The 57,671-nt window shown below is 29.7% G+C and carries 53 protein-coding genes (2 of these 53 cut by a window edge); 33 read left to right on the top strand and 20 right to left on the bottom strand.

Annotated elements, in window-relative coordinates; genetic code table 11:
* A protein-coding gene (gene gcvP, locus H9W90_RS08210) for an aminomethyl-transferring glycine dehydrogenase (RefSeq protein WP_187481150.1) crosses the window boundary here: on the bottom strand, window positions 1-1,528 show its 5' portion. It extends 1,358 nt beyond the left edge of the window; the window shows 1,528 of its 2,886 coding nt (coding positions 1-1,528); its start codon is at window positions 1,526-1,528; its stop codon lies beyond the left edge, outside the window.
* A 184-nt stretch (window positions 1,529-1,712) separates the two neighbouring features.
* On the opposite strand from gcvP, the gene H9W90_RS08205 reads away from it, so the two are divergent.
* Both H9W90_RS08205 and serA read left to right on the top strand, forming a co-directional pair.
* Window positions 1,713-2,537: a UbiA prenyltransferase family protein gene (locus H9W90_RS08205; protein ID WP_254712459.1), complete on the top strand. Its 825-nt coding sequence runs from the start codon at window positions 1,713-1,715 to the stop codon at window positions 2,535-2,537.
* A gap of 138 nt (window positions 2,538-2,675) precedes the next feature.
* Window positions 2,676-4,568 carry a phosphoglycerate dehydrogenase gene (gene serA, locus H9W90_RS08200; protein ID WP_187481149.1) on the top strand — a complete coding sequence of 631 codons (1,893 nt, stop codon included), beginning with the start codon at window positions 2,676-2,678 and terminating at the stop codon, window positions 4,566-4,568.
* 273 nt (window positions 4,569-4,841) lie between these two features.
* Here serA and H9W90_RS08195 read toward each other — a convergent pair whose 3' ends face one another.
* Window positions 4,842-5,558, bottom strand: coding sequence for a VIT1/CCC1 transporter family protein (locus H9W90_RS08195; RefSeq protein ID WP_187481148.1), 717 nt, complete (start codon window positions 5,556-5,558; stop codon window positions 4,842-4,844).
* Window positions 5,559-5,593: 35 nt separating this feature from the next.
* Window positions 5,594-6,778, bottom strand: a complete 1,185-nt coding sequence (locus H9W90_RS08190) for a C40 family peptidase (RefSeq protein ID WP_187481147.1) — start codon at window positions 6,776-6,778, stop codon at window positions 5,594-5,596.
* 108 nt (window positions 6,779-6,886) lie between these two features.
* Between H9W90_RS08190 and kynU the strand changes: the two genes are divergently transcribed.
* From kynU to H9W90_RS08135, 11 genes are all read left to right on the top strand, one after another.
* The gene (gene kynU / locus H9W90_RS08185) at window positions 6,887-8,146 is read left to right on the top strand and encodes a kynureninase (protein ID WP_187481146.1); all 1,260 of its coding nucleotides are present in this window, start codon (window positions 6,887-6,889) and stop codon (window positions 8,144-8,146) included.
* A complete protein-coding gene (locus H9W90_RS08180; RefSeq protein ID WP_187481145.1) occupies window positions 8,147-9,571 on the top strand; it encodes an FAD-dependent oxidoreductase in 1,425 nt (474 codons plus the stop codon).
* The gene (locus tag H9W90_RS08175; protein WP_187481144.1) at window positions 9,572-10,090 is read left to right on the top strand and encodes a DUF1697 domain-containing protein; all 519 of its coding nucleotides are present in this window, start codon (window positions 9,572-9,574) and stop codon (window positions 10,088-10,090) included. It abuts the gene before it with no gap.
* A 4-nt stretch (window positions 10,091-10,094) separates the two neighbouring features.
* Window positions 10,095-11,231: an FAD-dependent monooxygenase gene (locus tag H9W90_RS08170; RefSeq protein WP_187481143.1), complete on the top strand. Its 1,137-nt coding sequence runs from the start codon at window positions 10,095-10,097 to the stop codon at window positions 11,229-11,231.
* A 21-nt stretch (window positions 11,232-11,252) separates the two neighbouring features.
* Window positions 11,253-11,657, top strand: a complete 405-nt coding sequence (locus H9W90_RS08165; protein WP_187481142.1) for a RidA family protein — start codon at window positions 11,253-11,255, stop codon at window positions 11,655-11,657.
* Window positions 11,658-12,050 (top strand): cupin domain-containing protein, encoded by a 393-nt coding sequence (locus H9W90_RS08160; RefSeq protein WP_187481141.1) that lies wholly within the window; start codon window positions 11,658-11,660, stop codon window positions 12,048-12,050. It begins immediately after the preceding gene.
* A gap of 15 nt (window positions 12,051-12,065) precedes the next feature.
* Window positions 12,066-13,508, top strand: coding sequence for an aldehyde dehydrogenase (locus H9W90_RS08155; RefSeq protein ID WP_187481140.1), 1,443 nt, complete (start codon window positions 12,066-12,068; stop codon window positions 13,506-13,508).
* On the top strand, window positions 13,501-13,719 hold the full coding sequence (locus H9W90_RS08150) for a DUF6500 family protein (protein WP_187481139.1): 219 nt from the start codon (window positions 13,501-13,503) through the stop codon (window positions 13,717-13,719). The genes H9W90_RS08155 and H9W90_RS08150 overlap by 8 nt, the downstream gene beginning before the upstream one ends.
* 74 nt (window positions 13,720-13,793) lie before the next feature.
* The gene (locus tag H9W90_RS08145) at window positions 13,794-14,573 is read left to right on the top strand and encodes an SDR family oxidoreductase (RefSeq protein ID WP_187481138.1); all 780 of its coding nucleotides are present in this window, start codon (window positions 13,794-13,796) and stop codon (window positions 14,571-14,573) included.
* A 207-nt stretch (window positions 14,574-14,780) separates the two neighbouring features.
* Complete coding sequence (locus H9W90_RS08140; protein WP_187481137.1) at window positions 14,781-15,308, top strand: 3-hydroxyanthranilate 3,4-dioxygenase; 528 nt, start codon at window positions 14,781-14,783, stop codon at window positions 15,306-15,308.
* Window positions 15,309-15,418: 110 nt separating this feature from the next.
* Complete coding sequence (locus H9W90_RS08135) at window positions 15,419-16,507, top strand: amidohydrolase family protein (RefSeq protein ID WP_187481136.1); 1,089 nt, start codon at window positions 15,419-15,421, stop codon at window positions 16,505-16,507.
* Between the two features lie 145 nt (window positions 16,508-16,652).
* Here H9W90_RS08135 and H9W90_RS08130 read toward each other — a convergent pair whose 3' ends face one another.
* From H9W90_RS08130 to dnaK, 10 genes are all read right to left on the bottom strand, one after another.
* Window positions 16,653-17,276, bottom strand: a complete 624-nt coding sequence (locus tag H9W90_RS08130) for a hypothetical protein (RefSeq protein WP_187481135.1) — start codon at window positions 17,274-17,276, stop codon at window positions 16,653-16,655.
* Window positions 17,277-17,299: 23 nt separating this feature from the next.
* The gene (locus tag H9W90_RS08125) at window positions 17,300-17,719 is read right to left on the bottom strand and encodes a DUF2141 domain-containing protein (protein ID WP_187481134.1); all 420 of its coding nucleotides are present in this window, start codon (window positions 17,717-17,719) and stop codon (window positions 17,300-17,302) included.
* A 242-nt stretch (window positions 17,720-17,961) separates the two neighbouring features.
* On the bottom strand, window positions 17,962-20,139 hold the full coding sequence (locus H9W90_RS08120) for a TonB-dependent receptor (RefSeq protein ID WP_187481133.1): 2,178 nt from the start codon (window positions 20,137-20,139) through the stop codon (window positions 17,962-17,964).
* A gap of 99 nt (window positions 20,140-20,238) precedes the next feature.
* The gene (locus H9W90_RS08115; RefSeq protein WP_222934227.1) at window positions 20,239-20,871 is read right to left on the bottom strand and encodes a GyrI-like domain-containing protein; all 633 of its coding nucleotides are present in this window, start codon (window positions 20,869-20,871) and stop codon (window positions 20,239-20,241) included.
* 17 nt (window positions 20,872-20,888) lie between these two features.
* The gene (locus tag H9W90_RS08110; RefSeq protein ID WP_187481132.1) at window positions 20,889-21,806 is read right to left on the bottom strand and encodes an AraC family transcriptional regulator; all 918 of its coding nucleotides are present in this window, start codon (window positions 21,804-21,806) and stop codon (window positions 20,889-20,891) included.
* Window positions 21,803-22,156 (bottom strand): hypothetical protein, encoded by a 354-nt coding sequence (locus H9W90_RS08105; protein ID WP_187481131.1) that lies wholly within the window; start codon window positions 22,154-22,156, stop codon window positions 21,803-21,805. Before H9W90_RS08105 ends, H9W90_RS08110 begins: the two co-directional genes overlap by 4 nt.
* A 1-nt stretch (window position 22,157) precedes the next feature.
* A complete protein-coding gene (locus tag H9W90_RS08100; protein WP_187481130.1) occupies window positions 22,158-22,466 on the bottom strand; it encodes a hypothetical protein in 309 nt (102 codons plus the stop codon).
* A complete protein-coding gene (locus H9W90_RS08095; RefSeq protein ID WP_187481129.1) occupies window positions 22,463-23,764 on the bottom strand; it encodes an NAD(P)/FAD-dependent oxidoreductase in 1,302 nt (433 codons plus the stop codon). Before H9W90_RS08095 ends, H9W90_RS08100 begins: the two co-directional genes overlap by 4 nt.
* 53 nt (window positions 23,765-23,817) lie before the next feature.
* Entirely contained in the window at window positions 23,818-24,342 is a 525-nt protein-coding gene (locus H9W90_RS08090; protein ID WP_187481128.1) for a hypothetical protein, read from the bottom strand.
* Between the two features lie 75 nt (window positions 24,343-24,417).
* Entirely contained in the window at window positions 24,418-26,322 is a 1,905-nt protein-coding gene (gene dnaK, locus H9W90_RS08085; protein WP_187481127.1) for a molecular chaperone DnaK, read from the bottom strand.
* A gap of 253 nt (window positions 26,323-26,575) precedes the next feature.
* Between dnaK and H9W90_RS08080 the strand changes: the two genes are divergently transcribed.
* Both H9W90_RS08080 and H9W90_RS08075 read left to right on the top strand, forming a co-directional pair.
* The gene (locus H9W90_RS08080; RefSeq protein ID WP_088354657.1) at window positions 26,576-26,917 is read left to right on the top strand and encodes a DUF2853 family protein; all 342 of its coding nucleotides are present in this window, start codon (window positions 26,576-26,578) and stop codon (window positions 26,915-26,917) included.
* 91 nt (window positions 26,918-27,008) lie between these two features.
* On the top strand, window positions 27,009-28,433 hold the full coding sequence (locus H9W90_RS08075) for an L-serine ammonia-lyase (RefSeq protein ID WP_187481126.1): 1,425 nt from the start codon (window positions 27,009-27,011) through the stop codon (window positions 28,431-28,433).
* Between the two features lie 32 nt (window positions 28,434-28,465).
* Here H9W90_RS08075 and H9W90_RS08070 read toward each other — a convergent pair whose 3' ends face one another.
* Both H9W90_RS08070 and yaaA read right to left on the bottom strand, forming a co-directional pair.
* Window positions 28,466-29,104: a SanA/YdcF family protein gene (locus H9W90_RS08070; RefSeq protein WP_187481125.1), complete on the bottom strand. Its 639-nt coding sequence runs from the start codon at window positions 29,102-29,104 to the stop codon at window positions 28,466-28,468.
* Entirely contained in the window at window positions 29,105-29,863 is a 759-nt protein-coding gene (yaaA, locus tag H9W90_RS08065) for a peroxide stress protein YaaA (RefSeq protein WP_187481124.1), read from the bottom strand.
* A 149-nt stretch (window positions 29,864-30,012) separates the two neighbouring features.
* On the opposite strand from yaaA, the gene H9W90_RS08060 reads away from it, so the two are divergent.
* From H9W90_RS08060 to H9W90_RS08040, 5 genes are all read left to right on the top strand, one after another.
* A complete protein-coding gene (locus H9W90_RS08060; RefSeq protein WP_187481123.1) occupies window positions 30,013-31,125 on the top strand; it encodes a DUF2914 domain-containing protein in 1,113 nt (370 codons plus the stop codon).
* Between the two features lie 65 nt (window positions 31,126-31,190).
* The gene (locus H9W90_RS08055; protein ID WP_187481122.1) at window positions 31,191-31,517 is read left to right on the top strand and encodes an ArsR/SmtB family transcription factor; all 327 of its coding nucleotides are present in this window, start codon (window positions 31,191-31,193) and stop codon (window positions 31,515-31,517) included.
* A gap of 20 nt (window positions 31,518-31,537) precedes the next feature.
* Window positions 31,538-32,158 (top strand): arsenate-mycothiol transferase ArsC, encoded by a 621-nt coding sequence (locus H9W90_RS08050; protein ID WP_187481121.1) that lies wholly within the window; start codon window positions 31,538-31,540, stop codon window positions 32,156-32,158.
* Between the two features lie 11 nt (window positions 32,159-32,169).
* A complete protein-coding gene (locus H9W90_RS08045; protein ID WP_187481120.1) occupies window positions 32,170-32,631 on the top strand; it encodes a DUF6428 family protein in 462 nt (153 codons plus the stop codon).
* 126 nt (window positions 32,632-32,757) lie between these two features.
* Window positions 32,758-33,525: a class I SAM-dependent methyltransferase gene (locus H9W90_RS08040; protein ID WP_187481119.1), complete on the top strand. Its 768-nt coding sequence runs from the start codon at window positions 32,758-32,760 to the stop codon at window positions 33,523-33,525.
* 16 nt (window positions 33,526-33,541) lie between these two features.
* On the opposite strand, the gene H9W90_RS08035 is transcribed toward H9W90_RS08040, so the two are convergent.
* Window positions 33,542-34,576, bottom strand: coding sequence for an RluA family pseudouridine synthase (locus H9W90_RS08035; RefSeq protein WP_187481118.1), 1,035 nt, complete (start codon window positions 34,574-34,576; stop codon window positions 33,542-33,544).
* A gap of 34 nt (window positions 34,577-34,610) precedes the next feature.
* Complete coding sequence (locus tag H9W90_RS08030; protein ID WP_187481117.1) at window positions 34,611-35,168, bottom strand: PASTA domain-containing protein; 558 nt, start codon at window positions 35,166-35,168, stop codon at window positions 34,611-34,613.
* Between the two features lie 92 nt (window positions 35,169-35,260).
* On the opposite strand from H9W90_RS08030, the gene H9W90_RS08025 reads away from it, so the two are divergent.
* The 11 genes from H9W90_RS08025 (at window position 35,261) to drmB (ending at window position 53,643) form a co-directional block, all read left to right on the top strand.
* Window positions 35,261-36,244, top strand: a complete 984-nt coding sequence (locus H9W90_RS08025) for a D-alanine--D-alanine ligase (protein ID WP_187481116.1) — start codon at window positions 35,261-35,263, stop codon at window positions 36,242-36,244.
* Between the two features lie 87 nt (window positions 36,245-36,331).
* Window positions 36,332-36,793 (top strand): pantetheine-phosphate adenylyltransferase, encoded by a 462-nt coding sequence (coaD, locus tag H9W90_RS08020; RefSeq protein ID WP_187481115.1) that lies wholly within the window; start codon window positions 36,332-36,334, stop codon window positions 36,791-36,793.
* Between the two features lie 35 nt (window positions 36,794-36,828).
* The gene (locus H9W90_RS08015) at window positions 36,829-37,800 is read left to right on the top strand and encodes a toxin-antitoxin system YwqK family antitoxin (RefSeq protein ID WP_187481114.1); all 972 of its coding nucleotides are present in this window, start codon (window positions 36,829-36,831) and stop codon (window positions 37,798-37,800) included.
* A gap of 5 nt (window positions 37,801-37,805) precedes the next feature.
* A complete protein-coding gene (locus H9W90_RS08010) occupies window positions 37,806-39,551 on the top strand; it encodes a M14 family metallopeptidase (RefSeq protein ID WP_187481113.1) in 1,746 nt (581 codons plus the stop codon).
* Window positions 39,552-39,563: 12 nt separating this feature from the next.
* A complete protein-coding gene (locus tag H9W90_RS08005; protein WP_187481112.1) occupies window positions 39,564-40,076 on the top strand; it encodes a pyridoxamine 5'-phosphate oxidase family protein in 513 nt (170 codons plus the stop codon).
* A 2-nt stretch (window positions 40,077-40,078) separates the two neighbouring features.
* A complete protein-coding gene (locus H9W90_RS08000; RefSeq protein WP_187481111.1) occupies window positions 40,079-41,185 on the top strand; it encodes a lactonase family protein in 1,107 nt (368 codons plus the stop codon).
* A 92-nt stretch (window positions 41,186-41,277) separates the two neighbouring features.
* Entirely contained in the window at window positions 41,278-42,984 is a 1,707-nt protein-coding gene (locus H9W90_RS07995; RefSeq protein ID WP_187481110.1) for a DNA cytosine methyltransferase, read from the top strand.
* A 3-nt stretch (window positions 42,985-42,987) separates the two neighbouring features.
* Window positions 42,988-44,721: an NERD domain-containing protein gene (locus H9W90_RS07990; protein ID WP_187481109.1), complete on the top strand. Its 1,734-nt coding sequence runs from the start codon at window positions 42,988-42,990 to the stop codon at window positions 44,719-44,721.
* Window positions 44,721-47,189, top strand: coding sequence for a hypothetical protein (locus H9W90_RS07985; protein WP_187481108.1), 2,469 nt, complete (start codon window positions 44,721-44,723; stop codon window positions 47,187-47,189). The genes H9W90_RS07990 and H9W90_RS07985 overlap by 1 nt, the downstream gene beginning before the upstream one ends.
* Window positions 47,186-51,454 carry a helicase-related protein gene (locus tag H9W90_RS07980; protein ID WP_187481107.1) on the top strand — a complete coding sequence of 1,423 codons (4,269 nt, stop codon included), beginning with the start codon at window positions 47,186-47,188 and terminating at the stop codon, window positions 51,452-51,454. Before H9W90_RS07985 ends, H9W90_RS07980 begins: the two co-directional genes overlap by 4 nt.
* Window positions 51,451-53,643 carry a DUF1998 domain-containing protein gene (drmB, locus tag H9W90_RS07975; protein ID WP_187481106.1) on the top strand — a complete coding sequence of 731 codons (2,193 nt, stop codon included), beginning with the start codon at window positions 51,451-51,453 and terminating at the stop codon, window positions 53,641-53,643. The genes H9W90_RS07980 and drmB overlap by 4 nt, the downstream gene beginning before the upstream one ends.
* A 419-nt stretch (window positions 53,644-54,062) precedes the next feature.
* On the opposite strand, the gene H9W90_RS07970 is transcribed toward drmB, so the two are convergent.
* A complete protein-coding gene (locus H9W90_RS07970) occupies window positions 54,063-55,955 on the bottom strand; it encodes a SulP family inorganic anion transporter (protein ID WP_187481105.1) in 1,893 nt (630 codons plus the stop codon).
* Window positions 55,956-56,003: 48 nt separating this feature from the next.
* A complete protein-coding gene (locus tag H9W90_RS07965) occupies window positions 56,004-56,600 on the bottom strand; it encodes an NUDIX hydrolase (RefSeq protein ID WP_187481104.1) in 597 nt (198 codons plus the stop codon).
* A gap of 7 nt (window positions 56,601-56,607) precedes the next feature.
* On the opposite strand from H9W90_RS07965, the gene pyrE reads away from it, so the two are divergent.
* The gene (gene pyrE, locus H9W90_RS07960; protein WP_187481103.1) at window positions 56,608-57,249 is read left to right on the top strand and encodes an orotate phosphoribosyltransferase; all 642 of its coding nucleotides are present in this window, start codon (window positions 56,608-56,610) and stop codon (window positions 57,247-57,249) included.
* A 15-nt stretch (window positions 57,250-57,264) separates the two neighbouring features.
* Entirely contained in the window at window positions 57,265-57,654 is a 390-nt protein-coding gene (locus H9W90_RS07955; protein ID WP_187481102.1) for an SRPBCC family protein, read from the top strand.
* Here H9W90_RS07955 and H9W90_RS07950 read toward each other — a convergent pair.
* Window positions 57,651-57,671, bottom strand: the 3' portion of a protein-coding gene (locus H9W90_RS07950) for a biotin--[acetyl-CoA-carboxylase] ligase (protein ID WP_187481101.1). It continues 711 nt past the right edge of the window; 21 of the gene's 732 nt are visible here — the last part of the coding sequence; its start codon lies beyond the right edge, outside the window; its stop codon occupies window positions 57,651-57,653. The genes H9W90_RS07955 and H9W90_RS07950 overlap by 4 nt on opposite strands.

The following is a 57,671-nucleotide window of genomic DNA, read 5'->3' as shown; positions in this document are numbered from 1 at the left end:
GATTTAATGCTAAATCTTTACGCTCTAATTTTTTAATATAACGCATCATATCTGTTTCAGATTGGTACGTATTAAATATTTCGTTGTCAAGGAAAGAAGATTTCCTTACGACACTTTCAGAAATTACTTCAAAGTCTGAATGAAAAGGTTCTTGCGTTAAAATCTGACTAAAGCTTCCGCTAAAATCTTCGTTTAATGGATTCGGACGCTCTTTTAATTGACCAAAAATGGTAAATAACGTCATTAAATCTTTTTGAGTAGTAGCTTCGTTTATAGAAATAGAAACCAATTTATCAGAAACATAATTAAAGTTTACCTTAAAAGATTCGGCAACAGGTTTTAATCTCACAGCATCGATTTCAACTAATAAAGTATCAAAATAAGAGGAGTTTAATTGTTTAAAGCCAGCTTTATCTAAATAATCTGCAACTAATTTTGTTTTATTATGAACAGATTCTGCAATAAATTGAATTCCCTTTTTTCCATGATAAACAGCATACATTCCTGCCATAACCGCCAGTAAAACTTGCGCAGTACAAATGTTAGAAGTTGCTCTTTCTCTTTTAATATGTTGTTCTCTGGTCTGCAGTGCCATTCTTAAAGCACGCTTACCATTTGTATCTTTGGTAACACCAATAATTCTTCCAGGAATACTTCTTTTATAAGCTTCTTTAGTAGCAAAATAAGCAGCATGAGGTCCTCCATAACCTAATGGAATTCCAAAACGTTGTGTGGTTCCTACAACAACAGAAGCACCAAAATCTCCTGGTGCTTTTAACTTTACTAAAGATAAAATATCTGCAGCAACAGCTACTTTTATATCGTTGTTATTTGCTTTTGAAACAAAAGATTCATAGTCAAAAACCTGACCTAATTTTCCTGGATATTGTAAAATTGCACCGAAAAAGTCATCAGAAAAATCAAATTCTTCATGATTTCCAATAATAAGTTCAATTCCAATAGGAGTAGATCTGGTTTGTAATAAAGATAAAGTTTGCGGTAAAATTTCTTCAGAAACAAAAAACTTATTTGCACCAGCTTTCTTCTTTGAACGTTCTCTAACATCAAATAATAAAGCCATTGCTTCAGCAGCAGCTGTACTTTCATCTAAAAGAGAAGCGTTTGCCAATTCCATTCCTGTTAAATCACAAATCATAGTTTGGTAATTTAACAAAGCTTCTAATCTACCTTGTGCTATTTCTGCTTGGTAAGGCGTGTAAGCAGTATACCAACCTGGGTTTTCAAGAATGTTACGTTGAATTACACTTGGTACAATTGCTTCATGGTACCCTAAACCAATGTAACTTTTAAAAACTTTATTTTTTTCAGACAACTCTTTAATATGTCCTAAATATTCATATTCACTCATGGCAGGAGCCAAGTCTAAATCTTCTTTAAGAAGAATATTGTCAGGAACAGTTTCTGAAATTAATTGTTCTAAACTATCAGCTTTAATAGTTTGTAACATTTTTTTTTGTTCCTCTGTATTAGGACCAATGTGTCGAAGTTGAAACGAATTTGTATTCATTAAATTAGTTTTGTTATGACTAAATTTTACGTTAGATTTAGTTGTAATATTCGCAAAAAATCTGCTTGATTTTTCGAGTATCAAAAATAAGCAATTAAACAATTACTTTTTCCATAGAATATTCATAAAAAACACTTAATTATTAACTAATTTTAAAGGTTATGAACAGAAAACCTATTTTTGTATGATGAAGTATTTAAAATTAATTTTAGATTTTTATATAAATGCGAGCATTCATGTAGCTTTATCTGTATATGCTTTGGTAAGAATTACAGAATTTTATGTTGATATTTCTTTCAATGAAAATTTAGATTATTTCATTTTTTTTGGAACAATTACTGGTTATAATTTTGTGAAATATGCAGGTGTTGCAAAGTTGCATCACAAAAATTTAACAAACAGCTTAAAAGCAATTCAGATTTTCTCTTTTATATGTTTTATAGCTTTATGTTATTATGCCTATTTAATTCCGATTAAAACGCTACTTTTTGGAGTGCCTTTTACCTTGCTAACAGTTTTATATGCAGTCCCTTTTTTAAGTGGTTTTCACAAAAATTTACGTCAAGTTAGTTATTTAAAAATAATTGTAGTAGCCTTGGTTTGGGCAGGTTTTACAGTGTTATTTCCAGTTTTTGATGCAAATAAAACTGTTGATTTTAATTCAATATTACTTTCAATTCAACGTTTTTTAATTGTGATTGTTTTAATACTTCCCTTCGATATTAGAGATGTAAAATACGATGCAATTTCACTACAAACGATTCCGAAGAAAATAGGTGTTGAAAAAACAAAAAAGTTGGGTTTAATTTTAATGATTTTTGCATTGCTTTTAGAGTATTTAATTATGCCACAAATAGACACTAAAAATGCGTTTATGGCGTTCTTTTTTCTTGTATTAATATTCTTAATGAGAGCAAAAGTTAATCAATCTAAATATTATAGTTCTTTTTGGGTAGAAGCATTACCTGTTTTTTGGTGGCTCATTCTTTTGGGAATTCATAATTTTTAATGATATTTAAACAGTTTTTTACAGACTTTCATATTATTGATATCAAATAAAATAGATATCATAAAACTTTAAATTCCTTTTCTATTAACCCACTATATTTGTAGATTTACAGTCTATAAATCAATCAAGATTTTAAAGATGATTACCAATAAAAGAAACTATATTTTCGATTTTGACAGTACGTTAACTCGTGTTGAAGCATTAGATGTTTTAGCAGAAATAACGTTGAAAAATAATCCGAAGAAAGAAGAAATTATTCAAGAAATAATAGATATCACCAATTTAGGAATTGATGGCGAAATTTCTTTTACAGAATCTTTAGAGAGAAGAATTAAGTTGTTAAAAGCTAATAAAGCAGATTTGTCTTTGTTAGTAGAAGCTTTAAAAAAACAAGTTTCTTCTTCCATAGAAAGAAATAAAGAATTTTTTGAAGATTTTGCAGACGATATTTATGTAATTTCCTGTGGATTTAAGGAATTTATAGATCCAATTGTTAAGGAATACAACATTCCTTCAGAAAGAGTATATGCAAATACTTTTAAGTTTGCAGATGACGGAGAAATCGTTAGCTTTGATGAAGAAAATGTACTCTCTAAACACAATGGTAAAATTCAATGTTTAAAAGACATGAATTTAACTGGAGAAATACAAGTTATTGGTGATGGTTATAGCGATTATGTTACTCGTGAAGCTGGTGTAGCAGATAAGTTTTTTGCATACACAGAAAATGTTTCAAGACAAAAAACAACAGAAAATGCAGACCATATTGCACCAAATTTAGATGAATTTTTATACGTAAACGATTTGCCAAGAAATATATCATACCCAAAGAACAGAATTAAAATATTATTATTAGAAAACGTACATTCAGATGCTTTTAAGAAGTTGTCTACAGATGGTTTTTCAGTAGAAACGGTTTCTAAAAGTTTGTCTGAAGACGAATTGATAGAAAAAATAAAAGACGTGCATGTTTTAGGAATTCGTTCTAAAACAAACGTTACGCAAAAAGTTGTGGATGCAGCAGAAAAATTGATGGTGGTAAGTGCATTTTGTATCGGAACCAAACAAATCGATTTAGATGCATGTAAAGAAAAAGGAATTGTTGTTTTTAACGCACCTTATAGTAACACGCGTTCTGTGGTTGAGTTAGCAATTGGAGAAATCATTATGTTAATGCGTTCTGTTTTTCAAAGAAGTACAGAAATTCATAATGGTCAATGGAATAAAACAGCAGAAGGTTCTAGAGAAGTTCGTGGTAAAAAATTAGGTATTGTTGGTTATGGAAACATCGGAAAACAATTATCTGTTTTAGCAGAAGCTTTAGGAATGGATGTTTATTATTACGATGTAGAAGATAAATTATCTTTAGGAAATGCCACTAAAATGGACTCATTATCCGATTTATTATCAATTTCCGATGTTGTTACTTTACATGTAGATGATAATGCTGCCAACAAGAATTTCTTCGGAGAAAAAGAGATTTCTGAAATGAAAGATGGCGCACATTTAGTCAATTTAGCTAGAGGTTTTGTGGTAGATATTCCTGCATTGGTTGCTGCTTTAAAAAGCGGAAAATTAGCAGGTGCAGCTGTAGATGTATATCCAGAAGAACCAAGAAAAAACGGAGAATTTTATACAGAATTAAAAGGTTTGCCAAACGTAATTTTAACACCTCACGTTGGTGGAAGTACAGAGGAAGCGCAAAGAGATATTGCAGATTTTGTACCGAGTAAAATTATGGCATATATAAATTCAGGAAACACAGTAGATGCTGTAAATTTCCCAAACATTCGTTTACCAAGACAAACAAAAGCGCATCGTTTTTTACATATTCATAAAAACGTACCTGGAGTTATGGCGAAAATCAACAAGATTTTGGCAAAATACGATTTGAATATTACAGGTCAGTATTTATCTACAGACCCAAAAGTAGGTTATGTAATTACAGATTTGGACAAAGAATATAATACAGAGGTTTTAGACAAATTAAGAAAAGTAGAAGGTACAATTAAGTTTAGAGTTTTGTATTAGAAATGAGTATTCAGTTTACAGTCGCAGTTTTCAGTTGATTACTGTTTACTGCATTTGAAAATAAATATTTAGCCTTTCAATTTTTGTTGAAAGGCTTTTCTTTTTGAAGCTATTTCCAGCTTTCACTACTCGCTTTTTTTATTCAAAAAAGAATAAAAAAGAGCTCAAACAAACCGTTCAATCTGGGCTAAACTTGTTTGTTAACTTTTTGTAAAAACATAAGTGTAAAAAAGATTTAAAAGGTAATGTCTTTGCAATAATCTTATGGTTGATTTAGCCGACGTTAACATTGAATAAATAACCAACTAAAGCTGTTAATCCCATAGCAACTGTGCCCCAAAAAGTGATTCTTAAAATAGCTCTCTTAATACTTGATCCGCCAGTTTTTGCAGCCAATATTCCTAAAACTATAAGAAATAATAATGCTGATGCATAAAGTGAATATTCCATGCTTTTTAAAGGGACAAATAATGTCACTAAAAAAGGAAGTAAGCCTCCAACGGTAAATGCTGCACCTGAAGCAAGTGCAGCTTGAATCGGTTTAGCTTGACTTATTTCATTTATTCCTAATTCATCTCTAATGTGAGCTCCCAAAGCGTCTTTTTCTGTAAATTCTTTTGCAACAATTAAAGCAGTCTCTTTTTTAAGACCTCTTTTTTCATAAATTTCAGCCAAACGTTGCAATTCAATTTTTGGCATTTCCATTAATTCAATTTTTTCTCTTTCTATATCGGCATTTTCAACATCTGTTTGAGAACTTACGGAAACGTATTCTCCAGCAGCCATAGATAAAGCACCTGCAACTAAACCTGCTAAAGTTGCTAAAACAATTGGTTCTCTATAATTGCTTGCAGCTGCAACACCAATTGCTATACTTGCAGTTGATAAAATTCCATCATTAGCCCCAAGAACTGCAGCTCTTAACCAATTACTTTTGTGTATGTAATGATTATTTAGATAATTATCTAATTCCTCTGAATTTTCGTTCATTTACTGCTACTTTATTTAATAGTTTTAGACTATCACTATTTATATTCTTCCTTTAAATCTAAAATATGAATATCTTTTACCCCTAAGTAACGTTTACTTCCTAAATACCTGTTTTTATTCATTTCATCATAATTAGGTTGAGCAGCATCCATAGAACTCAAATGCACATTTCCAGAGGCATGTATAAATTCCATTTTGTTGTTTCCTAACCAAATGCCAACGTGTACAACTCTTTGTTTTTTCTTTTCTGTCGCTTTTGTTCCAAAAAACAATAAATCTCCTTTTTCTAAACCTTCAAAAGTTAAATTTTTATCTACAGATTTACCCGCATTTACTTGTTGAGAAGCATCTCTTGGAATTACAAAACCATTCATTAAATACACCATTTTTGTAAATCCGCTACAATCAATTCCTTTAGAAGAAGTTCCACCCCATAAATAAGGAAAACCATCCATTTTTTTAGCAATTGTTTCAATCTTTTCTTTTGAAGGTTGCAGTTTTTGTAACCATTGGTCATAGATAATAGACTCGCTTTTTTTAATAAAACCAGTTCTATTATCTGGGTATTTTACTTCGTAAAAAGAAGCGTCCTCAGATAGGTATTTTAAAATTCCACCCAAAGTTATGTCAGAAACAATATTAGAATTTGAGTTTCTTTTCGAATACACATAGCCAAAATTTTGCGTAAAAAGCACTTTTTTAGAGGTATTCCAATTATCATATTCGCCTTTATTCATTCTATAAATTCCACCTTTATCCACCCATGAAATATATCTATCTGGAGTTTGAATTCTATAAAAATCACCTTGTTTATCTAAAACTTTTAAAGGCATTCCTAACAAACCCTGTGTACCTAATTCCGCAGAATGTTTAGGTTCTGAACGAATATTAATTACAGAGTTTCTAGCAACAGCAAACATTTTGTTTCCTAAAACGGTGTCTGGTAAAATTCGTACTTTATTAATTACTTCAACATCTAAAATCTTTAAGCTATCTATTAATTTAAGATAGGCTTCTTTGGAGTCAGTTTCACCTTCAATAAAAATTTTACCATCCAAACTATTAAAATCAATGGTATAAATGGCAGTTCTTTTGTCTGGTGCGTATTGTTCTTTTATTCCCTCGTTAACGCCTTTTAGTCCAGAGATTAATAAAGAGTTATTGTTGCAAGAAATAAAAATAATAGAGGCAATAAGAAGACAGATTTTAACTAATTTCATTGATAATTTTTTACAAATTGATAAAAAATAAAGGTAGTAATTTATTCATTTAAATTTAATTCTAAATTTAGATTGTTTTATATTTGAAGACACTCATTTTTTTAGTTGATGAAATATCAGAATAATTTAGCATTTGCAAAACAGCAAGACAAAGAAGATACATTATCTCATTTACGAAATCGATTTCATATTCCGAAAGATAAGTCAGGAAAAGTATGGCTTTATTTTACGGGGAATTCTTTAGGTTTACAACCAAAATCAACCAAAGAATATATCAATCAAGAATTAGAAGATTGGGCAAGTTTAGGAGTTGAGGGGCATTTTGAAGCAAAAAATCCGTGGTTGAATTATCACGAATATTTAACCGATAAAATGGCAAAAATAGTTGGTGCAAAATCAGTAGAGGTAGTTGTAATGAACACGCTTACTACAAATTTACATTTGCTAATGGTTTCGTTTTACAAACCAACAAAACAGAAATATAAAATTGTTATAGAAAGTGATGCTTTTCCTTCTGATAGGTATGCAGTACAATCTCAATTAAAATTTCATGGTTTTTCTGAAGATGATGTTATCGAATGGAAACCAAGGGAAGGTCAAGAACTTTTACATATTGAAGATTTAGAAACTATTGTTGAAGAACAAGGAGATGAAATCGCTTTATTATTAATTGGAGGCGTAAATTATTATACAGGCCAGTTTTTAGATTTGAAAAGAATCGCAGAAATCGGACATTCAAAAAATTGTGTAGTTGGAATCGATTTGGCTCATGGAGCAGGAAATATTCAACCTAATTTACACGAATCTGGAGTAGATTTTGCAGCTTGGTGTACTTACAAATATTTAAATTCTGGACCAGGAAGTTTGGCAGGATTATTTGTGCATGAAAAACATGCTAAAAATAAAGAGTTACCACGTTTTGCAGGTTGGTGGAATCACAATAAACAAACACGTTTTAACATGCGACAACCATTTGATGTGATGGAAGGTGCAGAAGGTTGGCAATTATCGAATCCGCCAATATTATCTATGGCAGCCATAAAAGCGTCTTTAGATATGTTTGACGAAATTGGAATGGATGCTTTAAGAGAAAAATCAGAAAAACTAACAGGTTATTTCGAGTTTTTAATAAATGAAATTGGTTCAAATGATATTAAAATAATCACACCAAAAAATCCAAAAGAAAGAGGTTGCCAGTTATCCATTCAAGTTAAAAATGCCGATAAAAATTTACATAAAAAATTAATGGAAAAACACGTAATTACAGATTGGCGAGAACCAGATGTAATTCGTTGTGCACCAGTTCCAATGTATACTTCGTTTGAAGATGTTTATGAAATGGTTTCAATTTTAAAAGGATTGGTATAAATGAATAAAAAAGATAAAATATTAATTATTGGAGCAGGATTATGTGGCTCACTATTAGCTTTAAGACTCGCACAAAGAGGTTATAAAGTTGAGGTGTATGAAAGCAGACCAGATTTAAGAACTGTAGATATTTCAGCAGGGCGTTCAATAAATTTAGCATTGTCAGACAGAGGTTTAAAAGCCTTGCGTTTATGTGGAATGGAAGAAAAAGCCAGAGAAATTTGTATTCCAATGTATGGCAGATTAATGCACGATAGAGGAGGAAATACGTTTTCTTCCAATTATTCTGGGAGAGAAAATGAATATATCAATTCAATTTCCAGAGGAGATTTGAATGCTATTTTATTAGATGAAGCAGAAAAGCACGAAAATGTAACGATTTATTTCAATAAAAAATGCAAAAAAGTAGATATAGAAAAAAACATCGCATATTTTAAAGACTACAATACCAAAGAAGAATTTCCAGTAATTGCAGATGTTATTTTCGGAGCAGATGGCGCAGGTTCATCGTTAAGAAAAAGCTATATTTCTGAACGTAAATTTTTATTCAGTTATTCTCAAAATTACCTAAATCAAGGTTATAAAGAATTAGAAATTCCAGCAGATAAAAGTGGAAATCATCAAATAAGCAAAGCACATTTACACATTTGGCCAAGAGGCGATTTTATGTTAATTGCACTTCCAAATATGGATGGAAGTTTTACTGTAACTTTATTTTTAAGTTATGACGAAGGTGAATTTAATTTCGAGAATTTAACTTCCGAAGAAAAGATTACAGAATTTTTCGAGAAAGAATTTCCAGATGCTTTGGCGTTAATTCCTAATATTAAAGAAGAATTTATCAATAATCCAACAGGAGCTTTAGGAACCGTAAAATGTTCTCCTTGGTTTTATCAAAATAAAACATTGTTAATTGGTGATGCTTCACACGCAATTGTCCCTTTTTACGGACAAGGAATGAACGCTTCTTTCGAAGATGTTTTTGTGTTAGATGAAATCCTTTGTCATTTCGAGCGCAGTCGAGAAATCTTTGATTGGAAATCTATTTTTAAGGCCTATCAAAAAGCAAGAAAAGACGACACAGACGCCATTGCAGATTTAGCGATTGATAATTTTCATGAGATGAAAAACCACGTTGCAAATCCGTTATTTAAAGAAAAAAGAAAGATAGAAATGGATTTGGAAAAAACGTTTCCAACTGAATATTCATCTAAATATTCTTTAGTGACTTTCAACGAAAATATTGGTTATAATGAAGCCATGAAAAAAGGTAGAGCTCAAGACAAAGCGTTGTTGAATTTAATTTCTGGCGACGAAGTTCATACACATTTAGATATGACAAAAGAAGAATTGAAAGTCATTTTAGATAAAGTAACTAAAGAAACAAACGATATTTTACAAGAAGATAAAATTGCAGGATTGTAGATGAAAAAATATATCGTTTTACTTCGTGGAATAAATGTGTCAGGAAAAAACAAAATTCCGATGGCAGGTTTACGAGAATTATTAAGTGATTTAGATTTTAAAAATGTGCAAACATATATTCAAAGTGGAAATATTATTTTAGAATCAGATGAAGGTAAATCTGTAATTTGTAATAAAATTAAAGACGGAATTCAAAGCAAATTTGGTTTTGATGTTCCTGTAATTGCAAGAACAATCCCAGATTGGAAAAAAGCAATCGCTAATTATCCTTTTTCGATGGATAACACTAAAATTGTTGCGTTTGTTTTCTTAAACAAAAAAGTATACGAAACAAAAGTTGATGTAAAAGGTATTAATGATGATAAATATTTAATCGATAAGGATATGGTTTATATTTATTGTCCCTCAGGATTTGCGAAAACAAAACTTTCTAATAATTTATTTGAAAGAAAATTGAATGTAACAGCAACCACAAGGAATTATAATACAGCATTAAAATTACTAGAGTTAGCAAAATAAAAAGATGTACACAATTATTGGCGCAGGAATTGGAGGACTTACAACAGCATTGGCTTTTGAGAAAAAAGGTATTCCGTATCAAGTCTTTGAAAAAGCACCGGAATTAAATGAAGTTGGTGCAGGAATCTGGTTAGCTCCAAACGCATTGCAAGTTTTAGAGAGTTTAAATATTTTAGAAGAGGTAAAAAAGAATGGTAATGCTATAAATAGAATTACAATAGGAAAATCAGATCTATCTCCATTGTCAGATATTCAGCAAGATATATTTAAAGACAAATTTGGTTTTACAACCGTTTCTATTCATAGAGCTGCACTTCAAAAATTACTATTTCATAAAATACCGAAAGATAAAATCACTTTAAATAAAGGTTTTCAATCTTATAAAGAATTAAATTCAGAAAAAATAGAAGTTACTTTTAACGATAATTCAAAAATAGAAACCAATTTTTTAATTGGTGCAGATGGCATAAATTCTAAAGTTAGAAATCAACTTTTTCCAAATAGTAGTAAAAGATATTCTGGTCAGACTTGTTGGCGAGGTATTGTAGATTTTAAGTTAGAAGAAAAATATGCTCACAGAGGTTTTGAGTTGTGGGGAAATCAAATTCGATTTGGAATTTCTGAAGTTGCTAAAGATAAGGTTTATTGGTTTGCAGTAGTTTTAGCTGAAGAAAATAGTAAAGAAGATACCAGTAAAGTAAAAGAAAAATTACTGAATTTATTTTCGGACTTTGATCCATTAATAGTAGAGTTAATTTCGGAAACACCTATACAACAAATCTTAAAAAATGATATTAACGATTTAAAACCATTATCCAGTTGGTATAAAGGAAATATTTGTTTAATTGGAGATGCAGGTCATGCTACAACACCAAATATGGGGCAAGGAGGTGCACAAGCAATAGAGGATGCTTATTATTTAAGTAATTTAATTAAAGAATATTCAGGTAAAAACGTATTTAAATTATTTCAAGAAAGAAGACAAAAAAAAGTAAATACAGTTGTAAATCAATCTTGGAGTACTGGTAAAATAGCACATTGGAAATATGGAAAAAGTTTTCGAAATTTAGTGTTACAAAATATGCCAAAAAAGATATTAGAAAAAAAGATGTTTGAAATGTATCACATAGATAAATTTTAGAATTAATTTTAAAAAAAATAAATGTCAGAAAAAAAAGTAACACCAAGAGGCGCTTATCCACATGTAAAAGTTGTGGGCGATTTTATTTTTGTTTCAGGAACAAGTTCAAGAAGACCAGATAACACAATTGCAGGAGTTGTAATTATTGATGAAATGGGAACAAAAAAATTAGATTCTTATTTACAAACAAAAGCAGTTTTAGAAAATATAGACTGTAATTTAAAAACGGTTGGTGCAAGTATAAAAGATGTTGTAGATGTTTCCTCTTTTTTAGTCAATATGAATGATTTTGCGGGTTACAATAAAGCGTACGCAGAATTTTTCGATAAAGAAGCTGGGCCAACAAGAACAACTGTTGCAGTGCATCAGTTACCACATCCAGATTTGGTAGTAGAGATTAAAGTAACGGCTTATAAGAAGCGATAGATGTATAAATTAAAAACAAGTATCAATATAAGAAAGTTAGCTTTTTGTTTTTTAATAATTAGCTTTTACTCTTGTAAACCAAAAACTACGCTTCCTGATCCTTTAGAAGCAGGCTGGAAAGGAAAAAAGGTTTGTGAAGTTTTGCAAGATAATGCAGAGTTAAGAGTGTTAAAATGTACGTTTGCTCCTGGAGTTGGTCATGAGGAACATTACCATAAAAAACATTTTGGTTATACGCTTGTTGGAAGTAAGTTTAAAATAAAAGACGTTAAAGGAGTAAGAGAGGTTGATGTACCAACAGGGTATAGTTTTTCAAATGAAGAAAGAACATCGCACGAAGTGTTAAATATTGGTAATGAAACTGCCGTATTTTTAATTATTGAACCTAAATAGATTTAAATATATATATTGAAAATCCAAAACTACATCAACGGAAAATTTGAAGATCCAATAAAGGGAGAATATATTGATAACTACAATCCATCAATAGGAGAAATCTACGGACAAATTCCAAATTCTTCAAAAGAAGATGTAGAAAAAGCAGTTGAAGCAGCAGAAAAAGCTTTTCCAAATTGGTCTAACACAACATTAGCAACAAGAAGTAAAATCTTGTCTAAAATTGCTGAATTAATAAAAGAAAAATTACATTTTTTAGCGGAAGCAGAATCGAAAGATAATGGAAAGCCAATCAGTTTGGCAAAAGCAGTTGACATTCCAAGAGCTGCAAGTAATTTTCAGTTCTTCGCAAATGCAATAACGCAGTTTTCATCCGAAAGCCACGAAAGTGTGGGTTTGAATGCTGTTAATTTTACATTACGTCAACCACTTGGAGTTGTAGGTTGTATTTCTCCATGGAATTTACCTTTGTATTTATTTACTTGGAAAATTGCTCCTGCAATTGCATCAGGAAATTGTGTCGTTGCAAAACCAAGTGAAATTACACCAATGACAGCTTATTTATTAGGTGAAATTTGTACAGAAGCTGGCCTCCCAAAAGGTGTTTTAAATGTTGTCCACGGATTAGGAACTTCAACAGGACAAGCAATTGTAGAGCATCCAAACATAAAAGCAATTTCATTTACTGGTGGCACAAAAACAGGAGCACATATTGCCAGAATTGCAGCGCCATTGTTTAAAAAGTTATCTTTAGAATTAGGAGGGAAAAACCCAAACATCATTTTTGCAGATTGCGATTATGAGAAGATGTTAGAAACCACAGTACGTTCTTCGTTTGCGAATCAAGGTCAAATTTGTTTATGTGGAAGTAGAATTTTAGTAGAAGAAAAAATCTACGAGAAATTCAAAACTGATTTTATTAAAAAAGTCTCTGAATTAAAAGTTGGAAATCCATCAGAAGAAAGCACAAATATTGGAGCATTAGTTTCTAAAGAACATTTAGAAAAAGTAAAAAGTTATATTAATATTGCTGAAGAAGAAAACGCAAAAATTCTTTTTGGAGGTGACAGAGTCACAGTCAAGAATTGCGAAAACGGTTATTATTTACAACCCACAATTATAGAAGTTTCAGACAATAATTGCAGACTGAATCAAGAAGAAATATTTGGGCCAGTTGTAACCATTATGTCATTTAAAACTGATGAAGAGGCATTGCAATTAGCAAATGATGTAAAATACGGATTATCAGCAACTTTATGGACGAATAATTTAAACAGAACCATGCAATTTTCTAAACAATTACACACAGGAATTGTTTGGGTAAATACGTGGATGTTACGTGATTTAAGAACTGCATTTGGTGGCGCAAAAGATAGTGGAGTAGGAAGAGAAGGAGGTTTTGAAGCGTTGCGTTTCTTTACAGAGCCAAAGAATATATGTATACAGTATGAATAAAGAAATACGAGAAAAAATAATAGAAGTTTGTAACGAGAAAATCGCTAAAAAAGGAGAAAACGTAGGCTTGTCTTTTTATGCATTTTTCAAAAACAAAAATGATAACCCAAAGTTATTATTGGAAGTTGCAACTTGGTGGATTGAATCCCATAAATTAGATCATTTCGAAAAAGCGGTTAAGATTAAGAAAATGATTACAGAAAATAAATAAGAATCAAGAAGAAAGAGTCAAGAGAAAAGACGAGTAAGTCTCTTTTCTTGTTTCTTAATTCTAAAATCTATACAATGAATTTAGAACTAAAAAACAAAAACGCTTTAGTTTGCGGAAGCACACAAGGAATTGGAAAAGCGACAGCATTATTATTGGCAGAAGAAGGAGCTAATGTTACTTTACTTGCCAGAAATAAAGAAAAGTTACAATCAGTTTTAAAAGAATTATCAAATAACGGAAACCAGAATCACAATTATTTAATTGCAGATTTTTCGAAACCAAATGAACTGAAACAAGTTTTAGAGAAGTCAGAATTACAGTTCCATGTTTTGATAAACAATACTGGAGGTCCAGCTGGAGGTCCAATATTTAATGCAAAAATAGAAGAATTTGAAAGCGCTTTTACGCAACATTTAAAATGCAATCATATTTTGGTACAAGCAATTGTTCCGTTTATGAAAACACAAAATTTTGGTAGAATTGTAAATGTAATTTCAACATCTGTAAAACAACCTTTAGATGGTTTGGGCGTTTCAAATACTATTCGTGGCGCAGTTGCAAGTTGGTCTAAAACCTTGGCAAATGAGTTGGGCGAATTCGGCATTACAGTAAATAATGTTTTGCCAGGAGCCACAGGAACAGAGCGTTTAAATGAAATTATTAAAAATAAAGCAAACAAAACAGGAAACTCAATTGAAGAAGTTTCTAAAAATATGATGAATGCTTCCCCAGCAAAACGTTTTGCAAAACCAGAGGAAATTGCCAATGCAATTGTGTTTTTAACAAGTGAAAAAGCCAGTTTTATCAACGGAATTAACGTCCCTGTAGATGGTGGAAGAACAAAATCTTTGTAGTTTTTTTAGAAGCTATTTCCTGCTTTCACTACTCGCTTTTTTTCTGAAAAAGAAAAAAGAGCTCAAACAAACCGTTCAATCAGGGCTAAACTTGTTTGCAGAATTTAGTAATTAAAAGCAAACAAAAAGAGATTTTAAAAAGACATTAAAAATCAGTAATTTTAAAGTCAAACAATCAAAACATCCAATAATCTAAAAATCAATAAAATGAATTTAGTACAACCTTTAAATTTTAAAAAGTGGATTGATGAACATCGTCATTTATTAAAACCGCCAGTTGGTAACAAGCAAGTTTGGGATAATGGCGAATACATTGTCATGGTTGTTGGTGGACCAAATAACAGAAAAGATTATCATTATAACGAAACTCCAGAATTTTTCTATCAAGTAGAAGGAGACATGATTTTAAAAATCATAGACGATAAAGGAGAAATGATTGATGTAGAAATTAACGAAGGAGATATTTATTTACTGCCAGGAAAAGTGCCACATTCGCCACAAAGAAAAGAAAATACAGTTGGTTTGGTAATTGAATATCCACGTTCAGAAGGAATGTTAGATGCTTTAGAATGGTATTGCGAAAATTGTGGAAATCCATTATACAGAGAAGAATTTGCATTAGATAACATAGAAACAGACATGCCAGTTATTTTCGACAAATATTATTCCGACAAACAAAAATGTACTTGCGACAATTGTGGAACAGTAATGCAACCACCAAATAAAGTTAAATAGCTTGTCATTCCTGTCTTTCGACTATCGCTCAAGATAAACTCTGGCAGGAATCCATAATATATTCTAATCAGTAATAATAAGAATTCTATTTTTAAGGAATTACAGAAATTATGACACGAAGAAAACTACGAATAAACGGACATTCACATTTATTGCCTTACCCAGAGCAAATTCCTCAATTTATGAAGGATAAAGAAATTTTTTGGGTAGATGATGAGCGTAAGCATATGTTACAAAAAGGTTGGAAAAGACCTGTAACAGATTCCAGTTTTTTCTTGGATGAGAAGCTTCTTTGGATGGAGAAAAACAAGTTAGATCACGCAGTTGTTTTAAATCTTTCTCAATTATATGGAAATGGTTTGCGTTTGGAAGAAATGAAAAAAGCGTTGCGTTTTCAGAATGATTTTAATGCAAAAGTTCAGCGAGATCATCCAGATAAGTTTACCTGTGGTTTTGTAGTGCACCCAGGTTTTATTTATGGAGCGTTAGACGAAATGAAACGTTGTGTAGAAGAATTGGGCTTAAAAGTTTTGTGTTTGCCAACGCATTTTATGGATTCAATTGGACAGTGGAGATGTGTTTTTGATGAAGAAAACGATCGAATTTTCGAATTGGCAGATAAATACAAATTAGCGATTGAAATTCATCCTTATGATGGAGATAAAATGATAAAATTAGAAAATACCAATTGGCGTTTTCACTTAATTTGGATGCTAGCACAATGTGGAGATGCATATCATTTTTATACTTTAAACGGAATGCAAGAGCGATTTAAAAACATTAGAACTTGTTTTGCACATGGAGGTCAATTAGCACAAATGAATTTGGGAAGAAGAATACAAGGTTTTGATGGAAGACCCGATTTATTTGAAGGAAAAACACATCCAAGAAAAGCAATTGGACATAAAAATATCTTTTTTGATACGTTAGTTCACGATACAGATTCTTTGCATTTAATGTTTAAAAGACAAGGAACAAGTCAGGTTTTAATGGGTTTGGATGATCCTTATCCTTTAGGAGAAATGGAAAGTGATGCACAATCTTCTTATCCTGGAAAAATTTTAGATTTAGCAATTGAAAGAAATATTATTACTGAAGTTGAAAAAGGGCAAATCTGGGAAGATAACGTTTTACAATGGTTGTTTGGTGATGATGAAAAAGCGAAACAAGATTTGGTTAATAAGATTTTAAAAGTATAAATGTCATTTCGACCTTGTGGAGTAATCTTTTAGTTTTAATAAAGAGATTTCTAAACTTTACTGTGTTTCGTTCGAAATGACAATTGTTAAAGTAGGCAGTCTTCAGTCAGATACTTGACTGCCTACTGAAGACTGCAAACTAATTTTATTTTTCACACTGTTTCAAAACTTCCAAAGCTCTCACTTCTAAAAATTTTGGATAAAATTCTTCCTCAATTTTTTCTTCTTTTCCTAATTTGATTGCTCTTTTAATCTCATCACAATAAGGTTTTGTAGATTTTCCGAAAAAACGAGCTGCACCCATATTCCATTCTGCATTTCCCATAATTACTCTTGGATTGTTTGGCGCAATTGCTAAAGCTTTTGCATATAATTGAGCGTTTTTCCCAGATAATGTCATTCCGTATTTTTGTCCGTCAAAAGCAATATAACCTGTGTTTAACAAAGCTTGCGTGATTAAAATTTCAGGATTATTTTCTGAATTAGATTTTGCTACGTCTAAAAATTCTTGTGCTTTTTTCAATTTGGTATTTAAAGTAGCTTCGTCTTTTAGACCAAAACTTCCTAAAATTTCGACTGTTGCAGCATAGTATGCAGGTTTCCATTTAGTAGGTTCTGCTTTCGAAATTCTTTCAAATAGTTGAGAAGCTTTTACCATTTCTCCTTTTTCCCAATGAGAAAAAGCTTTTTTCATTCCTGTTTGATATTTTGACTGTGCAGAGATAATTCCTGCAAATAATAACGCGATAATTAAGATTGATTTTTTCATTTTATAAAGTTTTAGTTGTTGACTTATATTTTTATCTCGATTGTTTTATTTTCTGACAATTGAAATTTAGCGTCTTTGTATTTTGGAGCACCCATAAATCCTCTTGCGTTATTAGAACAGCCATAGTCTTCTTTAGGTATTCCCAAGAAATTCGTGTCCATTTTATTGTTGTCATTTTCATCATGAAAAAAGGAAACAGCATATTCTCCTTTAGGAATTCCTGTTATAGTATAAGTCGCTTTTTTATCGGTGATTTTTGTTATGCCGTCTTTAAAACGTTTTTTCAAAAACTGACCTTCTTCGTTATACAATGCAATTAAAACTTTTCCTTTGTTAGAGTCTAAACCAGAAATATTTATAGTTAAATCGTAAGTTGTTTCTTGTGCATTTGTTGCGAAAATTCCTCCGAAAATGATTGCTATTATTAAAAGTAATTTTTTCATAATTGTTTGTTGTTTTTGTTTGATGGTGTAAATATCGTATGTTTTTTAAACTTTAAAACAAGAAACATACCGAATTGTAATTTTTTAATACTGAATTGTGATTTTATTTAGTTTCAAAGTTTTAAATAAGGTTTTCGTTAATGTTATTAGTTAGCAGGTTTGTTTAGCCCAGATTGAAATGACATCCTTTTTGTTTTTTCAACAAAAAGATATAATGGAAAGCTGGAAATAGCTCCTAAAAATTATAAATTGTCTAATTGGTTTGATTTGTTATCGTCGCTAATTGTCCAGAAGAAACCTACGAAAAAGAAACTATCTGCATTGGGAATTCTTGCTTGTCTTTCGAAATTTCCATTCATGTTTGGGGTGTTTTTATAGTTATAACCAAAAATATTTTTTGTGCCTAAAACGTTGTTTACAGAGAAATATAATATTTTTTGTTGATCTAATAAATACGCCCAATTAAAACTTAAATTGTTGAAGTTTTTAGTCTGACTATTTAAGAAACCAGCTTTGTTCGGGTTTGTGTAGTTTCTGCCAGAGGCAAATTGATAACTCAAACCAACCTGACTTTTCCAATCTGTAATAAAATGTTTGGCAACAACAGATAAATTATGTTTCGATGCAAAATTTGGTCTTGCAGCATTTGGGTAATTTCTGTAGTCTCTTTCAGTATCTAAATAGGAGTAAGAAACCCAATAATCGGTATTTTTTATTTTGCCATTTTGCCTCCAAAAAACGTCTATTCCTTTTGCGAATCCAGTTCCATTATTGTTAAAAGTTGAATTAAAATTAGGCTGATTATCATTAAAATTTGTTGAATTATTATCGAACTTCACCAAGCTATTATAGTCTTTGTAATACGCTTCGATTCTAAAAATTTGCCCTTGTTTTACAGATTGATAATTGGCAATTAAATGTGATGTGTTTTGTGCTTTTAAATTGTGTGTAAATTTTAAAAACTCATTATTCGGATTTTGATAAAACTGACCATAAGCCAAAGAAAATTGTGAGTTTTTACCTGATTTATAAGAAATTGAAGTTCTTGGAGAGATTGTAAATTCGTTTAACAATTCAGAATTTTCTGCTCTTACTCCAATTTTTGCGGCCAAGTTTTTCGAGAAGAAAATATCGGTTTCTACAAAAGAAGCAAAAATATTATTATCGAAACCATAATCGAATTTATTGCTGTTATTTGGCGTATAACTTTCGTCGTAATTTGTCATGAAATATTCTGCGCCTATATTTAAACGAAATCTACTTGAAAAACGTTTTTTTAATTTTGCTTTAAAGTGATACGAATTGTCGTTACTATTTATTTTGTCTTCCATAAACTTAACATTCGTATTGTCGTTTGTGTAGCTTAAAGCAGTTTCATATTTCCAATTATTACCGAATTTATTCTTGTAAGATGCATTAAAATATAGGTTTCTGTTTTGCAATCCGAAACGCAAACCGTCATCAAAATTAATATCATCTTGTATCACATCAAAATCTGAATAACTGTAAGCACTGTATAGTTTTAGCATAGAATCGTCTTTGAATTTTTGTCGAAAAACCATTTCGCCATTTGCGGATTGGAAAGGTTTATTCCACGTATTTCTATCTTTAAAAATGGCATTGTAAGGTGCTAAATTAATGTAAGAAGTATTAATACTGAAAGAACTTTTGTCCCATTTTTGCGTGTTTCCAACTCCCAAACCAACTGTCATTAAAGAGATGTCTGTTTTTTCTTGATCTGGTTCGTCTATAGTTGTTAATGATAAAACACTGGATAATGCTTGTCCATATTCAGCAGAATAACCACCTGTAGAAAACGTAATTCCTTGGAATAAAAATGGAGAATATCTTCCTCTTGTAGGAATGTTGTTTGTAGTTGGTGTAAATGGCGTAAAAACTCTTGCTCCATCAATAAAAATTTGCGTTTCTTCTGCTTCTCCACCTCTTACAAATAATCGTCCATCTTCGCCAACAGCAGCAGTTCCTGGTAATGTTTGTAAAGCGCCTACAAAATCGCCCAAAGCACTTGCTGTGGTTACAATATCCATTGGTTTTAAAACGGTTACTTTGCCTTTTTCTCCAGCTTCAAAAGTTCCTGCATTTATTACTACTGCATTTAAAGAATTTACATCATCTCGCAATTTTATTTTTAAATTATTGAGTGTTTTTACATTTGCAGTTTTTGTATAAGTTTCAAAAGAAACAAAGGAAATTACCAACGTTTGATTTCCTAATTCTTCTGTTTTGAATGTAAATTCTCCTTTTTCGTTTGTTGAGGTTCCATCGTAAGTGCCATCTAAATAGACGTTTGCTCCTAAAATAGGATTATTTTTAGAATCTGTAACTTTTCCTGAAACTGTGGTTTGTGCAATTAAAGAAAATTGGCAAAGTGTAATTAATAAAAATAGAATACGTTTCATCGTTTTTGTTTTTTGATGGTACAAAGATGAAATAGTTTGTTGCTGAAAAATAAAAACAAATACCGAGTTGTAATTTTTTTGTGATGAATTGTAGAACTATTATTTTGTTTTAAAACGTAAAACTGTTTTTAATTTTTCTGTTGCAACTTTCCTGAAATCAGATAGATAAATCTCTCTATGAAGTTTAGATTCCCTTTCTAAACCTTCTTTTTTAGCAAATTCTTCCATAATTTTAAAAGTGGTAGCTTCATTGTCATAAGAGCCAATGTGTAACATTTGTATGCAAGAACCTTCTTCTTTTTTTTCGAATTTTACTTTTTCAATTAATAAATCTGGTTTTTTAATTTTTACTTTTTCAATTACTTCCAAAGCATATTCTTCTGTTACAAAATTTGGTTGACGAATCATTAACGTGAAAACTAATTCGTCTTTATTTATGGGTAAATTTGGGTTGAAGTTTTTCTTTGCTTCATCAGAAATATCCCAAACACCTTCCAAAGGATATACTGTATAATCGTAATAATCTTCTAAAACAGGATTCTTTTTTAACCCCATTTTTATTGCATAAGAAAGTGCATATAAAGGAGTTATATAATTAGCAAAATGAGGATTATTTGGGTTTCCTTTTCCAGAAATCGTGAAAAAACTATATTCAGGAACTTTAATTATTTCTGGCTTTGCTTTAGGAACATATACATCTTTTTCCTTTTTTCTCCATTCGTGTTTCATCATTTAAAAAAAATAAAATTTTATATAATAGGAATGCATAAATCTACAATAAACTTATTTTCTGGATGTTCAGCAGCATTATTGTAATAAATTTCAAAAGGTGCAGTTTCCGATTTTTTGTACCCTTTTTCTATCATCCAAGCAAAAGAAGATTCCCAAGCTTGCTGGAATTGAAAAGGAGTAATTTCGAAACGAGAAACAATACATTTAGTTGGTGATAAAATTTTTAAACTCACTTCTCCATCAAGTTCTATAGGATCATTTAAAATGATGCAAGCACTCATTCTTAAGTTATTTGGATCCGTAATTTTAGGACTGTCGTGATAAATGGTTAACATTCTTGTCTCCTCATTAATCAATCCTTTTGGAGTTGCCCATTTTACTAATTTATTATAAACACTGCCAATTGCTTCCATTTTTCCTTTGTGAGAAATATATGCTAAATCTAATCTTGGAATTTTTTTAATTTCTGTTTTTGCATTCATTTGTAACCAATTTAAAGCGTTATTAATATTGCAAATATATTGTTCGAAAGTAATTTTTACTTGTCCGTTTTTGCTTTCTGTTTTGCAAATCTTGCTAAATTTATCTGGACTTTCTTCTTTAAATTGATTTGGAGAGATGCCATAAAACTTTTTAAAAGCTTTCGAGAACGAAGACAAATTACTAAAAGCAACTGCCTCTGCAACTTCTGTAATTGTTTTCTCTTTTTGATGTAATAGAGAAGAAGCTGCACATTCAATTCTTTTTCTAATGATGAAATTATTCGGAGTTTCTTCTACAACCAAAGAAAATAAACGATGAAAATGAAAAGGAGAAAAATGAGCTTTTTCAGCAATAATATCCAAAGTAAGTTTGGTGTCTAAATTTTCTTCAATAAATTGAATTGCAACATTTAATCGAGCAATATTTTCTTTTGCAATTTTAGTGGTTTTCATGTATCAATCTTTTGAAGTTGGTAGAATACAATTCCGCCTGCAAAGTATAAAAGAATATCTATATAGTCTTTGGTATATCTTGCTAAATAATTTGGGAAAACGAATTCAAAAAGAAGGCTATATAAAAAACAGAGATATAAAATTATTAAAAAAGGAATTTTATAATTCGGATTGTTTTTAGTCTGTTTTAAAACTTGTAAACAAAGAAATAAAACGATTGGAATGATTAGAAAATCATTCACATAAAAACGAACAAATTGAGGTAATTGAATATTGAAAAAAGAAGAAAAATAAATAAAACTTCCTAAAATGAAGGAGAAAAGAACATATTTAAAGAGTAGATTTTTCATCTTAACCAGCTGCAACCATTGCTATAAACCATGCTAAACCAGCGCCAATTGCACTAACCACCATAATTGCAGAATATAAAATCCAACCTGCAATTCTATATAAATAATTAGGATGCACTTTTAAACGTTCAGCTAAATTTGGGTTTTCTTTCTCGTAAATAGCTTCTTCTATTCTTTTTTGTTTGCCAGCTTCCGCTTTAATTTCTTGTTTTTTCTGATGAGAAATTAACGTATTACAATTTGTACAATACTCTTTATTTGTATTGAAAGTTCCACAATTTGGGCATTTTATGATTCTTTTTCCACTCATAATTGCTCTCTAAAAGAATACTTGTTTTTCTTTTTATAAGGACGAATAATTAAACGAGTTTCTCTATCGAAACGAATGTAATTATATACCCAATTTAGAAATACAATGGCTTTATTTCTAAAACCTATTAAAGAAAAAAGATGCACAAACATCCAAACAAACCAAGCAAAAATTCCTTGAAATTTCCATTTTGGTAAATCTACCACTGCTTTATTTCTTCCAATGGTAGCCATGGAACCCTTGTCGTTATAAACAAAAGGTTTTTGTTTTTTGTTGAATAATTTTCCTAAAATATTTTTCGCCACCAATTTTCCTTGTTGAATGGCAGGTTGTGCCATCATTGGATGTCCATAAGGTGTTTTTTCTGAAGACATGCAAGCAACATCTCCAACTGCGTAAATATTATCGTAATTTAAAACTTTATTGTATTCGTCAACTTTAATTCTTGCAGCTCTTTCTATAACACATTCTGCGTTTAAACCATCAATAGTTTGTCCTTTTACACCAGCTGCCCAAATAACAGTTTCCGCTTTAAAATGATCTACACCATTTGTTGTAACCGTTTTTCCATCGTAATCTAAAACACGTAAATTTTTCCAAACATTTACGCCCAAATCAATTAGAAAATCTTCTGCTTTTTCCGATGCTTTTGCACTCATTCCTTTTAGAATTTCACCAGAACTTTGTATTAGGTTTATTTGCATTTGCCTGATGTCTAAATCAGGATAATCTTTTGGTAAAATTCCCTTTTTCATTTCTGCTAAAGCACCTGCTAATTCCACTCCTGTAGGTCCACCACCAACAATAACAAAGTTCATTAATGCGTTTCTTTCTTCAAAATTTGAAGTTAATAAAGCCTCTTCAAAATTTTCTAAAATTAAACTTCTAATGTTCAAAGACTGTGGAACAGATTTCATTTCCATTGCATATTTCTGAATACTGGTATTTCCAAAAAAGTTGGTTGTAGAACCAGTTGCAATTATTAATTCGTCGTATTCTAAGTCTCCAATTGAAGTTTCAACCAGATTTTTTTCAGGATTTATTTGTACAACTTCTGCCAATCTAAAATAGAAATTCTCTACATCGTTAAAACGTTTTCTTAAAGGGAAAGCAATAGAATCTGGTTCTAAACCTCCTGTAGCGACTTGATATAATAAAGGTTGAAATGTGTGATAATTATGTTTATCAATTAAAACAACTTGCAATTCTTGTTTTTCTAAACCTTTTGCAGCGGCTAAACCTGCAAATCCTCCACCAATAATTACAACTCTTGGAAAACTAGTTTGTGGAATGTTCATATCAGATTTTTGGATTGTTAGATTTTAGAAATGCAAATTTACTGAAAATGAATTTATTTCTGCATTCTTTTAATCTCTTGTAGTGTTTTATTTGAATTGATAAATTCAGTAATAACTTTAAAACGTAATTCTTCAATTTCTAAATCGTAATATTCTGCCCATTTATCAACTTTAAATAAATACTTTATTTGTTTTATTCTTTGTTGTGCTTCAGAAAATGAAAACAAATGATTAGTAGTTTTGTTATTTTTAGGTTGAAGTTTAGTTGTTTTATCTTCAAAATTTACTTCAATATAAAACATTTTTTCTGATGAATTAATAGGGAAGAAGTCACTCCATTTTGCAAAACCAATTACAATATTTTGATTTTTATAATTATCAGCAGCAATTAATTTCCATCTACAATTGGCAACTCTTCCCCAATGATTCGATTTTCTATACACACCTTCATCAGTATAAAAATACATACTTTCAGATTTACTTTTGTAGTTTGTTTTATCTGGGAATTGAAAATCATCTACTTGTTGAAATTCACAAAAAGTATGTTTGAAGAAGTTGGTTTGGTTGTGGGTTTTCAAAAGAAAATAGATTGAATTAAAAAACGCAACCAAATTAATGATTGCGTTTTTATTTATGTTAGATAATTTGAAAAATTATTTTACTTCTTCGAAATCTACATCTTCAACATTGTCTCCTTGAGCATCTGCTTCTGGTGCACCTTGTTGTTCTGCTCCAGGATTTGCTCCTTCAGCACCACCTTGTGCAGCATACATCTCTTCAGATGCAACTTTCCAAGCTTCGTTAATAGTTGCTAATGCAGTATCAATTTGTGCTAAATCTTTAGATTCGTGTGCAGCTTTTAATTCAACTAAAGCAGCTTCAATTGGGGCTTTTTTATCATCAGATAATTTGTCTCCAAATTCTTTTAATTGCTTTTCTGTTTGAAAAATCATAGAATCTGCTTCATTGATTTTCTCTGCAGTTTCTTTAGCAGCTTTATCTGCATCTGCATTTGCTTCAGCATCTTGTCTCATTTTTTCGATTTCTTCTTCAGATAATCCAGAAGAAGCTTCGATTCTAATTTCATGGGATTTGTTTGTTCCTTTATCTAAAGCAGAAACTTTAATAATACCATTTGCATCAATATCGAAAGTTACTTCAATTTGAGGAATTCCTCTTTGTGCTGGTGGTAAACCATCTAAATGGAAACGACCAATTGTATTATTATCTGCAGCCATTGCTCTTTCACCTTGTAAAACGTGAATTTCAACAGAAGGCTGATTGTCTACAGCAGTAGAGAATACTTGAGATTTTTTTGTAGGAATAGTAGTGTTTGCATCAATTAATTTTGTGAAAACATTACCCATTGTTTCAATTCCTAAAGATAAAGGTGTAACGTCTAATAACAATACATCTTTTACATCTCCAGATAAAACTCCACCTTGTATAGCAGCTCCTAAAGCTACAACTTCATCAGGGTTTACTCCTTTACTTGGTGCTTTTTTAAAGAATTTTTCAACAGCTTCTTGTACAGCAGGTATTCTTGTAGAACCACCAACTAAAACTATTTCATCAATATCAGAAATTGTTAAATCTGCATTTTTTAAAGCAGTTTGACAAGGTTCTATTGTTCTCTTTACTAAATCGTCTATTAATTGTTCGAATTTAGAACGAGATAAAGTTCTTACCAAGTGTTTTGGTCCACTTGCAGTAGCAGTAATATATGGTAAGTTAATTTCTGTAGAAGCAGAAGAAGATAATTCAATCTTCGCTTTTTCTGCAGCTTCTTTTAAACGCTGTAAAGACATTGGATCTTCTCTTAAGTCCATGTTTTCATCCGCTTTAAATTCATCAGCTAACCAGTTAATGATTTTCTCATCAACATCATCACCACCTAAATGCGTATCTCCATCAGTAGCTAATACTTCAAAAACACCATCTCCTAATTCTAATATAGAAACATCATGTGTTCCTCCACCAAAATCAAAAACAACAATTTTCTTATCGTCGTTAGATTTGTCTAATCCGTAAGCTAATGCAGCAGCAGTAGGCTCGTTTATAATTCTTCTAACTTTTAAACCAGCAATTTCTCCAGCTTCTTTAGTAGCTTGTCTTTGTGCATCGTTAAAATATGCAGGAACTGTAATTACAGCTTCAGAAACATCAGAACCTAAATAGTCTTCTGCTGTTTTTTTCATTTTCTGTAATACCATTGCAGAAATTTCTTGTGGCGTATATAAACGACCATCGATATCTACTCTTGGCGTGTCATTATCTCCCTTAACTACTTTGTAAGGTACTCTTTTTACTTCTTTAGAAGATTCAGAGAATTTATTACCCATAAAACGTTTAATAGAATAAACTGTTTTAGTTGGGTTTGTTACTGCCTGTCTTTTTGCAGGGTCACCAATCTTACGTTCTCCTCCTTCAACAAAGGCAACAATAGATGGTGTCGTTCTTTTTCCTTCTGAATTAGGGATTACAACTGGCTCATTTCCTTCCATTACAGAAACACAAGAGTTTGTTGTACCTAAATCGATTCCAATTATTTTACTCATAATACTTATTTTATAATTTTAAATTCGTTTTTCAATTTTACAATTAGTGTTAGGCAAACTGTGTGCCAACCGTTTTTTCTTTGGAAAATGTCAGTTTTTGAAAATAATATTGAAATATTATGTGACATAATGACACAATGTGGTGTCTAAATCATTGAATAGAGGAATATTTGAAATGAATAAATATTTTCATATATTTGGAAAGTTCTTTTAGAATTAAAATTTAATAAAAACAATTAAACCACAAAAAATCATGAGTAAATTCGACGAAAAAGTAGCATTGTACAAGAAGTTTATGGACGATAGAAACTTTCGTTCTAATGACGATTTATTAGCTGCTGTTACAAAAGGTCTTGGGCCATCAATTTATAAAGCTGATGCAGAAACTGTTTCTGGTTCTGACGCAAAAGAATTGGCAACTGTAAAAAATAATTTTTTAATTAAAAAATTAGGATTGGCAGATAGTAAAGAATTAGATGCAGGAATTGAAGAAGTGATGGAAAGAATTGGAAAATCTGAAAGAAAAAAATACAGAGCAGTAGTTTACTATATGTTAGTTAAAAAATTCGATAAAGAATCGGTTTACGGAATGTAAAAAAGAATTTCTTTTTAAATTATATAAAAAAATCCAACTCATTGAGTTGGATTTTTTACATTTACAGCAAATATTTTAATCATTTTTACGAATGTCGCAATTTATAAGTGTTTTCGATATGCTGAAAATTGGTGTGGGTCCATCAAGCTCACACACATTAGGTCCTTGGAGAGCTGCAGAAGCTTGGGTTAAAAAAATTAAAGAAAACAAAAAGTTCGATTTAATTGATGAAATAAAAGTCGATTTATATGGCTCTTTATCTTTAACAGGAAAAGGACATGCCACAGATTTAGCTATTCTATTAGGATTGAGTGAAGCAGATCCAGAATATGTGCCTATTGAAGATGTTTTTATAATTGTTGATAGAATAAATACACAAAAAGAAATCCTTTTTAAAGGTGGGAAATGTGTCACTTTTCCTGAAAATTCAATTCGTTTTAATCGAGATTTTTTACCTTTTCATTCCAATGGTATGACTTTTAGAGGGTTTTCTAAAGGTGAAGAAATCTCTACCCAAACCTATTTTTCAATTGGTGGAGGATTTATTGTTCAAGAAAATGATAATTTAGAAGAAGAAATAGAAATCAATAAAAAGAATTTTCCTTTCCCTGTAAATAGAGCGATTCAGTTAGAAGAATATTGCGAAAAAAATAATTTATTAATTTCTGATATTGTTTTAAGAAACGAATTAGAGTTAAGAGACGCAAAAGAAATTGATTTCGAGTTAAACAGAATTTGGGAAACCATGTTAGAATGTATGTACATTGGTTGTCATACAGAAGGGAAACTTCCTGGAGGTTTAAATGTGAAAAGACGTGCTTTTGACACACATGTTAAACTTATAAAAGATACTTCTTATACAAACCCAAAAGAATGGATTACTTCTATTAGGAGTACAGAAGTAAAATTTCGAGAAATTCTTAAATGGGTGAGTTGTTTTGCGCTTTCTGTAAACGAAGTAAATGCTTCATTAGGAAGAGTGGTAACTGCACCAACAAACGGAAGTGCAGGTGTAATTCCTGCAGTTTTAATGTATTATTTGGTGATAGAAAATCATGATGCAGATTTCGAACACGTTAAAAAATTCTTATTAACAGCTGGTGAAATTGGCAGTATTTTTAAGAAAAATGCCACAATTTCTGCAGCAATGGGAGGTTGTCAGGCAGAAATAGGAGTTTCTTCTGCAATGGCAGCAGCTGCTTTAACAGAATTATTAGGAGGTTCTCCTGCACAATGTTTGGTTGCAGCAGAAATTGCAATGGAACATCATTTAGGTTTGACTTGCGATCCAATTGGAGGTTTGGTTCAAATACCTTGTATTGAAAGAAATGCAATGGGCGCAATTAAAGCTATTAATGCAGCAGAAATGGCTTTAGAAACCGATCCAAAAGATGTAAAAGTTCCTTTAGATAAAGTAATTGATACAATGTGGGAAACTGCAAAAGACATGAATAAAAATTACAAAGAAACTTCTGAAGGAGGTTTGGCAGTTACTGTTAGAATTGTGGATTGTTGATTTTTAGTTTCAAAGTTTCAAAGTTGAAAAAACTATTCAATCTCTACCTTTTTACCCAAAAATTTTGGCTGAACATTAAATATAATGTCAACAAAGACTTTTACTCTTGCCAAATATTCTCTTAACTTAACTTTTAATCCATATTTACCAGAGATACTTTTGGCGTTAAAACTAACTGCTTTAATATTAAAATGTTCCGCTAAATAAATAGCTCTTTCATTATGAAATTGTTGCGAGATAATTGTTATTGAAGTTTGCCCGAAAATTTCTTTAATTCTAACTACAGAATCTAAAGTTCTAAAACCAGCGTAATCTAAAAATATTTTATTTTCCGGAATTCCAGCTTTAATCAAATCAATTTTAAAATCTGTTGGTTCATCATAATTAGTAGAACTATTATCTCCACTAATAACTATATATTCGATTTTGCCAGAATTATATAATTTTACAGCAGCATCTAATCTGTATTTATAATATAAGTTTATACGACCATCACTTAAGAGTTTAGAAGTCCCTAAAATTAAACCAACTTTATTTTTTGGAATATTTTGAGTTTCAGAAAACACTTTTTCTTGCGCATTTTTCTCAATGGCATAATTTGATGCATAAATGCTTAAAATACAGAAAGTAATAAAGAAGAAAATAGCTTTAAAAAAAGTTTTCTTTTTCATCTAACGCGTAAAAACTAGTTCATTTTCAGATGACATTTCTTCTGAAAAACCATATTTTTCAACATTAAAACCTTTTAATTCTACTAAATTTTTTACATTATTTTCTATAATATATCTAACCATATATCCACGTGCTTGTTTAGCGTACGTCATTATAGTTTTGTATTGTCCGTTTTTGAAATCTTTAAAAACGGGTGTTATCATTGGCACTTTTAAAACTTTTTTAGGCAAAGCTTTAAAGTATTCTGTACTTGCTAAATTGATTAACAATTCGCCTTCTTCTAATTCTTCATTTAAAGATTTTGCCAAAGTATCATCCCAAAATTTGTACAAATTTTCTTTTCTACCAACTTTAAGTTTTGTTCCCATTTCTAATCTGTAAGGTTGAATTAAATCCAAAGGCTTCAACAAACCATACAAACCAGATAAAATTCGCAAACGTTCTTGTAAAAGAGGTAGTTTTTTTTCATCAATAGAATTTACATCAATTCCTTGAAAAACAGCTCCAGTAAAAGCATAAATAGCTTGTTTAGCATTTTCTTCTGTAAATGGAGTTTTCCAATCTTGGTTTCTTTCATAATTTAAAGAAGCTAAATCGTCTGAAATTGACATTAAATCTGCTAGTTTCTTTTTAGAAAGTGTTTTTAGTTTTTTGTTTAGTTTTTCTGAACTGTCTAAAAAACGAGGTTGTGTATGTAAACTTGTAGGTACTTTACTTTCGAAATCTAATGATTTTGCTGGAGATATAATTATTTTCATTTCTATAAAATTGAAAAGATATGTGTTCTTAAATTCAACCTTAAAAATACAAATGATAAATCTATTTCTTCAACAAAAATTGATTTTATATTTATTATTGTATTGATAAAATTTATGTATATTTCATTACCTCAATACTCAACTAATTAATGAATACATATTTAAAATATAAAAAAAGTAGTTTTCATAATTTTATAAGAAGTAATAGAAAATACGCACCTCTCTTTTTTTTTATTGCAGGTTTTACATGGGATTCTTTAACACTTGGAAGAATTGATAGGTTGTATGATATTATTGTATTATGCACATATATGACACTGCTAACTGTTAGTATTTATTTTTTTAATTTGGTGGGTAATGAAAAATGGGAGAATAGTTTTATTAAAAAATATGGAGATTATTTACCATTGGCAATTCAGTTTTTTTTAGGTGGACTTTCTAGTGCCTATGTAATTTATTTTTCTAGAAGTGTTTCATTATCTAAAACGGCTTCATTTTTTATAATTTTAATTGTTTTACTATTTGCAAATGAGTTTTTTAAAAAACGAGTTTCTAATAAATATCTTCAATTTAGCGCATATTTTTTTGTCAATTTTACTTTTTTAAGTTTCTTTTTGCCTGTCATTTTAAAAGAAATGAACACTGCAATTTTTTTAATTTCAGGAATAATAAGTTTAATTTCTACCATAATATTGGTCGTTCTTGTTTACAGAACAAACCCTTCTGCTAGAGTTGAAATTGTAAAATGGAAAATGTTAAGCATGATTTTGGGCATATATGTTTTAATTAATACTTTTTATTACTTAAAACTTATTCCGCCAGTTCCATTAGCTTTAGATAAAGGCGTTGTAGCTTATAATGTAGAAAAATATAATAACCATTATAATGTTACTTATGAAGTTGATGAATGGTACGTTTTTTGGCGAGACCATAAAATAGATTTCAATAGAAATTCTAATAAACCTGTATATGTTTTTACTTCCATATTTGCTCCAACAGATTTACAAAAGAAAGTTTATCATCAATGGAAATGGTATAATCCTGAAATAGGTGAGTGGCAAAATTTTGACAAAATCGGTTTTGAAATTACAGGTGGAAGAGATAATGGTTACAGAGGTTACAGTTTTAAAAATAATGTAATTGATGGCGAATGGAAAGTTGAGGTTATTACTGAAGAAAATCTTGTTTTAGGAGTTGTAGATTTTAATATTAAAACTACAAATTCAGTTAAAAAAACAAAACTTGTAAGTAGAGAATTCTAATATTTTTTTAATTTAATAGTAGATATTATTTATATTAATCGTAATATTGCAATAAACAAATTAAGATGGGTTTAACAAAGTCAGAAATTTATACAGAAGAACAAAATAAAATTGCTGCAATTGCAAAAGTATTAGGACATCCTGCTAGAATTGCAATTTTAGAGTTTCTAATTAAGTTACAATCTTGTGTTTGTGGAGATTTGGTAAAAGAAATTGGTTTGGCACAACCAACGATTTCTCAACATTTAAAAGAATTAAAAAAAGTAGGAATTATAAAAGGCACAATTGAAGGAACTAGCGTTTGTTACTGTATTCATCAAGAAAATTGGAGTAAAATAAAAAATACTTTAAACAAATTTTTAAATCAAAATTTAAACGAAAACTGTTGTTAATAAAAGAAATTATTATAAAAATGCAAAAAATTAATCAAAAAATAACAACTACAATTTCAAATTTAGAAGTTGATAAAATCACTAATGAAAGGAAACTAATTTTAGAACCATTAGTTAACTTTATACAAGACAAAGTTGCTACAGATAAAGATGTTAATATTAATTTTATTTGTACACATAATTCAAGAAGAAGTCATTTAGCTCAAATATGGGCTCAAACAATGGCAGCATATTTTAATATTAAAAATGTAAGATGTTATTCTGGAGGAACAGAAGCAACTGCAATGTTTTATAAAGTTGTGGAAACACTTAAAAATACTGGGTTTGAAATTAATAAAATTTCTGAAACTGAAAATCCTATTTACGCTATAAAATTTAATGATAATTCGCAACCAATTATTGGTTTTTCTAAAAAATATGAAGATGAATTTAATCCTAAATCAGAGTTTGCTGCAATAATGACTTGCTCACAAGCAGATGTAGGTTGCCCATTTATTTTTGGTGCGGAAAAGAGAATTCCGATTACTTATGAAGATCCTAAATTATTTGACGGTACAGAAATTCAAGCCGAAAAATACCAAGAAAGAAGTTTACAAATAGCAACAGAAATGTTATATGTATTTTCAAATATTAATAAATAAAAAGAAATATTATGAAATTATCAGAAATAAAAAATCACTTAAAAAATTTAAATGAAATCGCTTTTAAATTACCAAATGGAGAATTAGTTCCAAGTCATTTTCATGTAACAGAAGTTGGTAAAGTAACTAAAGATTTTATTGATTGTGGAGGTAAAGTAAGAAGCGAAACAGTAATTAATTTTCAACTTTGGGAAGAAAATGATTACGACCATAGATTACATCCAGAAAAATTAGTTTCAATAATAGAATTGTCTGAAAAGATTTTTAAGTTCGATGATTTAGAAATTGAAGTAGAATATCAAGGAAAAGAAACTATTGGTAAATACAATTTAGATTTCGACGGAACAAATTTTTTGTTAACGTCAAAAGTAACTGCTTGTTTGGCATTAGATGCATGTGGAATTACAAAACCAAAAATTAAAATAGCAGAAGCAGTTGGTTCTTGTTGCGACCCAAAATCTGGATGTTGTTAATTTTATAATTTGCTATAATTAATTCGACTTGTTTTCAATTTTTTAAAAGACTAATTTCGCTTTTATCTTGTGCATCTTAAATAGTGCAAAACTATTTTAGAATGATACAGTTTAAAACTCGTGTTTATGATTAAGTTAAGGAGTTACTTAAAAAAGAAATTTTCCGTTTCAAGTTTACTTAAATTACAAAAAGTTGCTCAAAATTTATTGAAAGTAATGCCTTTTGGATTAAATCTAAATCAATTAGGAGTAATTTATGGAACAGACAAAGTACTTGGTCATTCTTATACACAACATTACACAACGCATTTAAAAAGGTTTAGATACAAGAAAATTAATTTATTGGAAATTGGAGTTGGTGGTTATGACAACCCCAAAGCTGGTGGACAATCTTTAAGAATGTGGAAAAGATATTTTCTCTTTGGAAAAATTTTTAGTTTAGATATTTTTGATAAATCACAACTTCAAGAAAAAAGAATTAAAATTTTTAAAGGTAGCCAAGTAGATAAAGATTTTTTAAATAAAGTTACTAATGAAATAGGAGAATTAGACATTATTATAGATGATGGAAGTCATATTAATGAACACGTTATAGAAAGCTTTAAACTTTTGTTTCCAAAGTTAAAAGATGGTGGTGTTTACGTTGTAGAAGATATGCAAACATCTTATTGGGAAGACTTTGGTGGTGACAGTAAAGATTTAAAGAATCCTAAAACAATGATGAATTATTTTAAAAGCCTAACAGATTCGTTAAATAATCAAGAATTTTTAATTCCTAATTATCAGCAAAACTATTTTGATAAAAAAATAATCTCAATGCATTTCTACCACAATATGGTATTTATCTACAAAGGGAATAACGATGAAAAATCAAATATTCTTCAAAAGAAATAAAGATTATTAAAAAGGGCTAAAACTCTTCTTTGGAATTTTCAGAATAAGTTCTCCATTTTTCTAAACAATCTGTAATGTCTTGAGGGACTTCAGAGTTAAAACGCAGAAATTCTCCTGTTTTAGGGTGTGTAAAACCTAATGTTTTTGCATGTAGTGCTTGTCTTGGTAAAACCTTAAAACAATTTTGTACAAACTGTTTGTATTTTGTAAAAGTTGTTCCTTTTAAAATGTCATCTCCACCATAACGTTCATCATTAAAAAGTGTGTGACCAATATGTTTAAAATGCGCTCTAATTTGGTGTGTTCTACCAGTTTCCAATTTACATTGTACCAAAGTTACATACGTTAAACGTTCTAGAACTTTATAATGAGTAACTGCGTGCTTTCCAAAATCTCCATCAGGAAAAACAGCCATTTGCAAACGATTTTTTAAACTTCGTCCTATATTTCCTTCAATTGTACCTTCATCTTCATCAACATTTCCCCAAACTAAAGCATAATACAAACGCTCTGTAGTTCTATCAAAAAACTGTTTAGATAAATGTGCCATTGCAAATTCAGTTTTTGCAACTACTAATAAACCACTTGTATCTTTGTCAATTCTATGAACTAAACCTGGGCGTTCATTAGAATTTGTGGGCAAGTTTTCTATATGATGAATTAAACCATTTACCAAGGTTCCAGAATAATTTCCATGACCTGGATGTACAACCATTCCTGCAGGTTTGTTTACTACAATTACAGTATCATCTTCAAAAACTATATCTAAAGGTATGTCTTCTGCAACCAATAAGTTTTCTGCTGGCGGATATGCCAAAACAACTCTAACAATATCTTTTGGTTTTACTTTATGATTCGATTTTACAGCAACATCATTCACTAAAACATTACCAGCTTTTGCAGCTTGTTGTACTTTATTTCTAGTGGCATTTTCTACAAAGTTCATTAAAAATTTATCAACTCTTAAAGGTTCTTGACCTTCGCTAGCAGTAAATCTGTGATGTTCGTATAATTCGTCGTTTTCTACTTCTTGAGATTCGTTTTCTTGCACAGTTTTGTTTTGTAGTATTCTAATTTATAATTTTTTAATTTCCTCTTCCATCACCTAAAACCAAATCTACAATAGAATTTAGTGGTAATTTATCTCCTTCATTTAAAACTTTTCCTTTGTAGCGTAAACCACGTACAACATCTTTACCAATATCTGTAACATAGGTAAAATTTGTACCAATATTAAAACCAATAGAGCGTAAATGAGAAACAGCTTGTCTTTTAGTTCTTCCGTTTAAATTAGGAATGGAAACATCTCTATATTTAGACGGATTTAAAGTCAAGTAAATTTTACGTTTTTCCTTTACAAAATCTCCTGCAGCTGGTGTTTGTTCTATAATAGATTTTTTTGGGTAATCTGGGTTAAAACTAGCACTATCAATTACTTTAAAATCTAGGTTTAATTCTTTCAATTTCCTATCTACATCTTCTAAAGACATTTTATGTAAGTTAGGTACTTGTATTTTTTGATCATGGTTTGTAGTTACACCTAACCAAAATTTTAAAATAAAAACAAATAACAATAAACCAACAATTGCAATAATAACCTGCTTAAAAAACGATTTACTTTTTAAAAACTGAACAACACTCATTTTTTGATTTTTAGAACACACAAATATATAAAAACTAAACGTTGCTATTTCTATTATTATTTTGATAAATTTGTTTTATTATTTTACAATTAATGAAGAAGAACATAGCCATTGTTATGGGCGGATATTCGTCCGAAGTAAACATTTCTCTAAAAAGCGGAAATGTGGTTTATAACCATTTAGACAAAGAGAAATACAATTCTTTTAGAGTACATATTTTAAAGGAAAAGTGGGTTGCTTTAGATGATTCTAATACAGAATATCCAATAAATAAAAACGATTTTACGTTTACACTTAATGGCAATTGCATTGCATTTGACTGTGTTTTTAATGCAATACATGGCAATCCTGGAGAAAATGGAATGTTATTGGCATACTTTAATCTCATCAATTTAAAGCATACTTCAGCACCTTTTTATCAAATGGCGTTAACTTTTAATAAAAGAGATACGTTAAGTGTTGTAAAAGAATATGGAATAAAAACAGCCGTTTCAGTTTATTTAAACAAAGGAAATGCTATTAATTTAGATGCTATTATTAGTAAAGTAGGTTTGCCTTGTTTTATAAAACCAAACAATGCAGGTTCTAGCTATGGTATTTCTAAAGCGCATACAAAAGAAGAAATTTTACCAGCAATAGAAAAAGCCTATAAAGAAGATTCAGAAATTTTAATTGAATCTTTTTTAGACGGAGTAGAAGTTTCTGTTGGTGTTATTCAATATCAAGGGGAGACTAAAGTATTGCCAATGACAGAAATCGTTTCAGAGAATGATTTTTTCGATTATGAGGCAAAATACGAAGGTAAATCTCAAGAGATAACTCCAGCAAGAATTTCTGCAGAAGAACAACAAAAAGTAGAAGAGGTTGCAAAGAAAATTTATAAGATTTTAAACATGTCTGGTTTCTCTCGTTCTGAATTTATTTTAGTAAATTGCGAACCATATTTCTTGGAAATGAATACTGTTCCTGGTTTAACAGAAGAGAGCATTTTGCCTCAACAAGCAAAAGCAGCAGGTATTTCATTAAAAGAACTATTTAATAATGCTATAGAGAGTTCCCTCAATAGTCTTAAATAAAGCGAATTAACGCAATATTATTTAGGATATTTTTCTATTTTTAAAGATTATTAATTTTAATACTTCAACAGTATAAAAGAGGGATATATGAAAAGAGCAATTTTTCCAGGATCGTTTGATCCTATTACGTCTGGACACCATGATATTATTACACGTGGTGTAAAATTATTTGATGAACTTATTATTGCTATTGGTGTAAATTCCGATAAAAAATATATGTTTTCTTTAGAAGAAAGAAAGAAGTTTATTGAAGATTCTTTTAAAGACAACCCTAATATAAAAGTAGTTACTTACGAAGGTTTAACCGTACATTTTTGTCAAGAAAACGACGTGGAATTCATTTTAAGAGGTTTAAGAAACCCTGCAGATTTCGAATTCGAAAAAGCAATTGCACATACAAACAGAGATTTAGCGCCAATTGAAACCGTGTTTTTATTAACAGCAGCAAGTACATCTTATATATCATCATCAATAGTTAGAGATGTTATTAGAAATAATGGAGACTACACAAAATTGGTTCCAGATACAGTAAGGGTAAAGGAAAAATAAAACAAAAACAAAAAATCAAATTAAAACAAATTCAAATGAAAAAATTAGTGAGTATAGCAATTTTATTAGTAGTTGCTTTTTCTACATTTTCGCAAACAAACTCTTTTTACAAACCAGGAGATACTTTGTATTATTTAAATAATAGAGCTACCTATTTAAAAACAAATACATTAGTTATTATTAAAGAGGCAAATGTTGCAAAAAACACAAATACTTTTAGAGTAGAAAAGCATTTATTAGACACAGATTCAAATACTTATGTGTTAGACTCTAAATTTATAACAAATGGTTTGCAACAGTTAAGATCTAATGGTGTTTATAAATCTTACCATAAAAATGGAAATATTGCATCTGAAGGAGAAACTATAAATGGGAAAAAAAGTGAAGGAATTTGGACCTATTATTATGAAAACGGAAAGAAAAAATCTGAAGAAAAACTATCTAATGATTCATTTTTTAGAGATCAAAAAATAAATTTAGTCATGAGTTTCTGGGATGATAAAGGAAACCAAACTGTAAAAAATGGAAATGGTTTTGCGCAATTTTTGTCAGAGAAAGACGGTCTTTTTCGCAAAGGAAGTTTTAAAGGAGGTTTAAAAAACGGAACTTGGACTGCTTTTAAAAACAAAACAAAAGTTTTCGAAGAAACTTACAAAAAAGGAAAATTAGTTAAAGGAACTAGTTGGAATGATAAAGGAGAAAGTTTCGATTATAAAGAAGTTTATGTAGAAGCTTATTACAAAAAACAAAATAGTGGAAGTGTAGAAAAATATGTTGATAAAAATTTCAATTCTAACACTGCAGGAGTTATAGGTAATATTTATGCAACTTTTACAGTTACAAAAGAAGGTAATGTTACAAATGTAGAAGTTATAAGAGGTTTAACACAAGATTATAATTCTGAAGTTACAAAAGTACTTTCTGAAATGACAGGTTGGACACCTGCTAAAAAAAGAGGACAAAGCCTGGAGTCTTCATCTAGTTTAAATCTAAATTTTAAAGGCTAATATTTATGAAAAAAATAGTTGTTATTGCACTTTCTTTATTGGTGTTTTCCTGTAAAGAATCATCTAAAGAAGTAAAAGATTTTACAACTATTTTCGAAAAAACAAAAGGTACAGAAACACCTGTTTACGAAGATATTATTAACTATTACAAAGAAATCTCTGAAGAATATTCAGAGATTTCTTTGTTTTCATTTGGGCAAACAGATGCTGGCGAACCTTTGCATTTGGTGGTTTACAACCAAGAAGGAATCTTTAATGTTGATGAAATTAAACAATCTACTAAAAACAGAATTTTAATAAATAACGGAATTCATCCAGGAGAATCAGATGGTATTGATGCTTCTATGATGTTGTTAAGAGATATTGTACAAAATGATTCTTTAAAAGAGAGGTATAAAAATTCTATCATTACTATTATTCCTGTCTATAATGTTGGTGGTTCTATGAACAGGAATTCGTATTCGAGAGCAAATCAAAATGGACCAAAAGCATACGGATTTAGAGGAAATGCAAGAAATTTCGATTTAAATAGAGATTTTATAAAACAAGACACGAAAAATGCAGCCACTTTTGCAGAGATTTTTCATGTTGTAAACCCTGATGTTTTTATAGATAATCATGTTAGTAATGGCGCAGATTATCAATATGCAATTACACATTTATTTACGCAACACAATAAATTAGGCGGTAGTTTAGGAACGTTTTTAGAAAATGAAATGCGTCCACAAATTGAAGCATCACTGCAAGAAAAAGGAATTGCAATTACACCTTATGTAAATGTTTGGGGTAATACACCAGAAGCAGGTTTTTCTCAATTTTTCGATTCTCCAAGATATTCTACAGGCTATACAACATTGTTTCATACATTAGGTTTAATGGTGGAAACACACATGTTAAAACCTTATAAAATTAGAGTAGAACAAACCTATGAATTATTGTTTTCTGCGTTAGATTTTGCGGAAGAAAATTCAGAAACAATTAAAAAATTACGAGAAAAAGCTACAGCAGAAATTTTATCAAAAAAAACATATCCTATTGCATTTAAGGTGGATGTTGAAAATCCTACAGAATTACAATTCAAAGGTTATGAAGCTGAATATATTGATAGTAAAGTTACTTCTGGAAAACGTTTGTTTTATGACACGTTAAAGCCATTTACAAAACCAGTAAAATATTACAACAATTTTGTTGCAACCAAAGAAGTAGAAATACCCAAAGCATACATTTTACAGCAAGGTTGGCATAAAATTGTAGAACGTTTAAACCATAATAATATAGAATATTCTCTTTTAGAAAAAGATACTTCAATTACTGTTGAAGTAAATCATATAGATGCTTTTGAAACACGTAAATCTGCTTACGAAGGTCATTATTTACATTACAATACAATCGTTTTAAAATCGACAGAAACCTTAACTTTTAGAAAAGGAGATTTGTATATAGATACAAACCAAAATGGCGTTCGTTATTTGTTAGAAACATTAGAAGCAGAAGCAACAGATTCTTTTTTTAATTGGAATTTTTTCGATACTATTTTACAACAAAAAGAAGGGTATTCTGCCTATGTTTTCGAAGATATTGCAGAAAAAATACTTGCTGAAAATCCTAATGTAAAATCTGCTTTTGAAGAGAAATTAAAATCGGATGAAGATTTTGCAAAGAACCCAAGAATGCAGTTACATTTTATTTATAAAAATTCTCCACATTACGAAAAAGCACATTTATTATTACCCGTTTTTAAAGTATTTTAAATCTCTTTTCTTATGAAATTTCTTTACGTTTTCTTCTTTGTAGCGCTGTTTTCAAATTGTGATAATTCAAAAAATCAAAAGAAAAAAGAGATTAAAGAAATAGCAAGAGAAATTATGATTGCTGCCAAAAACTGCGCATTAATTACAATAGATTCTTTAGGAGTAGCCAATGTAAGAACAATGGATCCTTTTTTACCAGAAGACGATTTTACAGTTTTTATGGGCACAAATTCTAAAAGTTTAAAAGTGAAACAGATTAGAAATAATAACAAAGTAACCTTATATTATTTCGACTCTAAAAGTGTTAGTTATGTAACTTTACAAGGAACTGCAGAAATTGTAAATGAGCAAAAAATGAAAGAAAAATATTGGAAAACTGCTTGGGAGAATTTCTATAAAAATAGAACTACAGATTTTTTATTGATTAAATTTGTTCCTAACAAAGCCAATGTTATTAGTGAAAAATACAATCTATTAGGTGATGCTATTACTTGGGAAACACCACAAATAAATTTTCAAAAATAAATATGAAAATCAGAATTTTAGTTTTAACAATTTTTATAATTTCTAGTTGTCAGAAAATGCCAAAGGTAAAAGTAGCAAAAGAAACCGTTTTCTATGTAGGAACCTACACAAAAAAAGCTTCTAAGGGGATTTATAAATATTCGCTTTCTTCCGAAGGAAAATTAAAGAGTTTAGGTTTGGTTGCAGAAACGATTAATCCTACTTTTTTAGCAAAATCGAATGATAAAAAAACACTTTTTGCTGTTGGCGAAACAAATGTAAATGGAACAGGTTTTATTAAATCATTCCGTATTGAAAATGATTCTTTAGCAATCATAAGTAAACAAGAAACTGGTGGAGCAGGACCTTGTTTTGTTGCCATTAATGAAGAAAATTATATTGTTGCTGCAAATTACGGAGGAGGTAGTGTTGGTTTGTTAAAAACCGATAATTCTGGTAAATTATCTAATTTATTAAACGTTCAGCAACATACAGGAAAAGGCACCACAGAAAGGCAGACAAAACCTCATGCACATTCAGCTTGGTTTCACCCAACCAAAAAAGAGTTGATTTCTGTAGATTTAGGAACCAACGAATTGTGGTTTTCTACCATCGATAAAGAAAATAATGAGTTGGTTTTAACTAATCAGAAAACCTTAAAAATGGCAGCAGGAGCAGGGCCAAGACATTTAACGTTTCACCCAAATAACAATTGGTTTTACGTTTTAAACGAATTAAATAATACGGTTTCTTTAGTAAAAGAAAAAGATGCTGTTTATTATATAGATTCCTCAACTTCTACATTGCCAAAAGACTTTACAGCATATAGCAAAGCAGCAGATATTCATATTTCTAAAGATGGAAAATTCTTATATGCTTCTAATCGCGGACATGAATCTATCGTGATTTTTGAAGTAAACCCAAAAAACGGAACGTTAAAAACAATTGGTTACGAACCTGTTTTAGGAAAACAACCAAGAAATTTTTCTTTATCTCCAGATGAAAAATTCTTATTAGCTGCCAACCAAGACACAGACAATATTGTTTCTTTTAAACGAAATGCAGAAACTGGTAAATTGGGTTTTGTGAGTGAAGTTTCTTGTTCAATGCCTGTTTGTGTGTTGTTTTAGGGAAATAATCTTTATCATACTTAAGATTCGAGTCAGTAGAATACTTTTTTTTTAAATTTATTAAGTGTATTTTCGTAAAAAAAAGATGAGAGATGAAAAAATTAACAGTGTTAGATTTTTTTTGTGGAGCTGGAGGATTTTCGGAAGGGTTTAGACAAAAAGGATTTAAAATTGTAAAAGGTTACGATAATTGGCAACCTGCGATAAATACCTATAATCATAATTTTGAAACTGATTCTGTTGTAAAAAACATTTTAGACTTTAAAAGTTCTACCGAAGAAATAAACCTTTTACCCGATACAGATATAATAATTGGATCACCTCCTTGTGTTTCTTTTTCAAGCTCTAATAATTCTGGTAAAGCAGATAAATCATTAGGTTTAGAATTAACAAAATGTTTTTTAAGAATAGTTGCTGTTAAAAAGCATCAAAAAAACTCCATCCTTAAAGCATGGTATATGGAGAATGTTGTTAATTCTAAAAAATATATTAATCAAATTTATTCGTTTGAGGATTTAGATCTTGTTGAATGGGCTTTAAAAAACAATATAGCTCCAAATAATGTAGCTTTAAACCTTTTAGATAATACTACAATAATTAACTCTGCAGATTACGGTTCTTATCAAGCGAGAAAAAGAGCCATTTCTGGTGAAATAATTAAAATAGGGAGATTAATTATACCTAAGGCAACTCACTCTAATAATAAAAAAGATACGTTACAAGAATGGAATACTTTAAGTAAGTTATTACAAAAACTACCAAAGCCTAATTGTAAAAAATCATCTAGAAAAGTTATTGACCCTGTATATAACTCCATTACAATCAATTTAAATCAATTGACTGACCATTTTTACGATAGTGGACTTTATAAAAGTGAATGGAGACAATCACGAGAACATAAAGTAAATCATTATTGTATGGGGAAAATGTCTTTTCCTGAAAATAAGGAAAAGCCTAGTAGGACAATAACCGCTACCAAGAGTGGGACTTCAAGAGAAGCTTTAATTTATAAATCTGAGTACTCGCGTAAAGGAAATGGTGAGTATCGATCACCAACTGTAAGAGAAGCTGCGAGTATAATGGGCTTTCCTTTCTCCTATCAGTTCCTTGGCACATTACACAGTAAATGGAGATTAGTTGGCAACGCAGTATGTCCATCTGTAAGTAGAGTTTTTGCAAATGAAGTTCTAAATCAATATAATTTACCAAACTCAATAGATTTAAAGTTAGTTAAAGAACCTAATCTAATTGATGTTCAAAACCTGAACAATTTTAAAGAAAAAGTATTTGACAAACAACCAAAAAGAACTAAGAATTCAAGATTTAGAAGACATCCAATAAAAGCAGGAAACCTAACTGTTACATTATCCAACTTTGACATAGAAAAAAATACTAAAGCAACTGACAAATGGTACACTTCCATACAGTATGGAACAGGATTAGGTTACAAAAACCAAAAAGTTGAGGATGATTTTTACAAAACAATAGAACCAATCATACTAGAAGAGAAAACTGGACCTCAATTTGTTAAAACTATAAATAAAGGCTTTTCTGAAAAAATTGGATCATCCTCTGATTTACAAAAAATGTACGAAGAACAAATTGCTTTTGAAAATTTACTAGAACCAACCGAACTAGTTGAAAAAATAAATGAAATAATAACTCAAATTAAATTTAAAAACACAGATTACATTCAAAGCGATACTATTGTTTTTAAAAATAAAGATATAATCCCAATGAGTCAGGTTTTTGCTTTATATGCTATTAACAAAATTACTACTATTGCCAACTCAAACTAAATAATGCCTGTAACTTTCTTACCATACAATCCTATTTCTGCATTAGATAAAATTATAACCAAAGAAGATGGTTCCCCTTTGCAAGGAGAAATTAATATTTATAAAAAATTATTCACTGATTTAAATATTAGTGAGGATAATTGGTTTGTATGGCACGATTTAAAATTGCCATCACATTCGGATAGTTATAATTATTATAAAAAGACTAGTGCTCAGATTGACTTTCTAATCTTATGTAAAGAAGGGATATTGGTTTTAGAGGTAAAAGGTGGCCCTATTTCAACTAAAGAAAATGATTTTTTTTATGGAAAAATGTTTCAAAAAAAAATGAAACAGAATCCTTTTAAACAAGTTGAAGGATATAAATTCACCTTAAAAGACAAGTTATTAAATAATTTTAAAAATTGTTTTTTTTGTGATGCTGTTGCATTACCTCACGTTAATTATAAATTTAAATCTAAACTCATTGATTCCAATTTACTTTGGACTGAATTCACGGCAAAAGAATATGATAATTCAATAGAAAAATTTATTAAACACACTTTTTCTCATACTAAAAAAAGGCATAAAAAACACTTTCGTACATACTCAGATATATCACCCAAAGAGATTAATGCAATAAAAAATATTCTCAGTCCTAAAGTAAATGATAAAAATGAATATCATACTAATGATACATTAAAATGGCTTGGAATACAAAATATTGAAATTCTAGAAGGATTGAATAAAAATCCAAGAATTATGATTGAAGGGCCTCCAGGAAGCGGAAAAACGACTATCGCCAAAGCATTTATAGATAAACAAATTGGAAAAAAAGGTATATATATCTGTTGGAATAATTTGTTAATGCACTACACAAAAAATACATTAAAAATACGAGACAACACAAAGGATATAGAAGTAACTACTTTTTTTAGATTCATTAAAAAACATAACCCTAAAAAAACATATGCCGAAATCACATTGCTTTCGGAAGAACAGTTTTATCTGTTGCTAAGAGATACACTTGCCAATCTTGAGAAAACAAATTTTTATGACTTTATTGTTATTGATGAAGGACAAGATATTTTTGATAGAGGATTGGACTTATTTTTAAATAAATTATGTGGATACAATGAAAATGGATTAACAAATGGTAACTCGTTGGTATTATATGATATTGATCAAAGCTATTCATTAGGTGGTAGATCAGTAAGTGAACTAGCGGACCTTTTAACAGAATATTTCACTCATTTTAAATTGAATGAAATAAAGCGAAGTGCTCAAAACCCAGATATACGATTATTATCTTCAATCATTTTAGAAAATCCTACAGAAATTTTGAGTAAAAAATTTAATGAAACATATAACAATATTTCAATTAAAAAGCACTCTTCCTTATCTAAAGTAAAGAAACACCTAGTCAACAATGTTTTAAATTCAATTAGACAAGAAAATTCATCACTTAAAGGAGCAGACTGTATAATACTTATAGAATCTAAACTATTAAAAGGAGAATATCTAGGTAATCCAGATATGCATTACGAATTAGCTATTAAAGATATTGAAGAGTTAAGCGAAAAAAATATTACCGATACAGCAAATAAATTAAGGTATACATCTATTTTAAAGTATAAAGGCCTTGAGAGTAAAAATGTATTCTTAGTTGTAACAGAACCTTCGGACTATAATAAATACGAGCTCTTTATTGGAATAACTAGAGCAATAAATAATGTTGAAATAAATATAATTTACTGATGGAAGTAATTAATCAACATATAAATAAACATATAGCTCCATTTATAAAAAGCCCAACTGATGGGTTTGAGGAAATCTTTTCTAAAATAGTTAATAGCGAAAAAGAAAGATTAAAAAAGCTATTAATTTATGTTGATAGAATACTAAACATTAATGCTACTTCTAACAACTCAGAAATAAACTACTTACATCTTCATATTGAAAAAGATTTTGATTTTAACGATAGAACATTAATCCTAGATTTTCTAGTATTAAAACACTTTTTATATTCTTTAGATAACGATAAATCTGAAATAGTTAATGAGCTAATACAAGAAAAAATTTCACGTTTAAAAAGAGATATAATAAACAATCAAATACCAGCCAATGCAAGTGGAAGAAATGGTGGAAATCGAATTTACAAAAATTGGAAAAGTAAAAAGGATGAAAAAAAAGCTGAGTTAAATTTTAATAAAACAATACTCTATTCTGATAATCTACAAGTTTATACACTGGTAAATACCTTAACTAGATACTTCACTGAATGTATTGATAAATTTAAATCAAAACAATATGTAATTAAAATTGAAGATGTTAGTCAAAAGAAGTCTTATGTTGCCATTAATAAACAAAAAACATTAGATCAAATATTAAACCAAATAGACCAAAATGAGCAGTTAGTAGATAACTTAGAAAATATTATTCTTTTTGACAGTGAAAGTAAATCAAGCTTTATCAATTTCAATTTAAAAGAACTTCTTGAGTGGAATGGAGATGGAACAACATTCAAAAAATTACTAATTATAACTTTTGGCAAAAAAAAAGTAAATATAAATAACTTGAAAAATAAATTAAATCAAGTTGACTTTAAATTTAATACAGAAAAAAATGAGTTATTAAAACCCTATGTTATCACAAATTATGAAGTCAATAAGTTGATAAAAATAGATAATCAAAAGCAACTAAAAACAAATTTTTACGGTATTGAAAGTAATACCTTTTGGGATAGCTTTCTATTAGAAACACAAATACACGAAAACTTATACGAATTAATCTCAATAAAAATGAGAAATATATATTCGTTAGTTATTAATGAAGAGATAAAAGAGATTGTATTAGAAAGTATCTTTGGTGGTAACGAAGGAACAACTCTTATTTCAGAAACTACACAACAGGAATTTCCTGATGAACTCAAAAATGAATTAAAAGAAAACCTATCTAATACATTAGATTACATTATTTACTCATCTTGGAAAGATGAAATTAAAAAACTTATTCACGAAAACACTACCATAGTTATTTCAAATGAATTCTTAGAAAATAATATATTAAAAAAAGAATTGCAGAAAGAGCTAGGACTTTCACATTCTAACAAATTAATCAATTGGGAGGAATTAAACTCAATGACCTCTGAAAACTTATTAATTCTAAATTACTTAGACCCTGGGCATTACCCTTATTATTTTTACCCAAATATTATTGAAATACCTACTATCAATTCTAAAGGAATTTTCCTCAATCTATTGTTTAAAAACAAATTTCAATGGGCAAATTACAATAACAACAATGATTATTACAAACTACTTAATCATCAAGTAAGATCTGACTATTTTGATTGGATTGCTGTTAAAAACAAAGTAAATAGCCTAAGACCTAAAGTTAAAGAAAAAACTTCTTGGGATATAGAAAGCACATATGTTAACAATGGTAATAAAGAGGTAATAAGAATTAAGCTTTTATCTGAAAAAAAGCCTCATAATTATCAAACTTCAGACTTATTTATCTATAAATCTAATGATACAAATAAAGTTGTGAGAGCAATAGACTTATTGGCTCTAAATCCAACTGAAATACAGAGCTTAGATTATATAATAAATGCACTTCCAATATATGATAAACTAGCAGACATAAACAAACAAGAGGAAGAATTAGATGTTATCCGTAAAAAATTCAATATAGAAGACGGAGAAGATGCTGGGCGTCTATGGAAAGTTCTATTAAAACGTAAATCAGAAGACAAAGGGAAAGAGTCTTTGTATTCTGAAATTCAGGAATTATTAGGCCAACAGAACCTTAAGATGGTTTCCTTTCAACATTTTGAAAATCATTGGATAAACCCTGAAAGTAAATCGTTAGCACCTATTGTTAAAAAAGTGTTTTTATCAATTTGTAATTACCTAAATCTTCCTAAAACTTATATTATTCTGATAAGTCGAATTAAAAATAAAACAAAGCAAACTACCAGAAATAACACAAGAAAAATGAATCTTTTATTTAAAGATTTATTTGATGATGGTTGTTTTGATGATATTTCAAAGACAAGAGAAATACTAATTACCAAAAAAGAGTATTATCAAAAAAACCATTCTTTAGAAGAGTTGGGTATTGATGAAAATCATTTACTTGAAAACTTAGTGGCTTTAGTAGAATTAATTAACCCTGAAATTAGCTTGCAAAAAGTAGATTCAATTGAAAGCATCAATTTATGAGTATAATAAACGAAAAAAGAGAATCTCTTGAACGATTTATAAAAGAGCAAACTTTAGGTCCAGGAATAAATGGTTTTAGGTTTATTGATGTTGAAAATGAAGATTTTCAGAAAACAAAAATAGACAAACTAAAACCTATTGATTATACTAATGAAATAATAGATATTGTTCCTGCTGCAGTATATAGTACAGGTATATTATTTCCTCAAGATAATAGCAAAACCTGTAATGAAGGAATCACTCTTGATAATAACGAAGGTAATGAAGATGAAGAAAATAAATCAGAAGAATCAAGTACTCAAAACACAAGTACCGATAATATAGAAGAAACAGATACGATAGCACTAGATCAAATGTTTCCTAAAACTATGGGAGTTACTTGCTGTCTAGATAATAGATTTTTGGGAAACGAAAATTTAGAGATTAAACTTAATGCTAGGTATTATAGTAAATTAAAAAGAAAAAAAGATAATGGTTTTAATAAAAAATATGCAGTAAACTGTGAATTGTCTTTCGAAAAAATTAACCAATTCATTGAAAAACATGAATTAAAAAACTTTCATTTAAAAGAGGTAAATGGTAATTTATATTTACTCATCAATTATCTTAGTTCTGAAGAAATTTCTCAACTAAAAGCTAGAATTAGAGAGATTCAAAAAGAAATTACCGAAGAAATTTTCTCTGAACATAAACCCGCTTTTTCAAATAACAGATTTTTAACAAAAGAGAAAAGAAATTTAAGCAGTCTAAAGTCAACAATTTTTAATGATTTAAAATACAAAATAACAGATGTAAAACAAAGGAAAACTCTTTATGATATTTCTCAGAAAATAGAGATTCTAGAAAATACAATTAGTCATTTTGTGGATTTATTAGAGGTAAACGGTGGAGGATTTGGATTATGGCGATCAAAATTAATTGAGAGAATTATATCTATCAAAAAAATTAATTTCCCAAAAGATAAAAATAAAGTTTCATTCTTATATAAAGATTTAAATGAGGATTTTATTGTTTCTGATATAGATGGAAATATTATTAGTAAAGGCTTAACAGATGTTTATCAAAATGAAATTAATAAAGAAGACGGCAATGCTTCTTTATCATTAAACCTGCAACTGAGTAGAGATACAAGAAACTTTAAAAACTCTAATAAGATTTTTGTAAAAGTTCAGTTAATTAATACAAGTACACCATTTACACAAGAAAAAGATAGCTCTAGATATTATTCCACTTTTAATGAAAAAGTAAATGAAAAATGTTTTTTTGGTGTTAAACTATCAATTACTAATAAACATCTTATTCCCTATAATGAATTAAGTTTAGATACTTCTAAAATGGAGTATTCAGAAGATGAAACAACTGATTATATTTATAGACAATTTGAAGATTTTGGTATAGGTCACGGTTGTTCGGTAAAGTGGGATAAAAATCTCAACACCATTGAATCGGAATATATTCCAATTTGTGACACTCCAGATGTTGATCCTACTCCTAGAAACAAATCAAAAGCTTTAGTTAAAGACAAAAAGGGAAATTATAAGAATCCTTTATTTTTAGAAAATTCGAAGGCACAACAATTTAAATGGCTCTCAACTTTTTCTGACGCAAAAAATGAAGAGGTCATTAGTGGATTAAATGCTTTTGTTGACGCCTATGGAAATTGGATAAAAGACAAGAGAAAACGAGTAAACGACCAAGAAAAAAAAATAGCTAATCAAGAACTTAAAAAATGCTCACTTGATTATCAGAGAATGAAAGAAAATATTAATACCCTTCTTTCAAATGAAATAAATATAGAATCCTTTAGATTAATGAATTCTGCTATGTTTATGCAGATATGGCATTCTGTAAATACTAAGAAGAATAAAGTACTTCCATTAATGGAAGATGTTAGTTTTTCAAACTTCAATACCGATTTTTATAAAAAAGCTAGTGACAAATTATTTTCAGAAACAGAATCGACTTCTTGGAGAGCCTTTCAATTAGCCTTTATTTTATTGAATTTAGATGGCATTTTTAAAAATGAAGATGATATTAATTGGGAAAAAAGAAATGAATATGTTGACTTAGTTTGGTTTCCAACTGGTGGAGGAAAAACAGAGGCTTATCTAGGGTTAATAGCATTAACTATAATAAACCGTAGAAAACTTCACAAAGAAAGAGGTGGTGGAACTGCTGCAATAATGAGATACACCTTAAGGTTATTAACATTGCAGCAGTTCCAAAGGGCTACTTTGATGATAATGGCACTTGAATTAATTAGACGTTGGGATGTTTCTATTTTAGGAAAAGAACCAATAAATATTGGATTATGGGTAGGAAATAATTCAATTCCAAATAAACTGACATACAGAGTTAATGATAAAAACAAAGACTCTTTACAATATGAATTTGAAAAACTAAATGATATTAAAGGAAAAGAGAATAAAGTTCCTTTTAATGAATGTCCTTGGTGTAATTCAAAAATAATTGGGGACACAATTCCAGATAAAACTGATGATATTTATAATAAAAACAGATTACATCTAAAATGTTCAAATAAAAAATGTTCTTTTTCATTTGGAAGATTATTAAGTAGAAGACGACAAGACCAAGGACCTATTCCCGTTAATCTTTGTGACGAAACAATATATCAACACCCTCCTAGTTTGCTTTTTGGAACGGTCGATAAATTTGCTCAATTAGCTCATAAGGTTTCGAATTTAGATACAGCAAGAAATAGAGATTCTAGAAGATTGTTTGGAAGAGGAAATTGGGAAAATGGAAAACCTACAGATGGATATTTCCCACCAGATATTATTATCCAAGATGAATTACATTTATTAAATGGCCCTTTAGGTTCATCAGTAGCACTATTTGAATCGGCAGTTGACCAATTATGCACAAGAATAGATGGCACAAGGCCTAAAGTAATATCATCTACCGCAACAACTAGAAATACAGGCCTTCAAATTGCAGCTTTATTTGATAGAAAAGTGAATCTGTTCCCAAAACAAGGCGTAGAATGTGATGATTCTTTCTTTTCATTTTACAAAAGATCGTTCTCTAGTAATGATAAAGAAGATTTTATTTACGAATCTAAGAGAAGGTATATAGGCATATTACCAACAGGAAGAACTCAAATTTGGATGCAAATGAGGTTAGCTGCCATAACAATGACTCATAGAGCTTTGTTTGAATTGCAACAATTGGGGAATAGTGAAACTATAGATTTTGAAAAATACAACTCGTTTGAAGAGGCTATGGATTATTTTCATACTATTATTTCTTATTTTAATAGTCTAAAAGAAGTTGGAAAAACTCAGTCACAAGTGCAGTCCTACATTTTAAAAGAAGTTCGTAGGGTTTTCAATAGAGTGATTAGACCACAAAAACTACTTCATTCTTTATATACTTATGGGCCAATAGAAGAGTCAGAGTTGACAGGAAGACTCTCTGGTGAGGAGGTGAAAAATGAGCTTAAAAAAGTAGAAGAAAAATGGGACGCTTCATTAAGGTTTGCTCACATAAAAAATGCTGAAATAAAAAGAGGGAATATTCCTCCTGAGTTTTTGGTCGCTACAAATATGATTTCTGTTGGAATAGATGTTTCTCGCTTTAATTTAATTATTATGAACTCTATGCCTAGAAATACAGCCGAATACATACAGGCTAGTAGTCGTGTAGCAAGAGATTCTTATGGCTTAGTCCTTACAGTGCATCATCCTTTTAGAGCAAGAGATATTTCGCATTATGAGAAGTTTATTGAGTTTCACGAAAAAATGTATAGTTATGTCGAACCAATATCGATAACTCCATTTACATCTAAGTCTGTTAGCAGATATTTAGGACTATACTTAGCTACAATGTTGCGACACACAACTGATTTTGTAGAAAGAGTATCTGCATCTAATATTTGTGACATTTCAGATTCAGATGTGTCAGATATAATAAGTCAATTAACAGCTAATTTTGATAGTCGTATTATTAAAAACAAAATTTATGATAAGGAAATTCAAAATCTTCTAAAACCACAAAATATTGATTTTATAAAGTCCTGGATAGAGGAAGCTTTCAAAGAATGGAGAATAGAAGCATCTAAAACTCTTGCAGATAACAAAACATTTGTTTTTAGTAATAAATCAAAAAGAACAAATGCTAACCAAGAACAATTATATGTTGATTTAGATGCCTATGAAGCCGATATTCATAGTAAAAAATGGCAAATACCTATGTCATTAAGAGTAATAGAATCTGAAGCAGCAATAAAAATCAATTCAAAATGAAAATACTAAATCAATCACAATATAATCAAGGAATTGGCAAGTTCAAACTTCTATCATCAAATGCAGGTGTAGGCTCTATTATTACTACTAAATTAGGTTCTTATGCTTTAATATTAGACATTAATAAGTGGAAGTTTATAGAATGGGCTAATAGAAAGATTTCATTAATTAGAGAGAATGAGTCTGATAATCAAAAAATATATGATCGAGCAGAGAGTGAAATAAACAATAGAGGACTATTGATAGTAGATGATAAAAGATTTGTAGAATTCTTGAAAATAGAAAAAGAGCTAGAATCTTTAGTTTGTCTGATAGATATTCCACATATGTCATTAAATGAAAGTTTTAATACTCCTAATTGGAAAAATCACCCGATAAAAACTGCACTTGCTAGAAATGAAGAAGAAGGTAAGTCTTCTGATTATATGATAAATGCTGCTCATTTTCCTAAATGGTTTATCAGTGATAAAGGAAAAAAACTAAAAAAAATTAGTGAGTGGAAAGATATCTGGAAAAATGAATGTAATAAACAGAATGGCAAATTAAAAATGCCCCACTTTGCTCCTCCACGAGATGGTAATGATTTTAAACGTGAATTTAAATCGAAAAATATAGAAGGTACACTTGTCGATAATAGAGTCTATCAAACTTTGAATCAAACAAATATGTTATTAATATGCCCAAATGGGCATTTATCCGATATACCTTGGTCTAAATACTTAAACTGGAAACTTAATCACAGAAATGAAGACCCTGAAGCCAAAGATTTATTAGGGTATGATGGTTGTTGTACAAAACCAGAATTAATTTGGACTGAAAGCAAGAATAAATCTGAAGGGTATGGGAGTATTTTTATTCATTGTAATAATTGTGGTTCAGGTAAAGATCAATCTTTTAAAGTTAATTTAGAAGGTATAAATAGTATTAAACCAAAATGTAAAGGTGAAAAGCCTTGGGAACAAGAATTAGATAGTTATTCAATTCCTAATGAAAATTGTTCAGAAGAGATGCGAATCGCTCTGGTAACTGCAAATAATGTTTATTATGCCAGTGGTTTTTCAAGTTTATATATTCCAATGCATCTAGCGGAGAATAAATCAAAAGAATTGATTGATGCTTTAATTGTATGTAATGATAAATTTAATCGAACATTAGGTACAAAATTTGAGAAATCAAAAGAACAATGGTTTAATAAAAATGTTGATGAAGAGTTTTTAGAAATAGACTGTGGCGTAAATATCTCAGATTTATCATTTTCAATTGATGAACTTATTTCAAAATTGGGAACTGAGTTTAATAATGATTGTACAGATGATAATATAGATAATTTCGAAAACTACAGATGGCAAGAATATCATTGTTTTACACAAAACCCTTCAAATAAGGATAATGGACTAAAGTTTACCGACATTGTATTGTCAACTGAGTTAAGTTCTTACTTTTCTAAAGTGCAACAAATTGAAGAATTAAAGGTCACACAAGTACAACTAGATTTTACCAGGGTAGAACCGAGAGATAGAATTGTTAAAAATGGTACAGTTGAGTATTCTAAAGAGGCTAAAAATATTTTTTCCGAAGAAGCAAATAAACTCTTTATATTACCAGCTAATGAATCTTTAGGTGAAGGTTTGTTTTTTCAATTCAATCAAAAAAAATTGGATGATTGGATTAATTCAAATGAGAAGGTATTATCTGAAAGATTTAAACGCTTTATGCAAGAACCAAATATTGATATTCAGGGAGCAGCAACAATGCGTAAAATATATAATAATGGAATTAAACATTTTTTAATCCATAGTTTTTCCCATATGATTATGCGTGAACTAGAATTTTCTTGCGGTTACCCAACTGCGAGTTTAAAAGAACGTTTGTACATCTCAAATAACCCTGAAAAACAAATGTCAGGTGTTTTAATATATACAGCAGAAGGTTCTGAAGGAAGTATGGGAGGTTTAGTTTCACAAGGGGAGCCTGAAAGGATATCTGTAATTATAAAAAAAGGATTAGAAAGAATGGAAAACTGTTCTTCTGATCCTTTATGTTGGGAGTCCGAAGGTCAAGGTGTTTTTGATTTAAATTTAGCTTCTTGTTTTTCTTGTTCACTAGTTTCAGAAACAGCTTGTGAAGAAATGAATTTAGGATTAGATAGAAGAGTTTTGATAGATGAAAAATTTGGGTATTTTGGTTAGATAAAAATCATTAAAGATAAAATTCGTATCGAAAAAGTTTAAGATGGTATAAGTAAGCTCAAAAAAAATATGGTGAAGAAGCCGAAAAATTTGTTATGTAATTTAAAAGTAGCCCCCATGCAGTTATTCAATTTAAAGGTTAGAAAACTGTATACAAATCAGTTTTATGAAAATAAAATTCTATGGTATGATATTTCTTAACTCTTTTAGCTAAAAATAAATAAAATGTTACCAAAAGAAAAAAAAATACAATATTGAAGTTATTTAGTAAATATAAATCGAATGAAAGATTAAACTTCAGAGACAATAATGGAACACAATCCTTATGAAGAAATCTAAAAAAATGATAATTGGAATAAAGAAGTTATAAAATTGAAAAAGTAACAAATTAAATTGTATTATAATATATTTAATATTCTTTAAAACTTATATTCTCCCAAAGGTTTAGGGAAATCTTCTGGATTTGCCGCTAAATGATAACGAGGGTCATCTATGCCTTCTTCTATAATTCCTGTAAAAATTGGACTTGCTTTGTATAAAAGTATCTTACAGTCTTCACTTAAATGTTTTAGGGTAATTGTTTTACCTTCCGCTTTGTATTTTTCTACCAAAGCAAAAATAGCTTCAATAGCAGAATGGTCAGAAACACGTGCTTCAACAAAGTCAATTTCTACGTTTTGTGGGTCGTTTTTAATATCAAATTTTGAGTTGAAATCAGTAATACTTCCAAAGAAAAGTGGGCCCCAAATTTCGTAAATTTTAGTTCCATCTGCTTTAAAACGTTTTCTAGCTCTAATTTTCTTGGCACTTGTCCAAGCAAAAGACAAAGCAGAAATAATAACACCTACAAAAACGGCAATTGCTAAATCAAAGAAAACAGTAACTGCAGAAACAATTATTAAAACAAACGCATCTGAAACTGGTATTTTCTTTAAAATTCTAAAACTAGACCAAGCAAAAGTTTCAATAACCATCATAAACATAACACCAACAAGAGCTGCAATTGGCACTTGTTCTATGTATTTATCTGCAAATAAAATAAAAGTAAGTAAAGTTAATGCCATCATAACACCAGATAAACGTCCACGACCACCAGCATTAATGTTAATAACAGTTTGGCCAATCATTCCACAACCACCAGTTCCACCAAACATACCACTTACAATATTTCCAGCTCCTTGTGCAGCACATTCTTTGTTTCCATTTCCTCTAGATTCTGTTAATTCGTCTACCAAATTCATAGTCATTAACGTTTCTATCAAACCAACAGATGCAGCTAAAAAAGCATAAGGCGCAATAAATTTTAAAGTATCTAAATTAAAAGGAAGGTTGCTCCATAATTCTAATAGGTTTAGTTTGCTCGAAATTTCATCAATTCCGTTTAAACCTGCACCACCACCATCTCTAATAAAATCTCCAACGTTAATAGAACTAATTCCACCAAATATTGAAATTAAAGTCACAATTAAAATAGCTGTTAAAGCTGCAGGAATTTTCGAAGTCAATTTTGGTAAACCCCAAACAATTAGCATGGTTAACAATACCAAACCAATCATTGTGTAAAGTGTTTCTCCTTCCATTGTCGTTTTTACAACTCCGCTATCTTTTACCGAATAAAAACCTTCATCAGAAGCATTAAAAACAACTTTTTTTGTTTGCTTATCAAAAACCTGACCTTCTGATAGTATAAAAACTTCTTCGTTTGTGCTTGCATTTTTTACTGAAGAACCATCAATAGTAAATAACACAGTGTTGGAAGCTAAATCTTTAACTTCATTATTAGAAACATTATATATTAACTCTTTAGATTCAGTATCTCGCATGTTTTCACCGAAAACATCTTTTTTATTTTCTGTAAACATGCCTAATTGTGCCATAAAAATAACAATAGCTAAACCGTTTACGAATCCCATCATTACTGGATGTGGTATTAATCGTACAAATTTTCCTAATTTAAAAACACCGGCAAAAACTTGAATAATTCCCATTAAAACAACGGCGGCTAATAAATAAAAGTAGCCCATGTTTTCTATAGGAGTATCAAAAAGTAATCCTTTTGCGTGACCTTCTTGTATCATAGTTACAAAAATTACAGCAACAGCACCAGCTGCTCCAGAAATTAACCCTGGTCTTCCGCCAAAAAGTGCAGAAATAATTCCTACTACAAAAGCACCAAATAAGGCTACAATTGGACTAATTTGCGCCACAAAAGCAAATGCCACAACTTCTGGTATCATTGCTAAAGAAACAGTTATACCTGCAAGAACATCATCTTTTGCGTTTGGTAAAATCTTTTTTATAAATTCAGTCATTTTGTGCCTTTTTAGAAGTCGGCAAAGATACTCCGTTTTTTTAGAAAATTAAATTTCTTTGTAAGTATCGTACACAAGTTTTATATTTCCGTAGGAATTCTTTAAAGCCACTTTAGAATCTGCTTCATTTTTAAAAATAACTTTTGTAATTCCTTCTTCAAGTTGAGGTATTAATTCTTTATCATAATTAGAACTCATTAAAAACCAATAAGTTTCTTTTAATTTGTTTCCGTTTTGATAATATATATGATAGGTTGTAATTAATTTTTTAATAATTGTTAAGTTAAAAATACCACATTCTTCTTCCACTTCTCTAATAGCGGCAGTTTTTACGCTTTCTCCTTTTTCAATTCTTCCTTTTGGTAAATCCCATACGTTATTTCTATAAATAAAAAGCACTTCATTTTTAGGGTTTAAAACAAGGCCTCCAGCTGCAGGAACTACCTCAATTTTGTCAAGGAAAATTGCCCAATCTTTCTCTAAATCAGAAGAATATAAGTTAATTCCTTTAATGTTTTTATTTCTTAATTTATGAACCACTTCATCCATTACAACATTCTTAAAAAGATACACAGGAAAATTATTTTCTTTTTTTGAAGAAGATGTGATAATTATTGGTTTATCATTTACAAAAACTTTATACATTTGCGATATGATTTTAAACAAAGATACTGCAAAAAAAACAGCAGAACTTTTATTGCAAATTAAAGCAATAAAATTGAGTCCAAATAAGCCATTTAATTGGGCTTCTGGATGGAAATCGCCTATATATTGCGATAATAGAATTACACTTTCATATCCACCAGTACGTGTCTTTCTAAAAGAAGAAATTGCTAAAATTGCGGAGCAACAATATGGAAAACCAGATGTTATTGCAGGTGTGGCAACAGGAGCAATTGCTATTGGTATTTTGGTTGCACAAGAATTGGGTGTGCCTTTTGTATATGTAAGACCAGAACCAAAAAAACATGGTAGAAAAAACCAAATTGAAGGACATTTAGAAAGCGGACAAAATGTTGTTGTAATTGAAGATTTAATTAGTACAGGAAAAAGCAGTTTAAATGCAGTTGAGGCAATTAAAGAAGCTGGTGGTGTTGTAAAAGGTATGGTGGCTATTTTTTCTTATGGTTTTGAAGTTGCAAGTAATAACTTTAAAGAAAAAAACGTAAGTTTAACAACTTTAAGTAATTATGACAATTTATTAGAACAAGCTTTAGATAGTAATTACATTTCTGAAAAAGAATTAGTTACTTTACAAGAGTGGAGGTCTAACCCAAGTGAGTGGAAACAATAATTTAATATTTTAAGTATGAATATAGAAGGTAATAGCGTAGTTGTAAAAAAATCTCAAAAAGAAATGTTTGAGTTCTTAACAGATTTGAAAAATTTTGAACAGTTAATGCCCGAATCTATTCAGAAATTTGAAGTAGATGGAGATTCTTTTATCTTTGGATTAAAAGGAATGCCAGAAATTAGATTGGTTTTAAAAGACACTACAGAATATTCTAATATTACTTTAGGAGCAGCAAGTAGCAAGTTAGATTTTGAGTTGGTTGCGGATATTGATGAGGTTGATGCAGAAACTTGTGAAGTAAAATTAGACTTTAATGGTAAGTTTAACATGATGATGGCAATGATGGTAAAAAAACCATTGACTAATTTTATAGAAACTTTATCAGACAATTTAGAAAAAGTTTAAGCAAAAGAAATTTCTTT

The sequence above is a fragment of the Polaribacter pectinis genome (assembly GCF_014352875.1).
GTDB classification, from domain to species: domain Bacteria; phylum Bacteroidota; class Bacteroidia; order Flavobacteriales; family Flavobacteriaceae; genus Polaribacter; species Polaribacter pectinis.
Note: the sequence above shows the minus strand (reverse complement) of the source record. Positions and strands in the feature narration are given on the sequence as shown.

Excerpts from the sequence above, each read along its gene's own strand:
- H9W90_RS08205 (WP_254712459.1), top strand. The coding sequence starts at position 1,713 with ATGATGAAGTATTTAAAATTAATTTTAGATTTTTATATAAATGCGAGC.
- serA (WP_187481149.1), top strand. The coding sequence starts at position 2,676 with ATGATTACCAATAAAAGAAACTATATTTTCGATTTTGACAGTACGTTA.
- H9W90_RS08195 (WP_187481148.1), bottom strand. The coding sequence starts at position 5,558 with ATGAACGAAAATTCAGAGGAATTAGATAATTATCTAAATAATCATTAC.
- H9W90_RS08190 (WP_187481147.1), bottom strand. The coding sequence starts at position 6,778 with ATGAAATTAGTTAAAATCTGTCTTCTTATTGCCTCTATTATTTTTATT.
- kynU (WP_187481146.1), top strand. The coding sequence starts at position 6,887 with ATGAAATATCAGAATAATTTAGCATTTGCAAAACAGCAAGACAAAGAA.
- H9W90_RS08180 (WP_187481145.1), top strand. The coding sequence starts at position 8,147 with ATGAATAAAAAAGATAAAATATTAATTATTGGAGCAGGATTATGTGGC.
- H9W90_RS08175 (WP_187481144.1), top strand. The coding sequence starts at position 9,572 with ATGAAAAAATATATCGTTTTACTTCGTGGAATAAATGTGTCAGGAAAA.
- H9W90_RS08170 (WP_187481143.1), top strand. The coding sequence starts at position 10,095 with ATGTACACAATTATTGGCGCAGGAATTGGAGGACTTACAACAGCATTG.
- H9W90_RS08165 (WP_187481142.1), top strand. The coding sequence starts at position 11,253 with ATGTCAGAAAAAAAAGTAACACCAAGAGGCGCTTATCCACATGTAAAA.
- H9W90_RS08160 (WP_187481141.1), top strand. The coding sequence starts at position 11,658 with ATGTATAAATTAAAAACAAGTATCAATATAAGAAAGTTAGCTTTTTGT.
- H9W90_RS08150 (WP_187481139.1), top strand. The coding sequence starts at position 13,501 with ATGAATAAAGAAATACGAGAAAAAATAATAGAAGTTTGTAACGAGAAA.
- H9W90_RS08145 (WP_187481138.1), top strand. The coding sequence starts at position 13,794 with ATGAATTTAGAACTAAAAAACAAAAACGCTTTAGTTTGCGGAAGCACA.
- H9W90_RS08140 (WP_187481137.1), top strand. The coding sequence starts at position 14,781 with ATGAATTTAGTACAACCTTTAAATTTTAAAAAGTGGATTGATGAACAT.
- H9W90_RS08135 (WP_187481136.1), top strand. The coding sequence starts at position 15,419 with ATGACACGAAGAAAACTACGAATAAACGGACATTCACATTTATTGCCT.
- H9W90_RS08130 (WP_187481135.1), bottom strand. The coding sequence starts at position 17,276 with ATGAAAAAATCAATCTTAATTATCGCGTTATTATTTGCAGGAATTATC.
- H9W90_RS08125 (WP_187481134.1), bottom strand. The coding sequence starts at position 17,719 with ATGAAAAAATTACTTTTAATAATAGCAATCATTTTCGGAGGAATTTTC.
- H9W90_RS08120 (WP_187481133.1), bottom strand. The coding sequence starts at position 20,139 with ATGAAACGTATTCTATTTTTATTAATTACACTTTGCCAATTTTCTTTA.
- H9W90_RS08115 (WP_222934227.1), bottom strand. The coding sequence starts at position 20,871 with ATGATGAAACACGAATGGAGAAAAAAGGAAAAAGATGTATATGTTCCT.
- H9W90_RS08110 (WP_187481132.1), bottom strand. The coding sequence starts at position 21,806 with ATGAAAACCACTAAAATTGCAAAAGAAAATATTGCTCGATTAAATGTT.
- H9W90_RS08105 (WP_187481131.1), bottom strand. The coding sequence starts at position 22,156 with ATGAAAAATCTACTCTTTAAATATGTTCTTTTCTCCTTCATTTTAGGA.
- H9W90_RS08100 (WP_187481130.1), bottom strand. The coding sequence starts at position 22,466 with ATGAGTGGAAAAAGAATCATAAAATGCCCAAATTGTGGAACTTTCAAT.
- H9W90_RS08095 (WP_187481129.1), bottom strand. The coding sequence starts at position 23,764 with ATGAACATTCCACAAACTAGTTTTCCAAGAGTTGTAATTATTGGTGGA.
- dnaK (WP_187481127.1), bottom strand. The coding sequence starts at position 26,322 with ATGAGTAAAATAATTGGAATCGATTTAGGTACAACAAACTCTTGTGTT.
- H9W90_RS08080 (WP_088354657.1), top strand. The coding sequence starts at position 26,576 with ATGAGTAAATTCGACGAAAAAGTAGCATTGTACAAGAAGTTTATGGAC.
- H9W90_RS08075 (WP_187481126.1), top strand. The coding sequence starts at position 27,009 with ATGTCGCAATTTATAAGTGTTTTCGATATGCTGAAAATTGGTGTGGGT.
- H9W90_RS08070 (WP_187481125.1), bottom strand. The coding sequence starts at position 29,104 with ATGAAAAAGAAAACTTTTTTTAAAGCTATTTTCTTCTTTATTACTTTC.
- yaaA (WP_187481124.1), bottom strand. The coding sequence starts at position 29,863 with ATGAAAATAATTATATCTCCAGCAAAATCATTAGATTTCGAAAGTAAA.
- H9W90_RS08060 (WP_187481123.1), top strand. The coding sequence starts at position 30,013 with ATGAATACATATTTAAAATATAAAAAAAGTAGTTTTCATAATTTTATA.
- H9W90_RS08055 (WP_187481122.1), top strand. The coding sequence starts at position 31,191 with ATGGGTTTAACAAAGTCAGAAATTTATACAGAAGAACAAAATAAAATT.
- H9W90_RS08050 (WP_187481121.1), top strand. The coding sequence starts at position 31,538 with ATGCAAAAAATTAATCAAAAAATAACAACTACAATTTCAAATTTAGAA.
- H9W90_RS08045 (WP_187481120.1), top strand. The coding sequence starts at position 32,170 with ATGAAATTATCAGAAATAAAAAATCACTTAAAAAATTTAAATGAAATC.
- H9W90_RS08040 (WP_187481119.1), top strand. The coding sequence starts at position 32,758 with ATGATTAAGTTAAGGAGTTACTTAAAAAAGAAATTTTCCGTTTCAAGT.
- H9W90_RS08030 (WP_187481117.1), bottom strand. The coding sequence starts at position 35,168 with ATGAGTGTTGTTCAGTTTTTAAAAAGTAAATCGTTTTTTAAGCAGGTT.
- H9W90_RS08025 (WP_187481116.1), top strand. The coding sequence starts at position 35,261 with ATGAAGAAGAACATAGCCATTGTTATGGGCGGATATTCGTCCGAAGTA.
- coaD (WP_187481115.1), top strand. The coding sequence starts at position 36,332 with ATGAAAAGAGCAATTTTTCCAGGATCGTTTGATCCTATTACGTCTGGA.
- H9W90_RS08015 (WP_187481114.1), top strand. The coding sequence starts at position 36,829 with ATGAAAAAATTAGTGAGTATAGCAATTTTATTAGTAGTTGCTTTTTCT.
- H9W90_RS08010 (WP_187481113.1), top strand. The coding sequence starts at position 37,806 with ATGAAAAAAATAGTTGTTATTGCACTTTCTTTATTGGTGTTTTCCTGT.
- H9W90_RS08005 (WP_187481112.1), top strand. The coding sequence starts at position 39,564 with ATGAAATTTCTTTACGTTTTCTTCTTTGTAGCGCTGTTTTCAAATTGT.
- H9W90_RS08000 (WP_187481111.1), top strand. The coding sequence starts at position 40,079 with ATGAAAATCAGAATTTTAGTTTTAACAATTTTTATAATTTCTAGTTGT.
- H9W90_RS07995 (WP_187481110.1), top strand. The coding sequence starts at position 41,278 with ATGAAAAAATTAACAGTGTTAGATTTTTTTTGTGGAGCTGGAGGATTT.
- H9W90_RS07990 (WP_187481109.1), top strand. The coding sequence starts at position 42,988 with ATGCCTGTAACTTTCTTACCATACAATCCTATTTCTGCATTAGATAAA.
- H9W90_RS07985 (WP_187481108.1), top strand. The coding sequence starts at position 44,721 with ATGGAAGTAATTAATCAACATATAAATAAACATATAGCTCCATTTATA.
- H9W90_RS07980 (WP_187481107.1), top strand. The coding sequence starts at position 47,186 with ATGAGTATAATAAACGAAAAAAGAGAATCTCTTGAACGATTTATAAAA.
- drmB (WP_187481106.1), top strand. The coding sequence starts at position 51,451 with ATGAAAATACTAAATCAATCACAATATAATCAAGGAATTGGCAAGTTC.
- H9W90_RS07970 (WP_187481105.1), bottom strand. The coding sequence starts at position 55,955 with ATGACTGAATTTATAAAAAAGATTTTACCAAACGCAAAAGATGATGTT.
- H9W90_RS07965 (WP_187481104.1), bottom strand. The coding sequence starts at position 56,600 with ATGTATAAAGTTTTTGTAAATGATAAACCAATAATTATCACATCTTCT.
- pyrE (WP_187481103.1), top strand. The coding sequence starts at position 56,608 with ATGATTTTAAACAAAGATACTGCAAAAAAAACAGCAGAACTTTTATTG.
- H9W90_RS07955 (WP_187481102.1), top strand. The coding sequence starts at position 57,265 with ATGAATATAGAAGGTAATAGCGTAGTTGTAAAAAAATCTCAAAAAGAA.